This window comes from Flavobacterium piscis, assembly GCF_001686925.1.
Taxonomy (GTDB): Bacteria; Bacteroidota; Bacteroidia; order Flavobacteriales; family Flavobacteriaceae; genus Flavobacterium; species Flavobacterium piscis.
In genome coordinates, this window is the sequence record NZ_LVEN01000050.1 from 1 (window position 1) to 57,671 (window position 57,671).

48 protein-coding genes (1 of these 48 running past the window's edge) are annotated in these 57,671 nt (G+C 34.0%); 31 read left to right on the forward strand and 17 right to left on the reverse strand.

The features are described from left to right. From FLP_RS24010 to FLP_RS24100, 19 genes are all read left to right on the forward strand, one after another. Window positions 1-5,147 (forward strand): HYR domain-containing protein (locus tag FLP_RS24010; protein WP_065452032.1); only part of this gene is annotated, 5,147 nt, incomplete at its 5' end. A gap of 55 nt (window positions 5,148-5,202) precedes the next feature. Next, a complete protein-coding gene (locus FLP_RS24015) occupies window positions 5,203-6,114 on the forward strand; it encodes a PorP/SprF family type IX secretion system membrane protein (RefSeq protein ID WP_065452033.1) in 912 nt (303 codons plus the stop codon). Between the two features lie 11 nt (window positions 6,115-6,125). Next, complete coding sequence (locus FLP_RS24020; protein ID WP_065452034.1) at window positions 6,126-8,126, forward strand: OmpA family protein; 2,001 nt, start codon at window positions 6,126-6,128, stop codon at window positions 8,124-8,126. Window positions 8,127-8,386: 260 nt separating this feature from the next. Next, window positions 8,387-8,812 (forward strand): CBS domain-containing protein, encoded by a 426-nt coding sequence (locus tag FLP_RS24025; RefSeq protein WP_065452035.1) that lies wholly within the window; start codon window positions 8,387-8,389, stop codon window positions 8,810-8,812. A 157-nt stretch (window positions 8,813-8,969) separates the two neighbouring features. Continuing rightward, on the forward strand, window positions 8,970-11,261 hold the full coding sequence (locus tag FLP_RS24030; protein ID WP_065452036.1) for an NADP-dependent malic enzyme: 2,292 nt from the start codon (window positions 8,970-8,972) through the stop codon (window positions 11,259-11,261). Window positions 11,262-11,338: 77 nt separating this feature from the next. Beyond that, complete coding sequence (gene ruvA, locus FLP_RS24035; protein WP_065452037.1) at window positions 11,339-11,920, forward strand: Holliday junction branch migration protein RuvA; 582 nt, start codon at window positions 11,339-11,341, stop codon at window positions 11,918-11,920. Window positions 11,921-11,944: 24 nt separating this feature from the next. Next, window positions 11,945-19,159 carry a T9SS outer membrane translocon Sov/SprA gene (gene sov, locus FLP_RS24040; protein WP_065452038.1) on the forward strand — a complete coding sequence of 2,405 codons (7,215 nt, stop codon included), beginning with the start codon at window positions 11,945-11,947 and terminating at the stop codon, window positions 19,157-19,159. An 86-nt stretch (window positions 19,160-19,245) separates the two neighbouring features. Then, window positions 19,246-19,626: a glycine cleavage system protein GcvH gene (gcvH, locus tag FLP_RS24045; RefSeq protein WP_056188370.1), complete on the forward strand. Its 381-nt coding sequence runs from the start codon at window positions 19,246-19,248 to the stop codon at window positions 19,624-19,626. Window positions 19,627-19,636: 10 nt separating this feature from the next. Further along, window positions 19,637-20,002 (forward strand): VanZ family protein, encoded by a 366-nt coding sequence (locus FLP_RS24050; RefSeq protein WP_243397523.1) that lies wholly within the window; start codon window positions 19,637-19,639, stop codon window positions 20,000-20,002. Between the two features lie 109 nt (window positions 20,003-20,111). Beyond that, a complete protein-coding gene (deoC, locus tag FLP_RS24055) occupies window positions 20,112-20,855 on the forward strand; it encodes a deoxyribose-phosphate aldolase (RefSeq protein ID WP_083195937.1) in 744 nt (247 codons plus the stop codon). After that, window positions 20,856-22,994, forward strand: coding sequence for an energy transducer TonB (locus FLP_RS24060; protein WP_243397524.1), 2,139 nt, complete (start codon window positions 20,856-20,858; stop codon window positions 22,992-22,994). 157 nt (window positions 22,995-23,151) lie between these two features. After that, a complete protein-coding gene (gene cyoE, locus FLP_RS24065; protein ID WP_078008684.1) occupies window positions 23,152-24,054 on the forward strand; it encodes a heme o synthase in 903 nt (300 codons plus the stop codon). A gap of 8 nt (window positions 24,055-24,062) precedes the next feature. After that, complete coding sequence (locus tag FLP_RS24070) at window positions 24,063-24,650, forward strand: cytochrome c oxidase subunit 3 (RefSeq protein ID WP_065452212.1); 588 nt, start codon at window positions 24,063-24,065, stop codon at window positions 24,648-24,650. 42 nt (window positions 24,651-24,692) lie between these two features. Further along, the gene (locus FLP_RS24075; protein WP_065452041.1) at window positions 24,693-25,676 is read left to right on the forward strand and encodes a cytochrome c oxidase subunit 3; all 984 of its coding nucleotides are present in this window, start codon (window positions 24,693-24,695) and stop codon (window positions 25,674-25,676) included. An 18-nt stretch (window positions 25,677-25,694) separates the two neighbouring features. Then, complete coding sequence (locus FLP_RS24080; RefSeq protein WP_065452042.1) at window positions 25,695-26,045, forward strand: cytochrome C oxidase subunit IV family protein; 351 nt, start codon at window positions 25,695-25,697, stop codon at window positions 26,043-26,045. Between the two features lie 78 nt (window positions 26,046-26,123). Then, window positions 26,124-26,765, forward strand: a complete 642-nt coding sequence (locus tag FLP_RS24085; protein WP_065452043.1) for a hypothetical protein — start codon at window positions 26,124-26,126, stop codon at window positions 26,763-26,765. A gap of 10 nt (window positions 26,766-26,775) precedes the next feature. Beyond that, on the forward strand, window positions 26,776-27,462 hold the full coding sequence (locus tag FLP_RS24090) for an SCO family protein (protein ID WP_065452044.1): 687 nt from the start codon (window positions 26,776-26,778) through the stop codon (window positions 27,460-27,462). Between the two features lies 1 nt (window position 27,463). After that, entirely contained in the window at window positions 27,464-28,003 is a 540-nt protein-coding gene (locus FLP_RS24095; protein WP_065452045.1) for a DUF420 domain-containing protein, read from the forward strand. Next, window positions 27,996-28,289 carry a hypothetical protein gene (locus tag FLP_RS24100; protein WP_065452046.1) on the forward strand — a complete coding sequence of 98 codons (294 nt, stop codon included), beginning with the start codon at window positions 27,996-27,998 and terminating at the stop codon, window positions 28,287-28,289. The genes FLP_RS24095 and FLP_RS24100 overlap by 8 nt, the downstream gene beginning before the upstream one ends. Before the next feature lie 38 nt (window positions 28,290-28,327). Here FLP_RS24100 and FLP_RS24105 read toward each other — a convergent pair whose 3' ends face one another. Beyond that, a complete protein-coding gene (locus FLP_RS24105; protein ID WP_065452047.1) occupies window positions 28,328-29,734 on the reverse strand; it encodes a DUF4403 family protein in 1,407 nt (468 codons plus the stop codon). A 176-nt stretch (window positions 29,735-29,910) separates the two neighbouring features. Here FLP_RS24105 and FLP_RS24110 point away from each other — a divergent pair, with 176 nt between their 5' ends. The 7 genes from FLP_RS24110 (at window position 29,911) to tsaB (ending at window position 37,901) form a co-directional block, all read left to right on the forward strand. Beyond that, window positions 29,911-30,612, forward strand: a complete 702-nt coding sequence (locus FLP_RS24110) for an ABC transporter ATP-binding protein (protein WP_065452048.1) — start codon at window positions 29,911-29,913, stop codon at window positions 30,610-30,612. After that, window positions 30,605-31,849 (forward strand): ABC transporter permease, encoded by a 1,245-nt coding sequence (locus FLP_RS24115; RefSeq protein WP_065452049.1) that lies wholly within the window; start codon window positions 30,605-30,607, stop codon window positions 31,847-31,849. Before FLP_RS24110 ends, FLP_RS24115 begins: the two co-directional genes overlap by 8 nt. A gap of 2 nt (window positions 31,850-31,851) precedes the next feature. Next, a complete protein-coding gene (locus tag FLP_RS24120) occupies window positions 31,852-33,117 on the forward strand; it encodes an ABC transporter permease (RefSeq protein ID WP_065452050.1) in 1,266 nt (421 codons plus the stop codon). Window positions 33,118-33,156: 39 nt separating this feature from the next. Further along, window positions 33,157-34,272, forward strand: a complete 1,116-nt coding sequence (locus FLP_RS24125; protein ID WP_065452051.1) for an efflux RND transporter periplasmic adaptor subunit — start codon at window positions 33,157-33,159, stop codon at window positions 34,270-34,272. An 84-nt stretch (window positions 34,273-34,356) separates the two neighbouring features. After that, the gene (locus tag FLP_RS24130; RefSeq protein WP_065452052.1) at window positions 34,357-35,808 is read left to right on the forward strand and encodes a TolC family protein; all 1,452 of its coding nucleotides are present in this window, start codon (window positions 34,357-34,359) and stop codon (window positions 35,806-35,808) included. Window positions 35,809-35,814: 6 nt separating this feature from the next. Next, on the forward strand, window positions 35,815-37,110 hold the full coding sequence (locus FLP_RS24135) for an efflux RND transporter periplasmic adaptor subunit (RefSeq protein WP_065452053.1): 1,296 nt from the start codon (window positions 35,815-35,817) through the stop codon (window positions 37,108-37,110). Window positions 37,111-37,226: 116 nt separating this feature from the next. After that, the gene (gene tsaB / locus FLP_RS24140; RefSeq protein ID WP_065452054.1) at window positions 37,227-37,901 is read left to right on the forward strand and encodes a tRNA (adenosine(37)-N6)-threonylcarbamoyltransferase complex dimerization subunit type 1 TsaB; all 675 of its coding nucleotides are present in this window, start codon (window positions 37,227-37,229) and stop codon (window positions 37,899-37,901) included. Window positions 37,902-37,907: 6 nt separating this feature from the next. Here the strand turns inward: tsaB and FLP_RS24145 are convergent, their stop codons facing one another. From FLP_RS24145 to FLP_RS24155, 3 genes are all read right to left on the reverse strand, one after another. Then, a complete protein-coding gene (locus tag FLP_RS24145; protein ID WP_065452055.1) occupies window positions 37,908-38,720 on the reverse strand; it encodes a mechanosensitive ion channel family protein in 813 nt (270 codons plus the stop codon). A 90-nt stretch (window positions 38,721-38,810) separates the two neighbouring features. Then, a complete protein-coding gene (locus tag FLP_RS24150; RefSeq protein WP_065452056.1) occupies window positions 38,811-39,218 on the reverse strand; it encodes a hypothetical protein in 408 nt (135 codons plus the stop codon). A 144-nt stretch (window positions 39,219-39,362) separates the two neighbouring features. Continuing rightward, on the reverse strand, window positions 39,363-40,262 hold the full coding sequence (locus FLP_RS24155) for a NifU family protein (RefSeq protein ID WP_065452057.1): 900 nt from the start codon (window positions 40,260-40,262) through the stop codon (window positions 39,363-39,365). 143 nt (window positions 40,263-40,405) lie between these two features. Between FLP_RS24155 and FLP_RS24160 the strand changes: the two genes are divergently transcribed. Both FLP_RS24160 and FLP_RS24165 read left to right on the forward strand, forming a co-directional pair. Next, on the forward strand, window positions 40,406-41,398 hold the full coding sequence (locus FLP_RS24160) for a PorP/SprF family type IX secretion system membrane protein (RefSeq protein ID WP_065452058.1): 993 nt from the start codon (window positions 40,406-40,408) through the stop codon (window positions 41,396-41,398). A gap of 8 nt (window positions 41,399-41,406) precedes the next feature. Beyond that, window positions 41,407-41,925, forward strand: a complete 519-nt coding sequence (locus FLP_RS24165) for a gamma carbonic anhydrase family protein (RefSeq protein ID WP_065452059.1) — start codon at window positions 41,407-41,409, stop codon at window positions 41,923-41,925. A gap of 128 nt (window positions 41,926-42,053) precedes the next feature. Here the strand turns inward: FLP_RS24165 and FLP_RS24170 are convergent, their stop codons facing one another. From FLP_RS24170 to FLP_RS24190, 5 genes are all read right to left on the reverse strand, one after another. After that, window positions 42,054-42,770 (reverse strand): LytR/AlgR family response regulator transcription factor, encoded by a 717-nt coding sequence (locus FLP_RS24170; RefSeq protein WP_065452060.1) that lies wholly within the window; start codon window positions 42,768-42,770, stop codon window positions 42,054-42,056. Between the two features lie 128 nt (window positions 42,771-42,898). Beyond that, window positions 42,899-44,023: a sensor histidine kinase gene (locus FLP_RS24175; protein ID WP_065452061.1), complete on the reverse strand. Its 1,125-nt coding sequence runs from the start codon at window positions 44,021-44,023 to the stop codon at window positions 42,899-42,901. Continuing rightward, on the reverse strand, window positions 44,024-44,302 hold the full coding sequence (locus FLP_RS24180; protein WP_065452062.1) for a DUF4907 domain-containing protein: 279 nt from the start codon (window positions 44,300-44,302) through the stop codon (window positions 44,024-44,026). Between the two features lie 43 nt (window positions 44,303-44,345). After that, on the reverse strand, window positions 44,346-45,353 hold the full coding sequence (locus tag FLP_RS24185; RefSeq protein WP_065452063.1) for a Kelch repeat-containing protein: 1,008 nt from the start codon (window positions 45,351-45,353) through the stop codon (window positions 44,346-44,348). Window positions 45,354-45,369: 16 nt separating this feature from the next. Further along, the gene (locus tag FLP_RS24190) at window positions 45,370-46,161 is read right to left on the reverse strand and encodes a DUF6268 family outer membrane beta-barrel protein (protein WP_243397525.1); all 792 of its coding nucleotides are present in this window, start codon (window positions 46,159-46,161) and stop codon (window positions 45,370-45,372) included. 281 nt (window positions 46,162-46,442) lie between these two features. Between FLP_RS24190 and FLP_RS24195 the strand changes: the two genes are divergently transcribed. Further along, window positions 46,443-47,771 carry a DUF4270 family protein gene (locus FLP_RS24195; RefSeq protein ID WP_065452065.1) on the forward strand — a complete coding sequence of 443 codons (1,329 nt, stop codon included), beginning with the start codon at window positions 46,443-46,445 and terminating at the stop codon, window positions 47,769-47,771. After that, entirely contained in the window at window positions 47,772-49,007 is a 1,236-nt protein-coding gene (gene bamG, locus FLP_RS24200) for a BamG family beta-barrel-assembly machinery protein (protein WP_065452066.1), read from the forward strand. Window positions 49,008-49,010: 3 nt separating this feature from the next. On the opposite strand, the gene murI is transcribed toward bamG, so the two are convergent. The 8 genes from murI to FLP_RS24240 form a co-directional block, all read right to left on the reverse strand. Beyond that, complete coding sequence (murI, locus tag FLP_RS24205; RefSeq protein WP_065452067.1) at window positions 49,011-49,787, reverse strand: glutamate racemase; 777 nt, start codon at window positions 49,785-49,787, stop codon at window positions 49,011-49,013. Between the two features lie 154 nt (window positions 49,788-49,941). Continuing rightward, on the reverse strand, window positions 49,942-50,445 hold the full coding sequence (locus FLP_RS24210) for an OmpH/Skp family outer membrane protein (RefSeq protein ID WP_174548800.1): 504 nt from the start codon (window positions 50,443-50,445) through the stop codon (window positions 49,942-49,944). A 15-nt stretch (window positions 50,446-50,460) separates the two neighbouring features. After that, window positions 50,461-51,474 (reverse strand): OmpH/Skp family outer membrane protein, encoded by a 1,014-nt coding sequence (locus FLP_RS24215; protein ID WP_065452068.1) that lies wholly within the window; start codon window positions 51,472-51,474, stop codon window positions 50,461-50,463. A gap of 47 nt (window positions 51,475-51,521) precedes the next feature. Continuing rightward, entirely contained in the window at window positions 51,522-54,269 is a 2,748-nt protein-coding gene (locus FLP_RS24220) for a BamA/OMP85 family outer membrane protein (RefSeq protein ID WP_065452069.1), read from the reverse strand. Then, window positions 54,202-54,942, reverse strand: a complete 741-nt coding sequence (locus tag FLP_RS24225) for an undecaprenyl pyrophosphate synthase (protein WP_065452214.1) — start codon at window positions 54,940-54,942, stop codon at window positions 54,202-54,204. Before FLP_RS24225 ends, FLP_RS24220 begins: the two co-directional genes overlap by 68 nt. Window positions 54,943-54,946: 4 nt before the next feature. Beyond that, entirely contained in the window at window positions 54,947-55,636 is a 690-nt protein-coding gene (gene porG / locus FLP_RS24230; RefSeq protein ID WP_065452070.1) for a type IX secretion system protein PorG, read from the reverse strand. Between the two features lie 173 nt (window positions 55,637-55,809). Further along, window positions 55,810-56,697, reverse strand: a complete 888-nt coding sequence (locus tag FLP_RS24235; RefSeq protein ID WP_065452071.1) for an NAD kinase — start codon at window positions 56,695-56,697, stop codon at window positions 55,810-55,812. A gap of 125 nt (window positions 56,698-56,822) precedes the next feature. Beyond that, window positions 56,823-57,482 carry a CBS domain-containing protein gene (locus FLP_RS24240; protein WP_065452072.1) on the reverse strand — a complete coding sequence of 220 codons (660 nt, stop codon included), beginning with the start codon at window positions 57,480-57,482 and terminating at the stop codon, window positions 56,823-56,825. Window positions 57,483-57,598: 116 nt separating this feature from the next. Between FLP_RS24240 and FLP_RS24245 the strand changes: the two genes are divergently transcribed. Then, window positions 57,599-57,671: the 5' portion of a pyridoxine 5'-phosphate synthase gene (locus FLP_RS24245; RefSeq protein ID WP_065452073.1), read on the forward strand. Its footprint extends 641 nt past the window's final position; only the first 73 of its 714 coding nucleotides appear in the window; it begins with the start codon at window positions 57,599-57,601; its stop codon lies beyond the right edge, outside the window.

The window sequence follows — 57,671 nt, forward strand, 5'->3', positions numbered from 1 at the left end:
AACCAACAATTACTTGTCCGGCAACTGTAGTAGTTTCTGCAGATGCAAATTTATGTACAGCATCGGGAGTACTTTTAGGAACTCCAACAACATCTGATAATTGCAATGGAAACGTAAAGGTAACCAACAATGCACCTTTAGTTTTTTCAATTGGAGATACGACGGTAACCTGGACGGCAGAAGATGCTGCAGGAAATACGCAGACTTGTACACAAACTGTAAGGGTAAATGATACCGAGAAACCAACAATTACTTGTCCTGCAACTGTAATAGTTTCAGCAGATGCTAACTTATGTACCGCATCGGGAGTACTTTTAGGAACTCCAACTACATCAGATAATTGCAATGGAAACGTAAAGGTAACCAACAATGCACCATTAGTTTTCCCAATCGGAGATACGACGGTAACCTGGACGGCAGAAGATGCGGCAGGAAATACGCAGACTTGTACACAAACTGTAAGGGTAAATGATACCGAGAAACCAACAATTACTTGTCCTGCAACTGTAATAGTTTCAGCAGATGCTAACTTATGTACCGCATCGGGAGTACTTTTAGGAACTCCAACTACATCAGATAATTGCAACGGAACAGTAACAGTAACAAACAATGCACCATTAGTTTTCCCAATCGGAGATACGACGGTAACCTGGACGGCAGAAGATGCTGCAGGAAATACGCAGACTTGTACACAAACTGTAAGGGTAAATGATACCGAGAAACCTACAATTACTTGTCCGGCAACTGTAGTAGTTTCTGCAGATGCAAATTTATGTACAACATCGGGAGTACTTTTAGGAACTCCAACAACATCTGATAATTGCAACGGAACGGTAACGGTAACCAACAATGCACCGTTAGTTTTCCCAATCGGAGATACTACAGTGACCTGGACAGCAAAAGATGTGGCAGGAAATACAGAGACTTGTATACAAATTATAACGGTAAAAGATACTCAAGAACCAACAATTACTTGTCCGGCAACTGTAATAGTTTCAGCAGATGCTAACTTATGTACCGCATCGGGAGTACTTTTAGGAACTCCAACAACATCAGATAATTGTGGATCAGTAACAGTAACCAACGACGCACCGTCAGTTTTCCCAATCGGAAATACAATTGTGACGTGGACAGTAAAAGATGTAGCAGGAAACATAGAAACTTGTACTCAGACAATACAAGTAGTCGGTCCGATTATAGCAAATGAAGATAAAGTAGGTTCATTTAATGGATATGAAGGTGGAATTGCTATTGCGGACGTTTTAGCAAATGATTTGCTTAATTGTTCAGCTATAGTTAGGGGTGAGATTGCTTTAACTTTAGATTCTACACTACCTTCAGTTTTAACTTTTGATACGACAACCGGAGCAGTTACTGTTAAATCAAATACACCAGTTGGAACATATTCATTTGATTATAAAATTTGTGAAGTTTCAAATTCTTCAAATTGTAATACAACAACTGTAGAAATAAAAGTTGTAGTGCCAATAATCCTTGCAGTACAAGAAAACCTGGGACCAATAAACGGAACCATTGGCGGAACGACAACCTCGCTTATTGCTTCGGATAAATTAAATGGAGTTCAGGCAGTAATCGGATCAAATCCGGGAGAGGTTACCTTAACAGGAACGGCTCCGGCAGGACTTACAATAAACACTACAGACGGAACTGTAACGGTAAGTGCAGGCGTAAAAGAAGGAAGCTATGATGTAGAATATACGATCTGTGATAATAATAATCCTGGAACAAATTGTTCAACAGCAACTTCAACAGTTGTTGTAACAGCAGCAGATTTAGTTGCCAATTTAGATTCGGCAGGATCGGTAGTAGGCGGAAACACATCTCAAACGCTAATCAATGTTTTTGAGAATGATACCAAAAACGGAACAAAACTAAATCCATCGGATGTAAAACTGACTTCTGGCACAGATCCAAAAGGATACCTGACAATTGATGCCAACGGAAACGCAGTTTTAGGGGCCAATGCACCGGCAGGAAATTACGAGTTAACGTATGAAATCTGCGAAGTTTTAAATCCAGGAAATTGCAGTACCAATAAAGTACAAGTTACGGTAACAGCTCCGGCAATCCTTGCAGTAAAAGAAACTTTGGGTCCAATTAACGGTACAATCGGCGGAAAAACAACCTCGCTTATTGCATTAGATAAATTAAATAATATTCAGGCAGTTATCGGATCAAATCCAGGAGAAGTTACCTTAACAGGAACGGCTCCGGCAGGACTTACAATAAACACTACAGACGGAACTGTAACGGTAAGTGCAGGCGTAAAAGCAGGAAGCTATGATGTAGAATATACGATCTGTGATAATAATAATCTTGGAACAAATTGTTCAACAGCAACGTCAACAGTTGTTGTAACAGCTGCAGATTTAGTTGCCAATTTAGATTCTGCAGGATCAGTAGTAGGAGGAAATACATCTCAAACGCTTGTCAATGTTTTTGATAATGATACTAAAAACGGAACAAAATTAAATCCATCGGATGTAAAACTAACACCGGGAACAGATCCAAAAGGATACCTGACAATCGATGCCAACGGAAATGCAGTTTTAGGGGCCAATGCACCGGCAGGAAATTATGAATTAACGTATGAAATCTGTGAAATTTTAAATCCAGGAAATTGCAGTACCAATAAAGTACAAGTTACGGTAACAGCTCCAGTAATCCTTGCAGTAAAAGAAACTTTGGGTCCAATTAACGGTACAATCGGCGGAAAAACAACCTCGCTTATTGCATCAGATAAATTAAATAATATTCAGGCAGTTATCGGATCAAATCCGGGAGAAGTTACCTTAACAGGAACGGCTCCGGCAGGACTTACAATAAACACTACAGACGGAACTGTAACGGTAAGTGCAGGCGTAAAAGCAGGAAGCTATGATGTAGAATATACCATTTGTGATAATAATAATGCAGGAAACTGTTCAACAGCAACGTCAACAGTTGTTGTAACAGCAGCAGATTTAGTTGCCAATTTAGATTCGGCAGGATCGGTAGTAGGCGGAAATACATCTCAAACGCTTGTCAATGTTTTTGAGAATGATACCAAAAACGGAACAAAACTAAATCCATCGGATGTAAAACTGACTTCTGGCACAGATCCAAAAGGATACCTGACAATCGATGCCAACGGAAATGCAGTTTTAGGAGCAAATGCACCGGCAGCAAATTATGAATTAACGTATGAAATCTGCGAAGTTTTAAATCCAACCAACTGCAGTTCAAATAAGATAGAAGTTACGGTAACAGCACCGGCAATCCTTGCAGTAAAAGAAACGTTGGGTCCAATTAACGGTACAATCGGCGGAAAAACAACCTCGCTTATTGCTTCGGATAAATTAAATAATATTCAGGCAGTTATCGGATCAAATCCGGGAGAAGTTACCTTAACAGGAACGGCTCCGGCAGGACTTACAATAAACACTACAGACGGAACCGTAACGGTAAGTGCAGGCGTAAAAGCAGGAAGCTATGATGTAGAATATACGATCTGTGATAATAATAATCCTGGAACCAATTGTTCAACAGCAACGTCAACAGTTGTTGTAACAGCAGCAGATTTAGTAGCCAATTTAGATTCGGCAGGATCAGTAGTAGGAGGAAATACATCTCAAACGCTTGTCAATGTTTTTGAGAATGATACTAAAAACGGAGTAAAACTAAATCCATCGGATGTAAAACTAACACCGGGAACAGATCCAAAAGGATACCTGACAATCGATGGCAACGGAAATGCAGTTTTAGGGGCCAATACACCTGCAGGAAATTATGAATTAACGTATGAAATCTGCGAAATTTTAAACCCAGCCAACTGCAGTTCAAATAAGATAGAAGTTACGGTAAAACCATCAGTTTTACAAGCAAATGACGATAATGCAGGAACTTTAGATAGTAGTAAAGGACAAAGCTCAACAACAAGCATATTTGATAATGATACTTTAAACGGATCAAAGGTCAATCCTGCAGATCTTGTTTTAACGACTCTTATTCCAAATCCTAATTTGATTTTAAAAGCAGACGGTACAGTCGAAGTAAAACCGGGAACACCAACAGGTAATTACGAATTAACGTATCAAATCTGTGAAGCTCTAAACGGATCAAATTGTAGTCAGGCAGTCGTGAAAATCTCGGTAGTAAATAATCCGCCAATTACACCACTGATACAACTTATTATTAATAATGATGGAGTGGTCAGCGTTGATGGAATAAATGGTGCTCTTGAGTTTATCAATGTTTTGGATAATGATTTAATAAAAGGATTGCCAGTTAATCCTTTAGAGATTGTACTTTCAAATACACCAAGTCCATATTTTGAATTCAATTCAGACGGAACTGTAAATGTGAAGCCAAATACACCTGGCGGAAGTTATTCATTAACCTATCAGGTTTGCGAAAAGTCGAATCCAAACAATTGTGCTTCAGCAATATTGAGCGTTTTTGTAGAAGTACCTTCTATTGCAATCATAAAAACAGCAGTATTTAATGATGAAAACGGTAGCGGATTTGCCAATGCCGGAGAAACGATTACTTATAAATTTAAAGTAACCAATACCGGTAACGTTCCATTAACTGGCGTTATGATTTCAGATCCATTGCCAGGCGTGGTAGTTTCAGGGCAAGCAATTAATTTAAATGTAAACGAATCCGACGAACATAATTTTACGGCTACTTACAAAATTACACAAATCGATATCAATAAAGGAAGTGTAAGTAATCAGGCAAGTGTTCAGGCACGAAGTGCAAAAGGAGTTCTTGTTGACGATCTATCAGATGATGAAAACGAAACGGGAGATAAGCCTACAGTTCTGGCCTTAAATGGTTGCGAAATAAAAGTCTTTAATGCATTTTCTCCAAACGGAGATGATATAAATAGTAGATTTTATATCAGAGGTTTAGAATGTTATCCTGACAATACGGTAGAAATTTATAATCGTTGGGGAATTTTAGTGTATAATATTGACAAATATAACAATGACGATCGTGCTTTTAAAGGTTTCTCTGAAGGACGTACAACCATAAAACAATCAGAAGGATTGCCAGTAGGAACGTATTTCTATATTCTGAAATACAAAGACAGCGGCTCAAATCCGCATGAACTTTCAGGTTATTTATATATCAACAAATAAAAAAAATATGAGCGGTTTGGTGGAAAACTGAACTGCTTTTAAAAAGCCTTCTTAAATGAAAAAGATAATTTTAATTTTCATGTTTTTCACGGTTGTGTGTTCGGCGCAGCAAGATTCTCAGTATACACAATATATGTACAATACCATTGCGATAAATCCTGCATATGCAGGTTCTCGCGGAGCTTTAAGTGTTTTTGGGCTATATCGTACACAATGGGTTGGACTCGACGGAGCTCCTGAAACCAGTACTTTCTCAATAAATACACCTTTAAATAATAGCAATTTAGGATTAGGAGTTTCTTTAGTAAACGATAAAATTGGACCAACAAACGAAAATACTTTATCAGCAGATTTGTCATACACAGTTCCAACATCTGAAACCTATAAACTTTCTTTTGGGATAAAAGCCACAGCGAATCTTTTTAATTTAGATATGAATAAATTAACTCCCGAAACTCAGGGTGATCCGCAATTTCAGGATTTAAACAATAAAATCACACCCAATATAGGAGCAGGTGTTTATTGGCATTCAGATAAAGCATATTTAGGATTATCCGTACCTAATTTTATCGAAACCAACAGATACGATGATAATGATACTGCAATATTTAAAGATAAAATAAACTACTATTTTATGGCAGGTTACGTCTTTAATTTAGACCATTTGGAGTACATAAAATTCAAACCAGCGTTATTAACAAAAATGGTTCAGGGCGCTCCTTTGCAGGTTGATGTTTCGGGTAACTTTATGTTCAATGATAAATTTGTAGTGGGTCTTGCATATAGATGGAGTGCATCACTAAGCGCTATGGCGGGATTTCAGGTAACAGATGGCTTATATATAGGATATGGTTATGATCATGAAACAACAAATTTAAGAAAGTACAATTCTGGATCGCACGAAATCTTCCTTCGTTTTGAATTCTTTAATAATTATAATAAAATGATATCTCCAAGATTCTTCTAATAATACCTGCTATGAGAATTAAAAATTTAAGTTTTACTATTTTTTTTCTAAGTTTTTTTTGCCAGATAAATGCGCAAACATCTAAGACAATAGATGCTGATAAAAAGTACAATGAGTATGCTTATGCAGATGCTATAAAAGCATATGAAATTGTTGCCAATAAAGGTTATAAAGACGAAAAAATGTTTCAGCGTCTGGGTAATTCCTATTATTTTAATTCAGAATTCGTACAAGCTTTACACTGGTACGATCAGTTATTTAGCATGAATGAGCAGCAAGAACCGGAGTATTTGTACAGATATGCACAATGTTTAAAATCAGCAGGAAACTATTCTAAATCAGATTCGATTTTAGAAAAGTTCAATCAAAAAACAAACACTGATCAAAGAGGTGTTTTATTTGAAATGAACAAAAATTATTTAGAAGAAATAAAGTTTAATTCCGGAAGATACGAAATTGCAGATGCCGGAGTTAATTCTAATTTTTCAGATTACGGAAGTACTTTCTTATACAATAAATTAGTTTTTACATCAGCCAGAGATACAGGAGCAGTAGTAAAGAAAAACTTTAAATGGACCAATAAATCCTTTACTAATTTATATACTGCCGAATTAATGTCGGATGGAAGTGTTGGAATTCCCAAACTTTTTCAGAAAAAAGTAAATACTAAATTCAACGAGTCAACTCCTGTTTTTACAAAAGACGGAAGAACAATGTATTTTACCCGAAACAATTTTTTAAACGGAAAAAGAGGGGCAAACGAAAAGGAAATTACGTTATTAAAACTATATAAAGCCAGTTTAATTGAGGGTGAATGGATAAATATCGAAGAACTTTCTTTTAATAGTGATCAATACAGTGTGGCACATCCTGCTTTAAGCAGCGATGATAAAACCTTATATTTTACATCAGATATGCCGGGAACATTAGGGCAATCTGATTTGTTTAAGGTAAGTGTAAATGAGGATGGAACCTTTGGTAAACCAGAAAATTTAGGTGCTTCAATTAATACAGAAGGACGAGAAACTTTTCCTTTTATCTCTGAGGATAATGAACTTTATTTTGCCAGCGACGGGCGACCGGGTTTAGGCGGACTTGACGTTTTTGTTTCGAAAATAAATAAAGACGGTTCTTATGATGAAGTACAAAACTTAGGAGAGCCAATAAATAGTAAACAGGATGATTTTGCTTTTATAATTAATAGCAAAAACAGAAATGGTTTCTTTTCTTCGAATAGAGAAGGCGGACACGGATTTGATGATATTTATCGTTTTACCGAAACCCGAAGACTTATTTGTGAGCAGGAATTATCAGGTACAATTACTGATGCAGAAACAAATGAAACTCTTTCAAACGTAAACTTAATTTTATTTGATGAAGCTGGTAAATCTGCCGTTGAAGCAAAATCTAATGCTAACGGAAATTATATTTTTTCGAATGTAAAATGCGGAAAAAAATACTTTATAAAAACATCCAAAGAAGATTATTTGTTTAAAGAAGTTTCTGTGACCCTGAAAAAAGCAACAGGTTCAGTTTCTTTGCCAATAGCTTTAGAAAAGAAACCAAAACCTATAATTGCAATTCCGGTTGTAATAAAAGCAACAAATTCTATTAAAGCAGTTAAGGTTAATATTACAGTTGGAACCGATTTAGGAAAATTATTAAAAATCCCGATGAACTTTTTTGATTTAGGAAAAGCAACAATCAAAAAAACATCTGAGCCTCAATTGCAGAAAATTGTGGATATGCTGAAACAATATCCAACAATAAAATTAGATATTCGTTCGCATACAGATAGTCGTTCATCGACCGAAAGTAATCAGATTTTATCAGACAAAAGAGCAGAATCAACGAAGAATTGGCTGATACAAAAAGGAATTGATGCAAGCCGATTAACAGCGAAAGGATACGGAGAAACACAATTAGTAAATAAATGTGCCGATGGCGTGAAATGTTCTGAAGCACAACATCAGCAAAACAGACGCAGTGAATTTATTGTTACTAATATGTAACATACCAATAAAAAAGTAAAAAGGACTTTTCTAAAACTAGAAAAGTCCTTTTTTGTTTAGAATAAATCTGTAATGATTAAAAAACATTGCGTTTTTCTTAAAAAAGTATTAAAATTCATTCATTTTTTTAAGTTAAAATACACCTAAAAGAGAATTTAGCTTATAATGTTTAAAATGAATGTGTTAAGTTCTAAAAAAACGTTTTCGTTGTTGTATATATTCATTTTTTTCTAACTTTATAGATCTAAAATTTTTCAGATATGACTGTAAATCAAATACTAAACGCAAAAGGGAAAAATGTTTATTCAGTTCTTTCAACAACAACGGTTTATGAAGCCTTGAAAGTGATGGGAGACAAAAACATAGGTGCAATCCTTGTTATCGATGATAACGATTTAAAAGGAATATTGTCTGAAAGGGATTATGCTCGAAAAATTGTATTGAAAGATAAGTCATCAAAAGAGACTTTTGTTCATGAAATTATGGAGAGCAACGTTTTTTCGGTAAAACTTTCGGATAATTTAGAAAATTGTATGGAACTAATGAGTACGAAAAGAATCAGGCATTTACCAGTTTTAGAAGATGGGATAGTAGTAGGAATAGTTTCTATAAGTGATGTTGTAAAAGCAATTATTGAAATTCAAAAAGATACCATAAATCATTTAAACTCCTATATTTCTCAGTAACAGAAATTCAAAAAACGAGCTTTATCAAATAGTCCAAACAATAGTGGACTATTTTTTTGGTTAATCTAAACGTTATTTTAAGAAAAGAAAACTTTAAAAATACGCCATTTTAAACCAAGACTTATATCTTTGTAAGCTAGAATAAAAGCTAAAATAAATGAACAAAGAGAGTAAAAGAAGAGAAGCGTTACTGTATCACTCAGAACCAACTCCAGGAAAAATTCAGGTAGTTCCAACAAAAAAATACGCAACCCAAAGAGACTTGTCTTTGGCTTATTCGCCGGGAGTTGCAGAACCATGTTTAGAAATTGCAGCAAACGTAGACGATGTTTACAAATATACAGCAAAAGGAAATTTAGTTGCCGTTATCTCAAACGGTACAGCTGTTTTAGGACTTGGGGATATTGGCCCGGAAGCTTCTAAACCAGTAATGGAAGGAAAAGGATTGTTGTTTAAAATATTTTCTGATATCGACGTTTTTGATATTGAAATCGGAACAAAAGATATCGAAGAATTTATTCAGACCGTAAAAAATATTGCTCCAACTTTTGGAGGAATTAATCTTGAAGATATCAAAGCACCGGAATCTTTCGAAATCGAAAGAAGATTGGTAGAAGAATTGGATATTCCTGTAATGCATGATGATCAGCACGGTACAGCAATTATCTCCTCGGCAGCTTTAATCAATGCACTTGAATTAGCAGGAAAAAAAGCCGAAGACGTAAAAATGGTAGTTTCCGGAGCAGGTTCAGCAGCGATCGCTTGTACAGATTTATATGTATTGCTAGGCGTAAAAGTCGAAAATATACAAATGTTTAATAGTAAAGGACTTTTAACAAAAGACAATCCTTCATTATCAGAACTTCAATTAAAATACGCTGTTGACGGAGCAAAAATTGAATTAGCAGAAGCTGTAAAAGGTGCAGATGTTTTCATCGGATTATCTTCAGGAGATATTTTGTCGCCTGAAATGTTATTGTCAATGAAAGACAATCCAATTGTTTTTGCAATGGCAAATCCAAATCCGGAAATCGATTATAACTTAGCCACAGAAACCCGTAAAGATGTTATTATGGCTACAGGGCGTTCAGATTTTCCTAATCAGGTAAATAACGTTTTAGGTTTTCCATATATCTTTAGAGGAGCATTGGATGTCAGAGCTACTAAAATTAACGAAGCCATGAAAATGGCAGCGGTAAAAGCATTAGCGATATTAGCAAAAGAACCAGTTCCAGAGCAGGTAAATGTGGCATATGGGGCAACAAAATTAGGTTTTGGTAGAGATTATATTATCCCTAAACCATTTGATCCACGATTGATTACGATAGTGGCACCTGCTGTTGCAAAAGCAGCGATGGATTCAGGAGTGGCTAAGAACCCTATTACAGACTGGGCAGCTTATGAAGAAGTGCTTCGCGAACGTATGGGGAATGATAATAAAATGGTTCGTTTGATTACCAACCGTGCTAAAATGGATCCTAAACGAATTGTTTTTGCAGAGGCAGATCAATTAAATGTATTAAAAGCAGCTCAGATTGTTTATGAGGACGGAATTGGTTTTCCAATTTTATTAGGAAATAAAGAAGTAATATTAGAGCTTAAAGCAGAATTAGGTTTTGATGCTGAATTAGAGATCATTGATCCTAAAACAAACGAAGAAGAAGCAAGACGAAACAAATTTGCAAATTCATATTGGGAAACAAGAGAAAGAAGAGGTGTTTCACTACTTGACTCTCAGAAATTTATGCGCGAAAGAAACTATTTTGCAGCAATGATGGTAAATGAAGGTGAAGCAGATGCATTGGTAACAGGTCATACGAGAAGTTATCCAAGTGTGGTAAAACCGATGTTGCAGTTAATAGGAAAAGCGCCTGGAGCTTCACTTGTGGCAACCGCAAATATGATGTTGACTGCTCGTGGTCCTATGTTTTTATCAGATACCGCAATTAACATAAATCCATCAGCAGAAGATTTAATTAATATTGCGATTATGACGGCCAAAACAGCTAAAATGTTTGGAGTTGAACCGGTTATTGCAATGGTTTCATTTTCAAACTTTGGTTCTTCACCAAGTCAAAGTGCTTCAAAAGTGAGAGAAGCAGTAGCCTATTTGCATAAAAATCATCCGGATTTGATTGTTGATGGAGAAATTCAGGCAGATTTTGCATTAAATCAGGAAATGCTGGCAGAAAAATTTCCTTTCTCTAAATTAGCAGGTAAAAAAGTAAACACTTTGATTTTTCCTAATTTAGAATCGGCTAATATTACCTATAAATTGCTGAAAGAGTTGAATAAAGTAAACTCAATTGGACCAATTATGATGGGAATGGGCAAACCAGTCCACATTTTTCAATTAGGAGCAAGTGTCGAAGAAATGGTAAATATGGCAGCAATAGCGGTAATTGACGCTCAGGAAAAAGAAAATAAAAAAAATAAATTAGCGAAATAGTATAAAAAATAAGGATCGAATAATATTGTCGTATTTTTATTGCATTTTTATTATATTTGACCCTAATAAATTATACTATGATAGCACATTTACAGGGGAAATTAGTGGAGAAAAATCCTACCGAGGTCGTAATTGATTGTGGAGGTGTTGGGTATCAGGTTAATATATCCTTACATACCTTTTCATTAATTCCTAATGTAGAAAATATAAAACTGTATACGCATCTTCAAATTAAAGAAGATGCGCATACTTTATTTGGTTTTGTAGAGAAATCGGAGAGAGAAATATTCAGAATGTTATTGTCTGTTTCCGGAATAGGAGCCAACATTGCAAGAACAATGTTATCCTCAATTGAGCCAAGGCAAATTATTAACGCAATCGCCTCTGGAGATGTTGTTACAATACAGTCAATAAAAGGTATTGGAAACAAAACAGCACAAAGAGTTATCCTTGATTTAAAGGAAAAAGTGTTAAAGTTGTATGATTTAGATGAAGTTTCAGTGGTTCAAAACAATACAAATCGAGATGAAGCGTTATCTGCTTTGGAAGTTTTAGGATTTGTTAGAAAAACTTCAGAAAAAGTAGTAGAGAAAATTGTAAAAGAAGACCCGGAAGCTACTGTAGAGACAATCATTAAGAGAGCTTTAAAAAGCCTTTAAATTCTATTTATATAAACGAATTGTATGCGTAAAATTTGTATTTTTTTACTGTTTTTGTCTTGCTGTAATGTTTTGCGTGCGCAAGTAAATCCAGCGGTTAAAGATACAACGAAAACTCAATTCTCTGTTGGTAAAATCGAACTGCAAGATCCACCAAGTGTAATCTCAGCCTATAAATACGATCCAATTACTGATCGCTATATTTATACCAACTCAGTTGATGGCTTTTCAATCAATTACCCTATTATATTAACTCCAAAGGAATACGAAGACTTGGTTCTTAAAGAATCCAGAAGAGATTACTTTAGAAAAAAAGCAGATGCAATTGATGGCAAAAAGGCCGGAAGTGAAGCTGCGAAAAAAGATCTATTACCTCGATATTACATTAATTCCAGTCTTTTTGAAAGCGTTTTTGGTAGCAATACAATCGATGTAAAGCCCACAGGATCAGTAGAAATGGATTTGGGTGTTCGATACACCAAACAAGATAATCCTTCTTTTTCTCCAAGAAACAGATCAAGTCTTACTTTTGATTTTGATCAGAGAATCAGCATGAGCTTAATGGGGAAAGTAGGAACCAGATTAGAGGTAAATGCCAATTATGATACTCAGTCTACATTTGCTTTTCAAAATTTGTTTAAACTGGCTTATACACCCGATGAAGATGATATTATTCAAAAAGTAGAAGTAGGTAACGTGAGTATGCCATTAAATAGCACACTGATTCGTGGCGCCCAAAGTTTGTTTGGGGTTAAGACACAGCTGCAATTTGGTAAGACAACCGTAACGGGTGTTTTCTCAGAACAGAAGTCACAAACAAAGAGTATAGTTGCAGAAGGTGGCGGAACAGTGCAAAACTTCGATTTATATGCTTTGGACTACGATAATGACAGGCACTTTTTCTTATCACAATATTTTAGAAACAAATACGACGCTTCTTTACTAAAATATCCATTTATCGACAGCCGTGTCCAGATTACAAGAATAGAGGTTTGGGTGACCAATAAACAAAACAGAGTAAGCACAAACAACAATAACTTAAGAAATATTATAGCACTTCAGGATTTAGGTGAAGGGCAAATGACGGGTATTCCTGATAATGAAATTGTTGTAGTAACTCCTACAACGGGCTTTTTTAATAATCCTATAGATTCACCAACAGATAATAGAAATAACAAATACGATCCGGCGACAATTGGTCAGCCAGGTGCTTTTTTAAATTCGAATATTAGAGAAATTGTAACAGCAAAATCCGGATTCAATAACGCTAATACAAGTGAAGCTACAGATTATTCTGTACTTGAAAATGCCAGAAAGTTAACAACAAACGAATTTACTTTTAATGCACAATTAGGATACATCTCTTTGCAACAACGTCTTGCAAATGATGAAATCCTTGCTGTAGCCTTCGAATATACCATAGGAGGAAAAGTGTATCAGGTTGGGGAATTTGGTAGTGATGGAGTTGACGGAACTGTAGTAACAGGAAACAACAATGCAAATCAGGCCATTATTACACAAAGTTTGGTTTTAAAAATGCTGAAAAGTAATTTGACAAATGTTCAAAATCCGGTTTGGAACCTGATGATGAAAAACGTGTATCAAATTCCACAGGCTTATCAAATCAAACAAGATGATTTTAGATTAAACATACTTTATACAGATCCTTCTCCAATAAATTATATAACGCCTGTTCAGGGAAGTACTTTTCCAACCAACCCAACAGCAGATAACAAAGTCGATCAGACACCATTACTAAATGTCTTCAACTTAGATCGATTAAACTATAATAACGATCCGCAGACAGGCGGAGATGGTTTCTTTGATTACATTCCAGGCGTAACAGTAGACGTACAAAACGGACGAATTATTTTTACCACCAAAGAGCCGTTTGGAGAACTTATATTTAAAAAATTGCAAAACGCAGGATCTGGCGAGAGTTATAATGATCCTACTACATACAACGCAAATCAACAGAAATACGTGTTTAGAAACATGTATAAAAACACACAATCCGGAGCTTTACAAGACAGTGATAAAAATAAATTCCTTTTAAGAGGAAAATACAAATCATCAGGAAGCAATGGTATTCCAATTGGTGCGTTTAACGTTCCTCAAGGTTCTGTGGTCGTAATGGCTGCAGGAAGAAGATTGGTGGAAGGTATAGATTACAGTGTGGATTATCAATTGGGCCGCGTTCAGATATTAGACCCATCCCTTCAGGCATCTAATACGCCAATTGAAGTATCCCTAGAAAACAATTCGATCTTTGGGCAACAAACCAGAAGATTTATGGGATTCAACGTCGAACATAAAATTTCTGAGAATTTTGTTATCGGGGGAACCTATTTAAAAATGACAGAAAGACCATTTACTCAAAAATCGAGTTATGGACAGGAATCTGTAAACAATACCATTTTTGGATTTAATGGAAATTATTCTACTGAAGTTCCTTTTTTAACCCGATTAGTAAATAAATTACCAAACATTGATACTGATGTTCCATCGAATCTTTCGATACGAGGAGAAGTAGCTTTTTTAAGACCAGATGCACCAAAAGCAAGTGATTTTGAAGGAGAAGCAACAATTTATGTAGATGATTTCGAAGGCTCACAATCGACAATCGATATGCGTTCTGCATATGCCTGGAGTTTAGCTTCGACACCTTTTGTAAATTCTATAAACGACAATACCTTCAATGCAAGTTCTAGCGCTTTAGATTACGGTTTTAAACGTGCAAAATTATCATGGTATACCATTGATCCTATTTTTTATTCCTCAAAACCATCTGGTATCTCAAATGATGATTTGTCATTAAATACAACAAGACGTGTTTACAGCAGAGAATTGTATCCAAATACAGATATTGCTCAGGGACAAATTCAGGTAATCAATACACTTGACTTAACGTATTATCCATCTGATAGAGGACCTTACAATAACAACCCAAATTTTGGTACAAGCCCTGCAAGTTCAAATTTTGGAGGAATTATGCGAGCTTTAAATTCAACGAATTTTGAACAAGGAAATGTCGAGTATATTCAGTTTTGGGTTTTAGATCCATATGTTGGAAATGCAGAAGCACCAGCTAGTAATTCAGGAAAAATCTATTTTAACTTAGGTGAAATTTCTGAAGATGTACTAAAAGACGGAAGAAAACAATATGAGAATGGTTTAGGTCCAGGTCAGATTATGGTAAATCCACGACCACTCTGGGGAGATGTTCCTGCATCACAATCATTAATTTATGCGTTTGATACCAATGCTGAAAATCGTAGAAATCAGGATATTGGATTAGATGGTTTGCCAAGTTCAAGAGAGGGAGAGGTTTATACCAATTATGCAGGAGAAGCAGATCCGGCGGCAGATGATTATACCTATTACTTAAATACTGAAGGAGGAGTTCTTGAGCGTTATAAAAATTATAATGGCACCGAAGGTAATTCAGCAGTAAGTATAGACGATCCAAATAGAGGGGCAACAACGTTGCCTGATGTTGAGGATATTAATCGTGATAATACAATGAGCACGATCAATGCGTATTACGAATATAGTATCGATTTGAAACCCGGGATGCAAGTGGGACAAAATTATATTACAGATATTCGTGATGTAAGTAATGTCGAATTGCCAAACGGATCAACAACAACAGCAAGATGGATTCAGTTTAAAATTCCGGTTGCTCAGCCACAAAATACAATTGGTAATATTACAGATTTCAGGTCTATTCGATTCATGCGTATGTTTATGACTGGTTTTAGCAGTCAGATGACCGTTCGTTTTGGAGCTTTAGATTTAGTAAGAGGTGAGTGGAGAAGATATACTGGGACATTAGATGCAAATGATACGGACCCAACTAATGATGGTACTGAATTTGACGTTTCAGCAGTTAATATTCAGGAAAACGGTACAAAATGTCCTGTAAATTATGTTGTTCCTCCAGGAGTTCAGAGAGAGCAATTATACAATAACAACACTATTATCAATCAAAACGAACAAGCGTTGGCGTTGCGTGTTGGTGGTTCGGGTTTACAATATCAGGATTCAAGAGCAGTTTTTAAAAATGTAAGTGTTGACATGCGTCAGTATAAAAAATTAAAAATGTTTTTACATGCTGAATCTTTACCTAACGAAAATACATTGGAAGATAACGAAATGATTGGTTTCATTCGTTTTGGAAATGACTTTACACAAAACTTTTATCAAGTCGAAATTCCGTTGAAAGTAACCAGAACCGGAGGATCTTGTGCTATAAGTCCTGATCAGGTATGGCTTGAAGATAACAATATTGACTTAGCACTTGAATTATTGACCAGAATGAAAATTAAGGCTATGTCTATTGATATTAATTCAGGTAAAAGAGATATTAATGGGATATATTATCCTGATAATGATCCGGATGCTGCAGGCGGAGATGGAGATGGCAAACTTACATTGGGTATAAAAGGAAACCCTAATTTTGGTTTGGTTCGAAATTTAATGGTGGGTGTCAAGAGCAAAACAGATCATAAAGGTCTAAAAGGAGAAGTATGGTTTAATGAACTTCGCTTAGCTGATTTGGAGAATAAAGGCGGAATGGCTGCAATATTGAATATTGATACCAATATGGCCGATTTTGCGACAGTTTCTGCTACAGGTAAAAAGAGCACGATTGGTTTTGGATCTTTAGAACAAGGTGCAAATGAAAGAGATCGTGAAGATATCCAGCAATATAATATTGTAACCAATATCAATTTAGGTAAATTATTACCTCCTAAATGGGGAATAAACCTTCCTTTTAATTATGCTATCGGAGAAGAAGTAATTACACCGGAATATGATCCGTTTAATCAGGATATAAAGTTAGATCAGTTATTAAGAGAAACTACTGATGCGGCAGAAAGAGAAAATATCAGAACCCGTGCGGTAGATTACACAAAACGAAGAAGCATCAATTTTATTGGAGTTAGAAAAGACAGGGCGCCGGAGCAAAAACCACATGTTTATGATGTTGAAAATTTTACATTCTCGCAATCATATAATCAGGTAGAGCGTCATGATTATGAAGTAGAAAGTTATCTTGATGAGCAATCGAATACAGCTGTAAATTATGCTTATACTTTTCAGCCAAAAGAAATAGTGCCTTTCAAGCAAACTAAATTCATGAAAAAAAGTGAATATTGGAAATTGTTAAGTGATTTTAATTTTAATTACCTTCCTTCTAATGTCTCTTTTAATACCAATATTTTAAGACAAAGTAACCGTCAGCAGTTTAGAGAAGTCGAAGTGCAGGGAATTGGTCTTGATCCTTTGTTCAGAAGAAATTTTGCCTTTAATTATCAATATGGTTTTGGTTATAATTTGACAAAATCATTAAAATTAAATTATACCGCGGCATCGAATAATATAGTGAGAAACTTTTTAAATGATGATAACACCCCAAAAGAAGATTTTAATATTTGGGATGATTATCTGGATATTGGAACTCCGAATCAGCACTTACAGCAATTAGTGCTGAATTATGAAATTCCTATTAATAAAATTCCGGTTTTTAGTTTCGTAAAAGCATCTTATTCTTATACGGCTGATTATAACTGGCAGCGCTCTTCTACTGCATTTTCTGAATATGAGGAGCAAAATCCTGATGGATCATTCTCTACTTATAATTTAGGAAATACAATTCAAAATGCGAATTCAAATACGCTTACGACAACTTTAAGCATGAATACGTTATACAAATATTTGGGATTAACGCCAGGATCAAAATCAGCTGCAAAACCAAAACCGGCAGCGCCGCCAAAACCGGGAGAGAAAATTGTAAATACGGCAAAACCAGTAACAAGCAGCAGTCCGTTTTATGATGGTATGATTGGTATTTTGACCAGTATAAAAAATATTCAGGTTAACTACACTAAAAATAGCGGTACCGTTTTACCGGGTTATACGCCGGGCGTAGGTTTCTTTGGGACATCACGACCAACTTTAGGATTTATTTTTGGAAGCCAGGATGATGTGCGTTATGAAGCTGCAAAAAGAGGCTGGCTGACCGATTATCAGGATTTTAATCAAAGTTTTACACAGGTAACTAATAAGCTTTTAAAAGTTACAGCGAATATCGATTTACTGCCGGATTTAAAAGTTGATTTGGCTATGGATCGTGCTTATTCTGAAAATACATCGGAGCAATATAGTGTTATCGACGGAAATTATACACCACTATCGCCTTATACATACGGAATGTTCTCGATTTCTACTGTATTAATTAAAACCGCATTTTCGACAAGTAGTGCAACTGAATCTTCAGCTTTTGATGATTTTAGACAGAACCGTTTAGTGATAGCAAACCGTTTGGCAGAAGAACGCTATGGTGCCGGAACAGTAATTCCAAGATATGGAGATGCCAATAATACTATTACGGATGAAACAGATCCTAATTATAAAATCTATGCTTCCAATCAAGGATATCCTATAGGGTTTACAAAAAGTAATCAGGCTGTTTTGCTACCCGCATTTTTAGCAGCTTATTCAGGAGGTGATGCTTCAAATAGCTCAACTAGTATTTTTAAAAATTTCCCTATTCCAAACTGGAGTGTGAAATATAATGGTTTAATGCGTTATAAATATTTTAAAGATAAGTTTAAGCGTTTTTCATTACAGCACAATTACCGTGCATCCTATACGATAAACCAGTTTAGGTCTAATTTTGATTATACCGAAAAACCGGACGGGCAAGATGTTAATACCAATTTCTTTAATAAAACCATCATGTCCAATGTCAATTTGGTAGAGCAGTTTAGTCCGCTTATCAGGGTAGATTTTGAGCTGAAAAGTTCGTTAAGAATCCTTACTGAAATTAAAAAAGACAGAGCTTTATCAATGAGTTTTGATAATAATTTATTGACAGAAGTAAAAGGTATGGAGTATATCGTTGGGATGGGATATCGTTTTAAAGATGTTATTTTCTCATCAAGACTTGCTGACAGCCCAACCGGAATTATCAAAAGTGACATTAATATCAAGGCAGATTTTTCGCTTAGAAAAAATGAAACACTGGTACGTTATTTAGATTATGACAACAATCAATTGGCGGCAGGGCAGAATATATGGGCACTAAAACTTACTGCAGATTATTCGTTCAGTAAAAACCTTACTGCAATATTCTATTACGATCATTCGTTCTCAAAAGCAGTAATTTCTACGTCATTTCCTTTAACGAACATTAGATCAGGGTTTACACTTCGATATAATTTCGGAAATTAATTTTTTAGTTTCTAAACCGGATTTCATTAGAAGATTATTACATTTGTGGCTTAATTATTAAATTATCAATTTTCAAACATAGTATTATGAGCATACCAGCAAATTTAAAGTACACAAAAGATCACGAATGGGTAAGCATCGAAGGAGATGTTGCAACTGTAGGAATTACTCATTTTGCACAAAAAGAGTTAGGAGATATCGTGTATGTTGAAGTAGAAACTTTAGATCAGACCCTTGATAAAGATGAGGTTTTTGGAACAGTTGAAGCTGTAAAAACAGTATCTGATTTATTTTTACCTTTAACAGGAGAAATTATTGCTTTTAATGACAGTCTTGAGAGTGCTCCGGAAACAGTAAACTCTGATCCTTACGGAGCTGGATGGATGATTAAAATAAAAATTGCTGATGCATCAGAAATAGATTCATTATTATCTGACGAAGCTTACAAACAACTTATCGGTGCCTAAACAATTCCTGTTGCTCTGGGCAATATTATGCTCAGGTATTATTACTTATTTTTGTTTAACGGATTCAAGTAATATTCCTGCTGTAAGTTTCCCGAGTATAGATAAAATTGTACATTTTTGTTTTCATTTTGGATTTACAATATCATGGATTATGTTCTTCAAAAAAGAACTTAAAGGTAAAGCTCCTGATGATTATAAAGCTTATCTGATTTCGTTTATATTTTCTGTTTTTTTTGGAATTACAATCGAAATCCTGCAAGGTGTTTTTACAGTCACAAGAGCGTCTGACGTAACTGATGTTTTAGCAAATGCACTTGGAGCTGTAGTTGGAGTTTTTACTGCAATAGCTTTCAAAAAGCAAATCGATAAAATATAAGAATATAATTACCCACTTCGGTGGGTTTTTTGTTGCCAAAAAATCAAGTTCTAAAAAGTGTGTTTTTTTCTGAATTTTAAATGTATTTTTGTCGCAATTCCATATCATCATGAATATTAAGCAATATTTAGATTCAACCTACTTAAAAACTGCCTCGCAAGCCGGACTTTCGGAAGCAGAAAATACTATCGTGGTTAAGAATGCAATTCAGGAAGCGATTGATGAAGGTTTTAAGTTAATAATGATCCGTCCTGAACATGTAGTTTTGGCTAAGGAAATGATTTTGAAAGCCAATTCGACTTTATTGGTAGGGACCGTAATCGATTTTCCGGAAGGAAAAGAAAATCTGGAAACTAAAATTAAAGAAGCCAATAAAGCTATCGAAGACGGAGCAGACGATCTTGATTTTGTGTGCAATTATGAAGCTTTTAAAAACGGAGAAACTGATTTGGTAAAACAGGAAATCCTAATAGGAACACAAATTGGTCTTGCGAATAATAAAACAGTAAAATGGATTATTGAAGTTGCAGCCCTAACGGATAAAGAAATTATTCAGCTTTCGGCATTGATAAAAAATGTGGTAATATCCCATTTCAAAGAAGATGATTATACATCGGTTTTTGTAAAATCTTCAACTGGTTTTTATAAAACTGAAAATGATTTGCCCAACGGAGCAACAGTTCCTACGATTATAATGATGTTAGAAAATGCATCACCTTTGCCGGTAAAAGCTGCCGGAGGAGTCAAGTCTTATGATGATGCAATAGAAATGATTCGTTTAGGAGTCAAACGAATCGGAACTTCGGCTGCAAAAGCAATTGCAAATGGAGAAAATACCACAAATCAATATTAAATGAAAACCTACATTTACGTGAATAAGATTTTCTTATCTTTTATTTTTACATTTTCTGCCTTGTCTGCTTTTTCACAAGAGAGTAATTCTTCGATCAAACAGGGTTTTACTTCAGAACAATTTCCTGTTTTTCCAAACTGCGAAAATTTACAATCAAAAAAATTAGAGAACTGTTTTTATAAAGAAGTTCAGGATTTTGTATTTCAAAACTTTGAAGTTCCTGAAAATTTAAAACAAGCAAATTACAAAGGCGAAGTAAAAGTACTTTTTGAAGTAGATGCCAATGGGGAGTTTAAAGTGATTTATGTGAATGCTGCTAATGATGCATTATCAGAAGAAGCGAAACGTGTTTTTGGAAAATTTCCTAAAATAAAACCATCGACTTATAACGGAAAACCAACTTATTCAAAATACACAATTTCAATTGATATTCCTTTAAAAAGTGCAGATCAAATTGCTGAAGAAGCTTTGGCTGCAGCACAAATTTTAAAACCAGTAGAAAAACCAATGACAGAGCTGGACAGTATTGTATATAAAAAATACAATAATCCGGAATTCGAAAGTCATCTGAATATTCCATTCTCACACAGTTACTATGCGCAATTTGATGGCGCCATGAATCAGGTTGGGAGTAATAATCACACCGCATCAAAACCATATACCTATGCAGAGGTTTCTAAATATTACAGCTTAAAAGCGGTAAACGAATCACTTCAGAAAAATGTTTCGACTTGGTTAGGAAGAAAATTCTGGAACGAAAATCTGGTTCAGATTCAGGGCGAAGATTATTGGCTGTCCTTAAATCCTATTGTTGATTTACAAATGGGTAAAGCCTCAGATATTGATGCTTCGTACACTTATGTAAATACACGTGCCTTAAATTTTAGGGGAGGTTTAGGTAAGAACCTTAATTTTACAACCACAGTTTTTGAAAGTCAGGGACGATTTGCAGGTTATTTTAATGATTATGCCGAAACACTAAAACCTTCAGGTGGAAATCCTGCCATTATTCCGGGTATGGGAATTGCGAAACGATTTAAAACAGATGCTTACGATTTTCCTTTAGCGGAAGCCAACATTACTTTTGCTCCAAGTAAGTTTTTTGATTTTCAATTAGGTTACGGAAGAAATTTTATTGGAGACGGATATCGTTCTTTGTTTGAAAGTGACGGAGCAAGTCCGTATCCTTATTTTAAAATCAACACCAATTTCTGGAAAATAAAATACACCAACACCTATATGTGGCTTAAGGATGTTCGTCCTGATGTTACATTAGAAAAAACCTACGCGACAAAATTCATGGCGAATCATTATTTAAGCTGGAATGTGTCGAACAAACTGAATTTAGGATTTTTTGAATCTGTAGTTTGGACAGATACGAATAACAGAGGTTTTGATATCAACTTCGTAAATCCAATTATTTTTTATCGTTCAGTAGAGTTTTCGTCATCTTCAAGAAGTGGAAACGCACTTTTAGGAATGTCAGGAAAATACAAATGGAATAACAATGTAAACTTATATGCTCAGTTTTTATTGGATGAATTTTCAGTAGGAGATATGGCTGGAGGAGAAAATAGCTGGAAAAATAAATTCGGTTATCAGTTAGGGGCAAAATACTTCAATGCTTTTAAGATAAAAGACTTATTACTGCAATTAGAGTACAATCATGTACGCCCATATGTGTATTCGCATAGTGCTGTAATTACCAATTACGGACATAATAATCAAAGTATTGGACATCAGTGGGGTGGTAATTTTGAAGAATTTGTCGCAATTGGACGTTATCATAAAGGACGTTATTATGCTGATGCTAAATTTACAGTTGGTAAGCGAGGGTTAGATTTTGACACTGCCGAAGACAGTTATAACTACGGAGGGAATATTTACAAAAGTTACGATGTAGACCGACCATATGACAAAGGCGTAAAAGTAGGTCAGGGAAATAAAACAAATGTTTTTATTGCCGATATTCAGGGAGGTTATGTGGTAAACCCAATGACAAATCTCAAGTTTTTTGGAAGTTTCCTGTATAGAAATTTTGATCCTACACAAGAAACGGCAACAACTTTTAAGCAAAGCACAACCTGGTTTACGATAGGATTGCGTTCAGATATCTTTAACTGGTATTTTGATTACTAGTTTTTAATAAGATTTTTCGAAATAATTATGTTAAAGATTTGCAAGTCCTTATTCTGTAAAGGTTTTATTGAAAAAAATCTAATTTTATAGGTAAGTATTCTACAATCTAATTTGTACATTTGCACCACTCAAAAAAAACATACAAACAAATACCGTATTGAACGCTACTAAAAATACATTTTCAATAAAATCAATATTTAACGATTTCAAAGAGATTACCAAAGCTGGTTTAGCTATCAGTGTATTATTTTCTTCGATAGCCGGATATTTGTTAGGTGTTAATGATGAACATCCTTTTAAATGGAGTGTTTTACTGGTTTTAATGATTGGTGGGTATTGCATGGTTGGAGCTTCTAATGCTTTTAATCAGGTAATCGAAAAAGATATCGATTCATTAATGGATCGTACAAAAAATCGTCCTGTTCCTTCAGGTAGAATGTCTCCAAAAATGGCGTTATTTGTAGCGAGTTTGCTAACCATTATTGGTATTGCATTATTGTATACCATCAATGCAAAGTCGGCAATGTTTGCAGCGATTTCAATATTTTTATATACAAGTGTTTATACACCTTTAAAAACAGTAACTTCGTTATCGGTTTTTGTGGGTGCTTTTCCGGGTGCAATTCCTTTTATGTTAGGCTGGGTTGCGGCAACAGGAGAGTTTGGTATTGAGGCAGGAACACTTTTTTTAATTCAGTTTTTCTGGCAGTTTCCTCATTTCTGGGCAATTGGCTGGTTCTTGTATGAAGATTACGAGAAGGCTGCTATATTTATGTTACCAACAGGTAGAAAAGACAGAAAGACTGCTTTGCAGATTATTTTATATACAGTTTGGCTTATAATAGCATCGTTGTTGCCTTCTTTAGGATTTACAGGACAATTATTTATAACGCCAGTTGCAGCAATATTAGTTTTTTTGTTAGGTTTATGGATGTTATTTTACGCAGTGCGTTTGTATCAGTTGCGAACTGCAAAAGCGGCAAGAACATTAATGCTGGTGAGCGTTTCATATATTTCGTTACTGCAAATAGTATTTATAGTAGATAAATTTTTAAGATAGTTATGGAAATGACAATGACAATGACAACAGGTGAAGAGCAATTAAGAAAAGCGAAATCAGCAAAACTGATTTTGTTATTTGCAATGGTGAGCATGACAATGATGTTTGCCGGACTTACAAGCGCATTTGTGGTAAGTAAATCCAGAGCCGACTGGTTGAAGAATTTTGAATTACCAACGGCATTTTATTATAGTACAGCCGTAATTTTGGGATGTAGCATTACTTTTTATCTGGCTAAAAAAGCCATTCAAAAAGATAACAGAGGCGCGACTACAGCATTGCTTTTGGGTACATTAGCTTTAGGGGTTTTATTTGTGGTTTTACAGTTTGTAGGTTTTGGACAAATTGTAAAAAGCGGTTATTATTTTACTGGAGAAGGTAGCTCAATTACTACAACTTTTTTATATGTAGTTACGGTAACGCACTTATTACACTTGGCTGGAGGTTTGATTTCACTTTTAATTATAATTTATAATCATTTTAAACAAAAATACAATTCGACTCAAACTCTTGGTATAGAACTAGGTGCGATGTATTGGCACTTTTTGGATTTATTATGGGTATATTTATTTTTATTTTTATATTTCTTTAAATAAGAAAAAAACGTAAATTTGGGAACTTTTTAACGAATATCTTTTATGGAAGCGACAGTTACTACTGCAAACAACGAAAAAACTTGGGGAGGCGGGCATGAGATCCAGCCATTAGGAGCAAGTTATGGTAAAATGATGATGTGGTTTTTTATCGTATCAGATGCCCTGACATTCTCTGGATTTTTAGCAGCTTATGGTTTTTCTAGATTTAAATTTATCGAAACATGGCCTTTGGCTGATGAAGTGTTTACTCACTTCCCATTTATGCACGGTGTTTCGGCTCCAATGTATTATGTAGCCTTAATGACTTTTATTTTGATTTTCTCATCTGTAACAATGGTTTTGGCTGTTGATGCAGGTCATCAAATGAAAAAAACAAAAGTAGCAATCTACATGTTTTTAACTATTATTGGAGGTATTATATTCGTTGGTTCTCAGGCTTGGGAATGGAAAAACTTCATTAAAGGTGAATATGGTGCTGTTGAAACAGTAGGAGGAAGTTTGTTACAATTCGTTGATAAAGATGGTAAAAGAGTTGCTCTTGAAGAGTTTGCTGTAAAATTACCAAATCAACCGGAAGCACTTACAAGAGCTAAGTCAACTTGGTTTATGGAAAGTGCAGAAACATTGCCAACATATTCTGTAGCAGATATTCAGGCTGGTTTTAAAGCACATCCTGAATTGTTAATAAGAACAGAGCATCTTACAGCGCAAAAGAAAAAAACAGTTTTATCCAGAGCAGAATCTGAAGAGCGTTTAAATACTGCAAAATATGTAGTAGAAGGAGCGAACTTAACCAGAAACGAATACGGAAGTAAATTATTTGCTGATTTCTTTTTCTTCATTACAGGATTTCACGGTTTTCACGTAATTTCTGGAATTATCATTAATATCATTATTTTCTTTAATGTATTATTAGGTACTTACGAAAAAAGAAGAAGCTACGAAATGGTAGAGAAAGTTGGTTTATACTGGCACTTTGTCGATTTAGTTTGGGTATTTGTATTTACAGTTTTCTACTTAGTTTAATTTTAGATTTTAATTATTATGTCACACGAACACGTATCAAATACAAAAAGAATCTGGTTTGTTTTTGGATTACTATCAGCAGTAACTACAGTAGAAGTTATTCTTGGTATTATAAAACCAGCATCATTAGAGTTTACTCATTTTTTAGGTTTGAATTTGTTAAACTGGATTTTTTACATCCTGACAATATTCAAAGCATATTATATAGTATGGGCATTTATGCACATGGAAGGTGAAAAAAGCAGCCTTAGATGGTCAGTTGTTTCACCAGTTATTTTCCTAGTTTTATATTTATTGTTTATTCTGTTGACAGAAGGACATTATATTTATGGGGTTTTTAAAGATTCTACTATTAAATGGAATTTTTAACATGATATTAATTCGAAAAGAGTCCCGATAACATCGGGATTTTTTTATTTTTGTACCTCAATAACTTCCGGTAATAAAATGAAAAAAAATATAGTTCTCTTTGTCCTTTTTGTTTTGCCAATTGTAGCCTATTTGTTTTTTGCTTCAGGTGTAAATAGCTTTACTAAACTTCCCACAATAACTCCTAAAATTGCCGACTTTGGTAATTGGAAATCCCTTAAAGGAGAAAAAGTAACCTTAGATAATAAAATTACCATTCTTGGTTTTTCAGGAACTGAGATTTTAAAAAACAGAGGAAACTTTTTTAATCTAAACGAAAAAATATATCAGCGTTATAACGGTTTCAAAGATTTACAATTTGTAGTCGTTTGTCCGTTGGGAACTGAAAAAGATGCAGAGAAAATTGTTGAGTCACTTGGTGCTTTTACAGACGTTTCAGGATGGCATTTTGTTTTTGCTTCACCAGAGGAAATCAAAGTCTATTATGATCAATTACATCTAAAAGGAAAATTAGATCAAAACCTTGGTACTTCGAATGTTTATATCGTAGATAAAGAACGAAACTTAAGAGGGCGAAAAGATAAAGAAGAATATAAAGAGGGATATAATACTTTTCATCCTTCTGAGTTGAGTAATGAAATGCTTGACGATTTCAAAATAATTCTATACGAATATCGTGCAGCTCTAAAAAAGAACCACAACGCAACAAAAGAACTTTAATCTTTATATCATGTTTAAAAATAAATCATATATCGGAATTTCGTTTATTATTTTAATATTCGGGATTTATGCCGTGCCTAAAATTGTTGACAGAATAAACAAAGGTGAAGTTGTAAAAGGGAATCGTTTAGATAATGTAGGAGTAAAATCTAACTCTGATGCTAAATTGATGACAATAGGACCGGCGCCTAAATTTGAGTTAACCAATCAGGATAACATTAAAGTTTCAAACGAAACCTATAAAGGTAAAGTTTACGTTCTGGAGTTTTTCTTTACAACTTGCCCGTCAATTTGTCCAAAGATGAATTTAAGCATGTTAGAGATCGAGAAAACTTTCTTTGGGAATCCAAACTTTGGAATTGTTTCGATCACTATAGATCCTAGTCACGATACTCCACAGGTTCTAAAAGATCATGCGAAATTATTAGGAGTAAAATCTTCTAACTGGAATTTTCTAACAGGCGATAAAGCTACTATTATGGACTTATCAAATAAAGGGTTTAATCTTTATGCAGGCGAGAATGAAAAAGTAAGCGGTGGTTTTGAGCATTCAGGTTTATTTGCATTGATTGATAAGGATGGAAATATTCGTTGCAGAAAAGATGAATTTGGGAACCCAAATATCTATTACGACGGACTGGATAAAAAAGGCGTAAGAGATATTCAGGAAGATATTAAAATATTATTAGCAGAATAAAATGGAAAATCATTCATTAGAAAAAAAGTATAGCAAACTTATTGTTGCGGTTTCAATTATTATTCCGGTTGTAGTGGCTATTTTGTTCGGAGTTAAATTAAAAGATTTTGGTGTTAATGTTGAGCCGCTTTCGTTTTTACCTCCAATTTATGCGACAACAAATGGTATTACGGCTATTGTTTTAGTTTTGGCGGTAATCGCTATTAAAAACGGAAAACAAAAGCTTCACGAACGTTTAATGACTTTTGCGATTGCATTATCGGTTGCGTTTTTGGTCATGTACGTGGCTTATCATATGACTGCTGATTCTACCAAATTTGGTGGCGAAGGCGCAATACGATATATTTATTTCTTTATTTTAGTAACACATATATTGTTGTCTATTGCAATTATACCATTGGTATTAATCACTTATGTAAGGGCTCTTGCAAAACGTTTTGACAGACATAGAAAAATAGCTAGAATAACTTTTCCGCTTTGGTTATATGTTGCGGTTACGGGTGTTATAGTTTACTTAATGATATCTCCTTATTATGTTTAAAATAGAAAATAGAATAAAGAATAAAGAAAATAGAGTAGAAGGCAAATTTAAGAGTTCTTTTTTATCGAAATGCCTCTATGTTCTATTCTCTATTTTCTTTTCTCTTAGTGCTAACGCTCAATGTGCGATGTGTCGTGCTGCCCTTGCAGGAGATTCGAATGTGAAAAAAGCGGAGGCTGTGAATAACGGAATCGTTTATTTGATGGTAATTCCTTATTTACTCGTGGTTGTAATTGGAGTTCTTGTTTATAGAATGTACAAATCCAAAACAAAAAAAGCAGAATAATTTTATTCTGCTTTTTTGTTTTTAGTTAAATTGTTTGCTTATTTCAATCCATCAACAGAAACATTTACCGTTCCATTTATTTTTATAAAAGCGATAATCGCCTGGTTGGTCAGCTGGATTTTATCAAACTGAATGTCTTCCATTTTTCCGTTTACGAAAACACCCGGCATTGGCGAATAGTTTTTAAGATAATTGGCCATAGTCTTTTTACCTTCTTCTAAATTGGGCTGAATCGAGTAACGGCAGCTTTCTTCCATTTTTCTTACTATATAACCTTGGCCCAGCCAGCTTGCGGTTCTCATTAACTTGCTTTTGGTGTCTAAAACATAATCAAGGTTTTCAAAATAAATTTCTTTTGTCTGAGGGTTGTATTGTGGAACTCCGTTTAAGTAAAGTGTTCCGTTTATTGATCCTAAAACATCAAGTGCAATAACCATTTTACCGTTTTTGTGCCAGATTGAAACATTTTTTACTGTAATTTTTTTTCCGCCTGAACCAAATTCCTGACCTGCAAAATTTTTGGTCATGATCTTTGAAGCATCCATATAAGTTGAAATTGCGGCAATATTCGCCGAAATTTGATTTGGAATTTTTGTTACGGGTTTCAATACAATTTTACTGGCACTGAATTTAGATTCAGGTTGTTTGCCTACAATAGTTTCCATATTGCATTTCATTCCCATGTCTAATAAAAACAAATCGTTCTTAAGCTTGGCATTGGTAGAATATACTTCGACAGGAACAATTCTTAGCCAGCTCTCATAGGTATCACTCATCTGGAATGGCGTACATATTTTTTCTAATGCTGTTAAAACATTTGGTTTAAAATCCATTGATTTTTCGATCGCCTCATCAATTTTCTTTTCAATTTTCGATTTAAAAATAGAAATCGCAGGATTTACTAAATAAGTAATAGGCATGCTTTTTCCAAATACCATCATGGTAGGGCTTTCACTCCAGTCTAAAGATTTGAATTCGGTTTTAGTGTTTAATTTCCAGTTCGTCAAAGCCACTTCGCTGGATAAAGTGATTACGCCATTTAAATTAAATTCTCTAACATCGTAAAGTTCTACTCCCAATTTTTTTGTGCCTATTCTGTATTTGATGGTGGCTTTTAGAGGCAGAATCGTTTTTATTTTTTTATTCGGGTTTGCAGGATCATTCTGGATTTTTATCGGAGCCTGTTTCCAGATTTTCATTTCGATATCATCATCTTCGATGTCGTTGTCTTCATAAATTAAACCATTCAATAAAGAATTTGTTTGATTTTGAATGTCACTCAGCTTTACCGTTATGGGTAAGTTAATAAAAGAAGGATTTGCATCGTATACTAATGGACTTGCATCATCCGGTTCCGGTTTTAATGTTTCTAATTTTTGAGTTGTAGAGCAACTTGTAATAGCGGTAAGTACCGTAAACAAAGAGATAATTGAAAAAAACTTCATCGTTAAGATTTTTTTAAGTGATGCAAAATTAAGAAAACAATTATATAATCTTAAAAAAGTGTAACAATAGATACAGAATTGAGTCTTATTGAAATAACTAAACGGAATTATTAACGTTTTCTTACCATAAATTACTTATAAAAAATGTTATTATTGTTTTAAAATTTAACAATACCATGATCGAAATCAAAGATTTACACAAGTCCTATAAAATGGGAAGTTCAGAATTGCATGTGTTAAAAGGAATTAATTTTAGTATCGAAGAAGGAGAATTAGTTGCGATTATGGGATCGTCCGGATCTGGCAAATCTACACTCTTAAATATTTTAGGGATTTTGGATGAAGCAGATTCGGGTAGTTATATTTTAGATAAGACTCCAATTAAAAATCTAAACGAAACAATAGCGTCACGATATCGAAATAAATTTTTGGGGTTTGTATTTCAATCATTCAATTTAATAAATTATAAAACGGCACTTGATAACGTTGCAATGCCTTTGTATTATCAGGGGATAAAGCGTAAAGAACGTTACGAGATTGCTATGAAATATTTAGAGAAAGTGGGTTTAGGTTCGCATTCTCATCATTTACCAAATGAACTTTCAGGAGGTCAAAAACAGCGTGTTGCCATCGCAAGGGCTTTGGCTTCAAATCCTAAAGTGCTATTGGCAGATGAGCCAACCGGTGCTTTGGATACAAAAACTTCTTATGAAGTTATGGAACTTATTCAGGGAATTAACGATGAAGGAAAAACAATTTTAATCGTAACTCACGAACCTGATATTGCTGCAATGTGCAAAAGGAATGTGGTCCTGAAAGACGGATTAATTATAGACGATAAAAAAGTAGAACAAGTTAGAGCGTCATCTTATGTTTAATATTGAACGTTGGCAGGAAATCTTTGAAGCGATCTCTAAGAACCGGTTAAGGACATTTCTTACCGGAGTTTCTGTAGCTTCCGGAATTTTTATTTTAGTGATCCTGCTCGGCGCAGGTAAAGGGCTTCAAAACGGAATTGAAAAACAATTTGAACGTGATGCTGCCGGGATAGTTGAAGTTTGGTCAGGAACGACAGCAAAAGAATATAAAGGATTAAATCCTGGAAGGCAAATTCAATTTAGAAATAGCGATTATTCACAATCGGTTCAGAAATTTGAAGATAAATTAGAGTTACGTGCTGCTACATATAATTTTTGGGGAGGCGCATTTACTTATGGCAAAGAATCCGGAAGCTATCAATACAGAGGAGTTGATCCTGATTATGGGGCAGTAGAAAATTTGACAGTTGTTCAGGGCCGATTTATAAATAGTAATGACTTGGCAAACAATGAAAAGGTGGCCACTATTGGAATGAAAGTAAAAACAGATTTGTTTAAAGATAAAGATCCTTTAGGCAAAGAAATCGCGATTAATAATGTCAACTTTAAGGTAGTAGGTGTCTTTACAGATCCGGGAGGAGAAAGAGAAGAAGCTCGTGCATATTTACCTAAAACAACAGTACAGAGAGCTTATGGTGGAGGAGATAAAATAAGCAATATCTTTTTTACGCTAAAGAAAACGAATGATTATGATGAAGCATTAGCGCAATCAGAAAAATTTACTGAAGACTTAAAAGCTTTACTTAGAAGTAAAAATGTTGTAGCGCCCGATGATGATAGTGGCATAAATGCTTATAATTCTGTTAAGGATGCAAAACAATTTTACGATTTAAATCTTTACATCAGATTGTTTTTTTGGTGGGTAGGAATCTGTACAATTATTGCGGGAGTTGTAGGGGTGAGTAATATTATGCTTATTATAGTCAAAGAACGAACTAAGGAAATTGGAATCAGAAAAGCGCTTGGTGCATCGCCATTTTCAATTATTTCGATGATACTTCACGAATCTATTTTTATTACCACTATTGCTGGTTTCGTTGGTTTATTGGCTAGTTTATTATTGCTTGAAGTAGTTGGGCCAATGGTACAAAGTGAATATTTTAGAAATCCTCAGGTTGATTTTAGTGTGGCTTTAACAACACTTGTTTTACTTGTTTTTGCTGGTGCTTTGGCAGGCTTTTTTCCAGCATACCGAGCGGCCAAAATTAGACCTATTGTAGCACTTAGAGACGAATAATTATGTTTAAGAAAGATAATTGGGATGAAATTTTACAGGCTTTAACAGCCAATGTTTTTAGAACGGTGCTAACTGCGTTTGGGGTATTTTGGGGTATATTTATTCTTGTAATATTACTGGCTGCAGGAAAAGGGTTGGAGAACGGTGTAAAAAAAGGTTTTGACGGAATTGCGACTAATACAATGTTTATGTGGAGTCAAACTACCTCAAAAGCTTACAAAGGCTTACCAAAAACCCGACGTTACGATTTTAGAAACAGCGATGTTGCCGCCTTAAAATCTGCTTTGCCAGATTTATTATATGTATCACCAAGGAATCAGTTAGGTGATTTTAACGGATCTAATAATGTAGTTCGCGGTACAAAAACTGCTGCATTTACTATTTATGGTGATTATCCTGAGTTGATCAAACAACAGCCAATGGATATTATAAAAGGGCGTTTTGTGAATCAACAAGATATTCTGGAGAAGCGAAAAGTTGCTGTAATTGGAAAAGGTGTTATCACTGATTTGTATGGTAAAGAAGAGGAAGCAGTTGGAACGTATGTAAAAATTAACGGAATCAACTTTATGGTAGTTGGTGTTTACAAATCGAAGCAACAGGGAGGAAATGCAGAGCAGGAGCAAAAAAATATATTTGTTCCTTTTACTACTTTTCAACAGGCATTTAATTATGGAGATAAAGTGGGGTGGATGGCTCTTACAGCCAGAGACGAAGTTTCTATTACGGATTTAAAACCCAAAATTTTAGAGCTAATTAAAGCACTACATTCTGTAAATCCTGCAGATGACAGAGCAGTGGGAAATTTTGATTTGTATGAACAATTTAATAAAGTGCAAAGTTTGTTTAATATCTTACAGGTTATTGCTTATTTTGTAGGAAGTTTGGTTTTGATTTCGGGAGTAATTGGTATTTCTAATATTATGCTTATTGTAGTTAAAGAACGTACCAAAGAAATTGGAATTCGCAGAGCATTAGGCGCAACTCCGGCAGCAATTCGAGGTCAGATTTTAGCAGAATCTATATTTTTGACTATCATTTCAGGAATGCTGGGTATTGCGGTAGCAACCGGGATTATTGCAGTACTAAATATGGTGCTGGATTCTATGCCGCCCGGAAATGATACTATGTTTGCAAATCCAAGCGTAGATCTGGGGGTTGTATTTGTCGCATTATTAATATTAGTAGGATCAGGTTTATTAGCCGGATTTATTCCAGCTCAAACCGCAATCAATGTAAAGCCTGTAGATGCTTTACGAACAGAATAAATTATCAATCAAAAATATAATCGATTAAACCAAAACAAAATGAAAAAAGGAGTAACCGTAACCATTTTAATCTTTATTGCTGTAGTTTTCTTTGGCGCACTTTACTATTTATACGCTAAAAATCAACAATCTCCAATTGTTTTCAAAACGGAAAAAGCAGAGATTAAAACAATCGTAAAAAACACAATTGCAACCGGTAACATTCAGCCTGATGAAGAAGTTCTAATCAAACCAAATATCTCAGGTATTATTGAAGAAGTATATATCAAAGCCGGAGAGAAAATCAAAGCTGGAGATATGATCGCCAAAATTAGAGTAGTAGCTAATGTTTCTAATGTTAGTAATACTCAAAATCAGGTGCAAACAGCTAAAATTGCTTTGGACAATCAGGAAAAAATCTATAAAAGACAAAAAACATTGTTTGATAAAGATGTAATTTCTGCTAATGATTTTGATGCAGCTCAATTGGCTTATACACAGGCAAAACAAAATTATCTGGCTGCAAAACAAAGCTTAGATATCGTAAAAACAGGAACAACCACATCATTAGGAAGTTATGCAAATACCCTAATTCGCTCAACGGTAACGGGAATGGTTTTGGCAGTTCCGGTAAAAGTAGGAAATCAGGTTATTGAAAGTAATAATTTTAATGAAGGAACTACAATTGCCAGTGTTGCAGATGTTGGAAGAATGATTTTTATTGGAAAAATTGATGAATCTGAAGTAGGTAAAATCAAAGAAAAAATGCCAATTGAAATTACTGTTGGAGCCATCGAAAACAAAAAATTCGAAGCCTCTTTAACCGATATTGCTCCAAAAGGAGTAGTAGAAAACGGAGCGATTCAATTTGAAATAAAAGCTAAATTAGAAAATAGAGATGCAACCTTCATCAGAGCTGGTTTAAGTGCAAATGCTTCGATCATTTTAGAGAAAGCTGACAAGGTTTTGGCTGTCAAAGAATCATTGGTTCAATTTGATAAAAAAACACAAAAGCCCTATGTTGAAGTAGAAACTGCTCCTCAGAAATTTAAAAGACAGGATTTGGTTTTAGGAGTGAGTGACGGAATTTATGTTCAGGTAAAAAGCGGTCTAAAAAACACAGATAAAATTAAGATCTGGAATCAGGGTTTGATCAATGAAGGAGAAAAGAAATAATTTGAAAGTATAAAAAGAGTTTTTGGTTTTAAAAAATGTTAAATTTGCGTAGCATCATTTTTACTGCGCTTTCATTCAAAATATATGAAAATAAATAAATATAATAGTCTTGTTTTTGCCATGCTTTTCGGGTTTGGATTATCATCTCAGGCACAATCAAAAAAATGGACATTAGAAGAATGCGTACGTTATGCATTAGATAATAATATCACTATTAAATTATCAGAGTTAGATGTAAAAAATGCAGCAATTGATAAAAAAGCGGCTTTTGGTAATTTCCTTCCTGCTGTTAATGCAAATGCTTCGCATTCCTGGAACGTTGGTTTAAACCAGAATATTACAACAGGTTTACTTGAAAATCAAACCACTCAGTATTCTTCTATTGGCGCATCTGTTGGTGTTGATATTTATAAAGGGTTACAAAATCAAAATACACTTCGCAGATCTAAACTTTCTATGATAGCATCGCAATATCAATTGCTGAAAATGCAGGAAGATATTTCTTTGAATGTTGCGAATGCATTTTTGGAAATTCTTTTTAATAAAGAAAATTTAAAAGTAAAAAAAGAACAGTTATCCATTGATCAAAAACGATTGGCGCGTTCTGAAGAAATGGTAAATGCAGGAACAATTCCGCGTGGAGATTTATACGATCTGAAAGCTACTGAGGCTACTGATCAGCAGGCTATAATTGTTGCTGAGAATAGTTTGTTAATTTCAAAATTAAGTCTGGCGCAGCTTTTACAATTAAAAGAATTTGCAGATTTTGATGTAGTCGATGATACAAAAGTAGAAGATGAAAATAATATCATGGCACAAAGCCCAATTGATATTTACAATAAAGCCAAAGAGATCAGAACAGAATTAAAACTGGCACAAACAAATCTTGAAATTGCTGAAAGAAATGTAACAATTGCAAGAGGAGCTTATCAGCCTACTTTAAGTGCTTTCTATAACTTTAATACCAGAGCAAGTTATTCTGATATTATTACAGGTTCTACTTTAAACTCTGCTAATCCAACTTCTCAGATTGGTTATGTTGAGGGAACAAATCAGCCTGTAGTACGTGATAATTATATGTCTGTTTTAGGTAAAGCTGCACCAATTTTTGATCAGTTCAATGATAATAAAGGACAATCTTTTGGATTCCAGCTTTCAATTCCTATTTTTAATGGATTTTCTGTTAGAAATAATGTAGAAAGAAGTAAAGTAAGTTTAGAGAAATCTAAAATAGATTTAGAGCAAAAAAGTTTAGATTTGCAACGTAACGTTTACACTGCTTTTACAGATGCAAAAGGAGCCTTAAATGCTCATGAGTCATCAACAGTAACTTTAGAGGCAAGACAACAGGCTTATAATTATGCGAAAGAAAAGTACGATGTAGGCTTGATGAATTCATTCGATTTTACTCAGGCACAAACATTGTTAACCAATGCTCAGTCAGACGTTATTAGAACAAAATACGATTACATGTTTAAAATAAAAATACTTGAATTCTACTTTGGAATTCCAATTGTACCAATTATCACAAAATAATTTATTATGTCAAAAAAAACAATTTATTTCTTACTTGGTGGTGCGTTAGTCATTATTGCGGTTTTAATAGGTCTTTCCAAAGCAGGAGTAATAGGAAATAAAGATGAAGGAAAAGAAGTAGAAGTTTCAAAAGTAGTAGCTTCAACGATCGTCGAAACGGTTTCTGCAACTGGTAAAATTCAGCCTGAAATAGAGGTAAAACTTTCATCAATGGTTTCGGGTGAAATTATTGCACTGAATGTAAAAGAAGGACAAGTTGTAAAAAAGGGAGATTTATTAGTTAAAATAAATCCTGATTTATATACCTCCGGATTAGATCGGTCTGTTGCCAATTTATCGGGAACTAAAGCAGGTTTAACACAGTCTGAGGCAAGTTATAAAGAAGCTAAAGCAAGTTACGAACGTAATAAAACTTTATATGATAAAGGCGTAATTTCAAAATCAGATTGGGACAAAGCTATTTCGACTTATGAAGTAGCAAAAGCAACAAGACAAAATGCTTACTATAACGTTCAGAGTGCTTCGGCATCTGTTACAGAAGCAAAAGACAACTTGGGACGTACTTTAATTTACGCTCCTGCTGCAGGAACAATTTCGGTCTTAAATGTTGAATTAGGAGAGCGTGTTTTGGGAACACAGCAAATGGCTGGAACAGAACTTTTGAGAGTAGCAAACCTAAACAATATGGAAGTTGAAGTTGACGTCAACGAAAATGATATTGTAAAAGTAAAAATTGGCGATGAGGCAAATGTTGAAGTGGATGCCTATCTAAAAAAGAAATTCAAAGGTACAGTGACCAGTATTTCTAATTCTGCAAGCACAACGCTAACATCTGATCAGGTAACCAATTTTAAAGTAAAAGTTCGTATCCTGAAAGAATCCTATCAGGATTTGTTAGAAGGACAGCCAGATACTTATTCGCCTTTTAGACCAGGAATGACGGCAACTGTAGATATCATTACAAGAACTAAAAGTAATGTTTTGGCAGTGCCTATTAGTTCTGTCGTTGTAAAAGCAGATACTACTGCTGTAAAAGATTTAAAAATTCAGGGTCCAAGTGATGATGATAAAAAAGCAGCTCCAAAAAGCGATAAAAAATTCGAATGTGTTTTTGTAAAAGTAGGAGATAAAGCTAAAATCAGAGTCATTAAAACAGGTATTCAGGATGATACAAATATCGAAGTAATGTCAGGATTAAAACCGGGTGATGTGGTAATTACCGGACCTTACACTACAGTTTCTAAAGATCTGAATTCGGGTGATAAAGTCAAGCTTAAAAAAGCTGATTTGCCTAAGAAATAAATAAAATCTCTTTAAAGATATTGTCAACCTGAGCGAAGTCGAACGATTAGAAATTAAAAAGAACTTCGACTTCACTCAGTCTGACATATTAATAATAACATTAAAAAAAAAATACATTGTCTTTTATCCTAAATATAGAAACGGCTACTAAAAATTGCTCAGTGTCCATTGCTAAAAATGGAGCAACAATTGTTTGTAAAGAAATTGCAGAAGAAGGCTATTCTCATGCTGAAAAGCTGCATGTTTTTATAGAAGAAGTAATTGCTGAGGCAGGAATCTCGGTTCAGGATTTAGCAGCTGTTGCCGTAAGTCAGGGCCCTGGTTCATACACGGGTTTACGAATTGGCGTTTCGGCAGCAAAAGGATTGTGCTTTGCTTTAAATATTCCGCTTATTGCCATTGATACTTTAGAAACACTTGCTTCGCAGGCTAATGTTGCTGATGGGAAAATCATTCCTATGATCGATGCAAGAAGAATGGAGGTTTATAGCGAAATTTTTAATGCGAATTTAGAAAAAGAAAGAACAATAGAAGCAGAAGTTATTACAGAGGATTCTTTTGCCTCATATACAGAAAAGATTTATTTTGTGGGGGATTGTGCAGAGAAATGCAAACCGGTTTTAACTAAAGAGAACTTTATATTTTTAGAAGAAATCAAATATCCATCTGCAGCTGCAATGAGTAAAATAAGTTTCGATAAATATCAAAAAAGCGACACTGTAGATGTCGCTTATTTTGAACCTTATTATTTAAAAGATTTTATGATGGCACCTCCATCAAAAAAACAATAAACTATTTTATTTTTGAATTGTATAAGGCTGAACTGAAATTCCGGCTTGGTCTAAAGCTATTTTGCAGTTCTCTAAAGTATCTGATACTACGGATCCGTAATTGGCATTTGTCGCCCATGGACGCACTGCAAAATCTATAGAAGAAGCCGTTAAATTTTTTACAAAAACTTCCGGAGCAGGATTTTTAAGCACTTTAGGATTTTGAACTAAAACGTCTAAAAGAACATCTTTCGCTTTTTTAATATCAGAATCGTACGAAATTGAAAAATTCAGATCGGCTTTTCGTTCTCCCTGCATAGAGTAGTTGATAATCGTTCCGTTTGATAGAGAGCCATTTGGAACAAAAACAACCTGATTGTTTCCGGTAATCATTTTGGTAACAAAAATCTGAATTTCTGAAACTGTTGCAATAACGCCTTGCGCTTCGATCGTATCGCCAACTTTAAAAGGTTTGAAAACAATAATTAGCATTCCTCCCGCAAAATTAGAAAGTGAACCCTGCAATGATAGACCTACCGCAAGTCCCATTGCTCCTAAAATGGCAACAAATGATGAAGTCTCGATTCCGAGTTTTGCAATGAAAGTAACAAATAATAAAATTCGGAGTGCCCATATCAAAATGTCAGAAAGAAATTTTGTTAAAGTAGGATCTAAATTTCTTTGTACCATTACCTTCGTAATGATTCTGTTTATCAATCTGATGGCATAAATACCAACAAATAAAATGATAAAGGCAGAAACTAATTTAAGAGAATAATCAACTAATAAGTCAGCATATTTAGTAATATAATTGCTAACCTGGTCTGGATTGAGGTTCATATTTTTTTGAATAAAAAAACCTTCTCAAAGAGAAGGTATATTAAGGCTGCAAATATAGATATATTTCTTTTTATTAGAAAAAATCAGTCCTTATTCCTTAGGAGGAATAGTATCAATAATTTCGTCTGTTGCGGTTTCACTCTTTTCAGTGGCATCGGCTGCAGTTTCTACGACTATAGTTTTGGTTGTGCCGGCAGTTTCGATGGTTTTTTCTTTTACAGAATCGATTACATCGCTCAATGAATCTGAAGCTTTTTCTACATATTCACTTACAATATCTTTTGCCTTGTTTGCATATTCAGCCGCACTTTCAAGGATGGGTTCTGAAGCTTCTTTTGCTTTTGCAATTGTTTCCTCGGCAAAAGTTTCTGCTTTCTCAATATAAGGAGCGGCAGCTTCTTTTGCTTGTTCAAACTTAACCTCGGCCTGATTGGCTAAATCTGTAGTTGAATCTTTGGCTGAGCCAAATAAATTCTTGAAAAATGAAGATAATCCCATAGTTTTATATTGATTGGTTTAGGATACAATATTAACTATTTTTATTGCATAAAAACGGAATAATTTATTGAAAATTAAGTAGATATGAATTCAATAAAAAAGCGCCCCATTTGAGGCGCTTTGTGTATTTATTAGAATAAATAATTATGCATTCACAGCTTCTACTTTAATCGCTTCATCATTCAACATACTTTTTAGCATATTTTCGATTCCGCTTTTTAAAGTAAAAGTAGAAGAAGGACAACCGCTGCAAGCACCTTGTAAAATTACTTTTACCGTTTTGTCTTCTTCATTATAAGAGTCAAAAGCAATATTTCCACCATCTGCAGCAACTGCCGGTTTCACATATTCTTCTAATATATTGATGATTTGTTGAGAGGTAACATCTAATTTGTCAAAAGCTTCATCTTTTGTAACATCATTTTTAGTAGCAACTTCAATTAAACTTTCATCTAAAACAGTTCCTCCGTTCTCGATATATTGTTTGATAAAAGTTCTTACTTCTAAAGTAATTTCATCCCAATCATTAATATCATATTTGGTTACTGAAATATAATTTTCATCTATAAAAACTTCTTTTACATAAGGAAATTTAAACAATTCTTTTGCCAATGGAGAAGAAGCAGTCTGATCGATGTTTTTATACTCAACAGCATTTTTGGTCAACATTCTGCTCACTACAAATTTTAAAGCAGCAGGATTTGGAGTTGTTTCTCCGTAAACCGTAATAGGTTGTTTTTTGGGTGCATTTTCATCCACTTTTATGATGATGCCACCTTTGTCTACAAATGATGCAATTTGTTCAGCAACAGCATCTTTTACATCGTCCCATTCTACAATACTGTATCTTTCGATCGCGATAAAGTTTCCTGAAATATAAACGGTTTTTACAAACGGAAGATAAAATAATTGTTGTGCTAAAGGCGATGCTTGGGCTTCATCGATATTTTTAAATTCGAAATTTTGATTTTTTGTAATGAAATCTTCAAATTCAAACTTTAAGATAGTTGGATTCTGAGTTTCTTTTATGGTGATTTTTGTCATGATTTGTAATTTTCTACAAATTTACTAAAGTTATTTTCTACTAATACCTATATTTGATTTTTTAATAAAATAATTAAGACTCTTTTCAAATTAATCGTATTAAATTATGAGAGTTTAAAATTTATACCAACAACATTGCCTTTATGAAATTTAGAATCAGGGTTTTATTTGTTTTTTTAATCGCAACATTTTATTCCTATTCACAAGAAGGAATACCTGTTTACTCTGATTATTTATCAGATAATTATTACTTGATTCACCCTTCAATGGCTGGTGCTGCCAATTGTGCCAAAATAAGATTAACGGCCAGAAAACAATGGTTTGGTCAGGAAGATGCACCGCAGCTTCAAACCTTAACGTTTAATGGCAGGGTAGGAGAGCGGTCAGGAGCCGGAATTATTATTTTTAATGATGAAAACGGCTACCATTCTCAAAAAGGAGTAAAGCTTACTTACGCACATCACATTATGTTTTCGAGAGATGAACTCGATCTAAATCAGCTTTCGTTTGGTATTAGCGGAGGAATAATCCAGAGCCAGCTCGATGAAACTAAATTTGGCGGAACTTTTGACCCAATTGTTTTTGGTCAGATTCAAAAGGATTCTTATTTTAATGTTGATGTTGGTGCTTCTTATAATTATCTTGATTTTTATGCTCATGCAACCGTACAGGGATTGCTGGAAACCAGAAGAGAGCTGTATACGGATTACGAAAGTGATAACGTTAGAAAATTTTTATTGAGTGCCGGATATGTTTTTGGTAAAAGGAATAGCATTACCTGGGAACCATCGGTTTTGTTTCAATTATTCGATAAAACAAAAGAAAAATCTATCGATTTGAACATGAAGGCTTATAAAAATATGGATTTTGGCAGTTTGTGGGCCGCATTATCATATAGAAGAAGTTTTGATGGCGTACAATATAGTAATTCAAATAACGGAGTAGCCTCTCAAAAATTGCAATATATCACGCCCATAATAGGCGTAAACTATAAAAACTTTATGTTTGCTTATACGTATTCGCAGGTTACCGGCGATGTAAAATTTGACACCGGCGGATACCATCAAATTACTTTGGGAGTTAATTTATTCTGTAAAAAGGAACGTTACGATTGTAACTGTCCGGCAATTAATTAAATTTTATCATGCTTATTAAATCTGTAAACGGAAAAACACCTTCGATACCGGAAGATTGTTATGTAGCTGAAAATGCTACAATTATTGGTGATGTTGTTTTTGGAGATTCCTGCAGCGTTTGGTTTAATGCTGTAATTCGCGGCGATGTAAATTTTATTTCGATAGGGAATAAGGTTAATATTCAGGACGGAGCTGTTATTCACTGCACGTATCAGAAACATCCAACTATTATAGGTAGCAATGTTTCGATAGGACATAATGCTATTGTGCACGGATGTACGATTCATGACAATGTTTTGATAGGAATGGGCGCCATCGTAATGGATAATTGTGTGGTAGAAAGCAACTCGATTATAGCGGCAGGAGCTGTTGTTACGCAAAATACTATTGTACCTTCAGGAACTATATATGCGGGTGTTCCGGCAAAAAAAGTAAAAGATATAGACCAGTCAGACTTTGCAGGCGAAATTGAACGTATTTCGAACAATTATGTCATGTATTCAGGTTGGTTTAAAAACGAAGAATAGAATTCTAAAATTCCAATAAAGTAAAATTCCAAATTCCAAAACTGGTGCGATAAAACACAAATTCCAAATTCCAATGGTTTCAAACACTATTGGAATTTGGAATTTTTACTTTTTGGAATTTAAAGGAACTAAAGGTTGATTCTTTCGAAAAAAGCACTTTTATAACTTTCACTTATTGGGATTCGTTTATCACTAATGAGAACTTTGTTTTTCTGAATCGATTTCACATGTTTTATATTAATGATATACGACCTGTGAATTCGGGAGAATCCTTTGCTTGAAAGTAAGTTTTCGAGCTTTATTAAACTGATTAAAGTCAGCGTAAATTTATTATCTGTTGTGTATATTTTGACGTAATCTTTTAAACCTTCGATAAATAAAATATCCGAAAAATTCATTTTGACGTTTTCATATTCTGCCCTTACAAACATAAAATCCTGTTCTAATTCAGGAGCAGTTGTGTTTTCAGAAATAGCCTGAATAGCTGTTGAGGGGTTTAAAACCTGTTGTGCACGTACAACTGATTTTAAAAAACGATGAAACGGAATGGGTTTTACTAAATAATCTACAGCGCCCAGATTAAAACCTTCAACGGCATAATCAGAATATGCAGTTGTAAAAATAACCAAAGGCTTTTTTTCGATTGTATTTAAAAAATCAATGCCGGAAAAATGTGGCATCTGAATGTCCAGAAAAATCAAATCAACATTATTTTGGTTGATAAATGAAACGGCGTCGATAGCATTATTAAAAGTACTGATGAGTTCAAGCGAGTCTACCTTTCGAACAAAATCTTCTAATAATTCAACCGCTAAAGGTTCATCATCTATAATAACACATTTCATTTGTTGACGTTTTAGATTTAAAGATTTTATTTGGTGCTCAAAAGTAGTTTTAAACCAGTAAAGTAAGTTTTAAAATTATCATAAAATACGGATTGGACTATATCATCCTTTTGCCATAATTGTTTTGTTTAATTTATTGCGGTTTGAATTTTATCTAATTTTAAATTGAGATGTACACGATAATATTGATTGTCTTGTGTAATATTGAGTTCGTGTGCATTTGGATAAAGCAAATCCAGTCGGTTTTGAATGTTTACCAAACCAATTCCTGAGTTTTCAGGATCTTTAATATAGTTTTCGATGGTATTTTCTATCCAGAAATCAAGACTGTTTTCCAAAATAAAAATCTTGATTTTTACATGTGCAGCACCTTTGTAATCGGTTCCGTATTTAAACGCATTTTCAACAAACGAAATGAGTAATAAAGGTTCGATAAACTTGTTTCTGGTATCACCGTGTACATTGATAATAATGTCTTCGATATTGTTGAGCCTTAGTTTTTGTAACTCGATATAATTCTGGATGTAATTGACTTCTTTTTCTAAAGCCACCGTTTTATTATCTGTTTCATACAGCATATAGCGCATGAGTTCGGATAAAGTTACGATGGCATCAGGGACCAAATCAGATTTCTTGTGTGCCAAAGAATAAATACTATTTAGTGAATTGAATAAGAAATGCGGATTAGTTTGTTTGCGCAGATAAATCAATTCGGTATTTGTTCTGTGCGTTTCGGCAATTAATTTGTTTTGCTGATTGTTATAAAATTCTGTAAGAGTTCTAATAATAGCGCTTATGGTAATAATTAAAATATAAAAAAATGAAGGTCCGATTTTAAAAAATAAAGGCTGTCTTGTTGCTAACACTGCAGCTCTTACTCTTCGGCCTTTATACATTAATTTAAAATCTTCCGGCGGTATGGTGTGCATAATATTGCTTGGCTTTAATTGTCTCACCTGCGAAAAGTCAGGAATAAAATAATTAATCCTTATAATCATAAATAGTAAAATAAGAGCAAATACAAATACAAAATAAAGCCAGTATTTTTTTTCTAAAAGCAATACGGGAACCAAATAAAAATAATTAAGGTAAAACAGGATAATTCCTGTAGCCCATTGTACATAAAAGTCATTGTTGATCCTGAATGGACTTTCGTAAAACTGAATTAATGAAGTCAGTATGAAGAAAACCCAAATGATACAATGGAATAAAATTTTATTTGAACTCGTATTTCTGATAGTATCGATTGTCATTTATAATTTAATTTTTAATAAAATTAAATCATTTTTGGTTACGGTTGGTGATATGTTCTGATTGAGTTTCTCTGCTACTAAATGAGCCACCTTTAAGGCGTCGCTTTCAGTAGTAAAACTTTTAGTGTCGCTTATTACCGGAATTACAGATTGCCTGATTATAATTTTATTTTTAAAAGCAATGGAATAACCCCAACCTGACGTAGTTCTAAAGGATTCCGTTTTAATTTTTTCATTTTTTACACAAGCTGTAAATAGCAAAACCGGTAAAAGCAACATTAGATTCTTCCGGATTTTACTCCAGAAGATTTGTTTTTCTTTATTAATTATCGTCGTCACTTTGTTCGTCTAAAGGTTTAAACTCCCACGCATCATCAAAATAGGTTGAACCTACTCTTCCAAGCATATAAAAACCACGATTATTAATGGCGAAACCAACCGCGTCTGTTCTGCTGGCTCCTTCCATTGGAGTTCTTTCTACCCATAAATCTGTTGATGGATTGTATTCCCATGTTGTTTTTACATTTTCTCCCCCCACAATATATCCTAATCCGTTCATAGTAAAACTAGAAGCATTTGAACGAACAATTGCGTATTCATCATTATACGTATAATCATCATCTGTATCCTTATCGATGTCACGTTTTCTGGTCCAAACATCTGTTGCAGGATCAAATTCCCAGAAATCTTCCTGGTAAACCCCGTTATTAATTCCAGTTCCAAGATATACTTTGTTTGCAATTACAAAAGCAGTAGCATTACGGCGTTTATTTCCGCTAAATCCATTTACTAATGTCCATGTATTGGTCTGGTCATTGTACTGATAAAAATCTTTCAGGTAATTTCCGTCATAACCGGTTCCAAAATAAGCCTTTCCACCAGCCTGAAAGCCTACTGCGGCGTAACGTCCGGTTCCTGCAAAATCAGCTTTTTGAGTCCAGCTATTACTTGTAGGATCGTATTGATAAAAGTCTTTTAGTTTATTGGTTCCGTCGTAGCCAAGACCAACATATCCTTTATCACTAAGTGTAAAACTAGAGGCAGAACTTCTTCCAATTCCTGTAAAATCAGCTTTTTGTTCCCAATAATCTCCAGTAGAATTATACGCCCACAAATCTTTTAAATAAACGTCACCAGTATAACCCGTTGCTACATAAGCATAATCTCCAATAACAAAACTGGTGGCACTAGATCTTGCAGGACCATCAAATGCTGATTTTTTAATCCAGTTTCCTATTAAATCATCGTCGTCATCGTCGTTGCTGCAGCCTATAAAAAACAGACTCGAAAACAATGTTGCGAATAATATTCCTTTTTTTAAATTATTCATAGTGTATTAAATTTATTTATTGTTTGTATTTGATGCCAACTCCTAAAGCATAACCATTACCGGTATTAAAATCATATAGTTTATGATTGTCGTTGTCGATGAGGTTGTATTTTTTATTAAAATCATATCCGGCTTTAAAATTTAGAAACCAGTTTTTATCTACATTTCTTTCGTATTCAAGTGACGTAGTTATTTGCGATAAACTCACTTTCGACGCATTATTACCTAGATTATTTTCTGCGTCTAAATGATAAAAATTACCATTGAAACTATTGTTTATACTAAACTTGTTTCGAATATTGTTTGAATATGAAATTTTTGAATCCGGAAAACCAATGAGTACAGAAGCTTCGTTGTTTACTTTGTAATCCAATGAAACAGTGGGCAGGAATTTGGGAGAACCAAAAAAGGTTGTTCTCGCGACTCCAATACTCACAAACGTTTTTGAACTCAGTTGCTGCTGAACCTTAAAACTCCCTAAAAGCGTGAAATCATTATTGTCTAAATTGCTTTGGAAATTTACCGTTGGTGTAATCGAAAAATTCAGGTTCGTTGTTTTTGAAAGCTCGTGAGAAAATTCAAACTTGTTCTGAATCTGATTAAAATGATCCAAATTCGCATACGTAATATTGCTGTCTAATTCATAATTCACTTTCAAATTCGAATATTCTAATGTGTTTGTTATTTTATTTTTTGAACCGATTTCTTTACTAAACGTTATACCAATATTGGTTTCGTTAAATTTAATTTTATCAGTAGGTTCTGTTTTTACATTCGCCTTTACCGAAAAGTTCTCCTGAGCTTTCATATTGAAAATTGAAATCAAAAAAAACGAACAAATTAAAAACCTTGTTTTCATTACTTATTTATTGGTTCAAAAGTAGGTGGCTAGTGGTTTTAAAAAAAAGAAGATATATGTATGATACTTTTTGATAGACTAAACGGCACTTTTTAAGGGTGAGTGAAGTATTTGATAGTATTAATGTGTTGTAGATCGTTTTTTGCTTTTTATAGTCTAAAAACGCTTGGTTGTATATGTTATAGTGTAGTGCAGGGGAGTGCAATTTATATTTGTTCAAAAAATTGAATATGCACAAGTTTATATTGATGTTGTTTTTGGCAGTAACCGTAATTTCATGCGGAACTGATTCTGATGCCGGCGAATTTGTTGTAGGGTCAGATTATCTTGCTGTGGGTAATAAAGTCATTTTAATTGATACCGTTACAGTCGAGATGTCTACGATAAATTTCGACTCTCTTGTTACTTCTAGTCAAAACCGCATTTTGATAGGGAATTATGAAGATCCAATTTTTGGGAAAGTAAAATCGAACAGTTATTTTCAATTGGCCTCAAATTCGTATGTATTAAATAGCAGCGGTTCTGATACAGAAACAACCAATTATGTTTTTGATTCTATTTCTATGATTCTAAAATATGATAACTATTATTATGGTGATACTACAAAGGTGCAAACTTTTAATATTCACCGGCTAACTCAAAAAGTAAAGCCCAATACTGAGGATAAAAGCTTCTATAATAATTCGGCTTTAAGTTATAGTGATGAAAGTTTAGGAACAATATCTTATAAACCCAGACCAATTGAAAAAGACTCTGTCAACATTAAAATGAATGATGTTTTTGGCGCTGCTCTGTTTCAGAAATTAAAGAAAAGAGAAATTACAGATTTTGATAGTTTTAATGAATACCTAAACGGCCTGGTTCTTGTTCCGGCAACTTCAAATTCTGCCAGCGTTATTGGTTTTCACGTAACAACAAGCAAAGTCAGGTTGTATTATTCAAAATATCAAGCAGATACTGAAGAGGTTCCTTTTATACTGGATTTTACTATTATTGATGCTTCAAAACAATTCAATGCCATTGCATCCGACAAAGCAGGTACTTTGCTTGAAAATCTACCTATATCCAGCAGTAAGCTTTCGAGTACAGTAACAAATAAGCAGGGATTTATTCAATCCGGTGCAGGTGTCGCCTGTAGAATCGATTTTCCGAATATCAAACAGCTTAAAAAAATAGCGGCAAATGGGGCTATTGTAGATGCTAAGATTCTTCTAAAACCCGTTAGCAATACCTATTCTCAAAATTATCCTCTGGCAGATTCCTTAAAAATTTATGTGGCCGATAATTTGAACAGGTTGAGCGGTTCATTAGTAAATTCTGCTGGAACCGCAGTTTTTGGTATTCTCAATAAAAAAAGTGATGAGTTTAATGAAAACATTGGTTACACAATTCCAATTGGCACTTTTTTACAGAAGGAAATGCTCAAAAGTACCGATTCCCGATCGTCCCTTATTCTAACATTGCCTTCAATTTCTAAAGCCGTAGATCGAATTGTTTTAGGTGATCAAAAAAACTTAAACAATAAAATCCAGCTTAAAATTTATTACATCTCTTATTAAATGAAAAGTAAAATAGTGTATTTAAGTTGCTTCATGGTATTGTCGCTAACTTCGTTTTCGCAAAGTATTTCAAGTTCGCCTTATTCGTTATATGGAGTAGGTAGTATATACGATGCTGATTTTGGTATAATTCCGTCAATTGGTTCATCGGGAATTGCTTTGCCATCCGATACTTTTATAAATAATCTCAATCCGGCATCATTAGGATATTTACCTCAAAATCATTTTATGTTTGATATAGGAGGAAAGGCTATTACAACAACATACCAAAACAGTTCGAAAAGCGAAAGCCGCAATAATTTTCAATTTTCGCATATTGCATTTGCCTTTCCGGTTACTAAAAATTCCGGATTTAGTATTGCTTTAAGACCATATTCGAGTGCTGCATTTAAAATTTCAAACTTACAAATACCTATAGAAAATAGCCAGGATTATTACTATTTAACCGCCGCAGGTTTTGGTGGATTAAATAATTTTGATTTTTCATACGGATATCGATTAGGGAAGAAATTATCTGTAGGAGCATCGGCTGCTGTATTGTTTGGAAATACAATTGACGACAGAAGCTTTTTGATTTCGAATTCGGTTACCAGTATTCAGAAAAAAACAACTTATAATGGTTGGCGTGGTACAGTAGGAGCGCAATATAAAATCGATTCTACTTTTACCATTGCTACTACTTTTAAGTTACCAGCCCAAATTAAAGCATCAAAGGTGCAGACGGTTCAGACTATTGCAGATGATGTAGTTACTACCGTAGAGTCTAATGCAGCATCAGATACAGATGATTATTACATGCCTTTAGAAATGGGTATTGGGATCAGTAAACGTTTTAAAAATAACCTCAACCTGACATTAGATTACGAAAAAAGTTTGTGGATTAACAGTAATCAATCAGAATTATATGGCAATTTTGTTAATCAGGATCGATTCGCACTTGGATTTACGTATAAAAATCAAAAGAATGTTCGAAAATATTGGGATCGAATTCAATACGCAACTGGGGTAAATTTTGATACCGGCTACCTGGAAGTCGACGGAAAACGAGTCAATAATGCAGCGGTTTCTTTTGGACTTTCTTTGCCACTTGAAAATACTTATTCAGCCTTGAATATTTCATATTCGTACGGACAAAAAGGAAGTATTTCAAACAATTTAATAAAAGAAAACTATCATAAATTATCTCTCAATTTATCATTAGACGGGATATGGTTTATTAAGCGGAAAATAGATTAAGGACTAAAAGTCTTTTTGAATCACAGGATATTTATATTCTAAAATTGATTTTAAAACTTCTGGATTTGAGTTGACAAAAAATACTGGCTCACTTTTTTGATTGTCAGTAAAACCAACTCTCTCACGCAAAATATTTTGAGTTTGTCTTGCCACAGCTTCTCCGGAATCAATAATCTGAATATGCTCTGGCAGGATTTTTTTTATTTGAGGAATTAGATAGGGGTAATGGCTGCATCCCAAAACAAGATAATCAATATTAGCATCGATCATAGGTTTTAGATATGATTCTAATAATTGAGTCATTTCCGGGGAATTTAAATTGCCGTCTTCAATAAGCTGCACAAGTCCGTAGCCTACTTGTTCAATTATTTTAGTGTTCTGAAACATTTCTGCTGTTTTATTGAATAGCTCACTGTTCAAGGTTCCTTTAGTGGCTAAAATGCCAATTACTTGCGTTTTTGAGTTATTGGCAGCGGGCTTTATTGCCGGTTCAATTCCTATAAATGGGATATCATAATCTGCACGAAGTTCTACTATAGCATTTGTTGTCGCGGTATTGCATGCTACTACAATAAGTTTGCAATTCATTTCAAGTAAAAAATCAACATTTTTTTTGCTAAGTGCTACAATCTCTTCTTTTGTTCTTTGACCATAAGGAGCATTTTTACTATCAGCTAAATAAATCGTTTTTTCGTTTGGAAGTAAGTGGTGAATGGCACTCCAGATGGAAGTTCCTCCAATACCGGAATCAAAAATGCCTATAGGATTGTTATTCGTCATGATACAAATTTAGTGTTTTTTGAAATAAATTAGTATCCCAATTTACGTGAAATGTTCGAATATTATTGTTTCTTAGTTTTAATTAAATGTAAAAAAAAACTGCTTAAATCCATTACAGGTTTAAGCAGTTTTTTTATTTTAAGGAATCTGTTTTTTAGAATCCTAAATCTTTTTTTACATCAGCAGTCAAGTTTGGACCATCAGATAATAAAAGAGTAGAACCATCTAATACATATTGGAAACCTTTAGCTTTTCCAACTTTTTGGATAGAAGCTCTAACTTTTTCCATTAATGGTTTTACGATGTCAGTTTCTTTTTGTTGTAATTCTTTTTGAGCGTTGTCTCTGTAGTCAACAATTCTTTTTTGCATGTCCTGAACTTCTTTAGAGCGCTCTGTGTTTACAGCTTCAGTTACAGTTGCAGCTTCACCTTCGTACTTTTTGATTTTTACTTGGTATTCGTCAACCATTTTTTTGTATTCTGCATCGTATGTACCACTTAATTTTTGTAATTGGTTTTGTGCATCCAGCATTGCAGGCATTTTCGACATAATCTCGCTAACATCAACATGAGCTACCTTAGCCTGTGCGTTCATTGTGTTACTTGCTCCTAAAATTAGTATCGCAGCAATTAGTAAAGTTTTGATTTGTTTCATCATTTTTAAAAATATTAATTAATTATTGGTCGTATTTGATTTTTGTGTTTCGGCTTCTTTTGCTTTTTTAGCCGCTTCTCGTTCTTCTAAAATTTTCTTCCTTCTTTCTTCTAATTCTTTCTTACGTTCTTCGTAAAGTTTTTGTCTTTCTGCTGCTTTGTCAACTGCGGGTACTGTAGTTGTTGGTGCAGTCCCTGTTGTTGTGGCAGGTTTTGCTGTTGTTGCGTCAGTAGCAGTTTTGGTTGCTTCTGTTTTAGCTGGTTCAGAAACCGTGCCATTTTTTTTGGCTTCTCTTTCAGCTGCAATTGCTTTTCTTCGATCGTCGTATTCTTTTTTCTTAGCTTCCTGCTCTAAACGTCTGTCTTCAATTAATTTTTCTCTGGCAGCTCTTTTTTCATCTAATACTTTTTGTCTGTCCTGCATTGCCGGATTTTCATCAATAGCATTTTCGATTTTTTCTTTAGCTTCCTGGTCTTTCAATTGTTTTTTGGTCAATTGCTCACGCTTATCAGTTCTATTCAAAACACGTATAACCTGATCGCTAATATCAAATCTTTTATTACTAAAAAGCATGGTTAAATCTGATGATTTATCAAAGACAAAATCGTAATTTTTAGCTTCGGCTATATCTTGAACTGCTGTAAAAACCTGATCTTGTATAGGTTTTGCCAATGATGCTTTTTGATGGATCAAGTTTCCGTTAGCTCCAAATTGCTTCTCTTGATACGTCAGCATTTCATCTTCCAGAAATTTAATTTCTGTTTCCCTTTCATCAATAAGTTCCTTGGTAAGCAAAGCTCTCTCTGCTTTAAGCCCTTCTTTAAGTTTATTAATGTCTAGTTTTTTAGCTTCTATATCTTGTTTCCACTTTTGGGCTTTTAACTCTAACTGAGCTTTAGCTTCTTTATAATCTGAAACATTTTCTAGAATATATTCCATGTCGATATAGCCAATCCTTGTCGTTCTCGTCTGAGCCTGACTTGTATGTGCTACAATCACAGCTAAAAATATAAATAAAAATTGTTTTCTCATGATATTAGTCTATTTGAAAATTTCAAACAAATGTACTAAAATTTCTACTAAAACTGTTGTCCAATAATAAAGTGAATTTCTTTACCATGTGCTTTAGTTTCTCCCGGTTGAGGATCAAAACCATAACCCCAGTCAATACCTAATAATCCAAAAGCAGGCATGAATACACGTAAACCAACACCAGCAGAACGATAAAGGTCAAATGGGTTGTAAGCTTTAAAAGTAGGGTATGATGAACCAGCTTCTAAAAAGGCCAACGCATAGATCGACGCAGATGATTTTAATGTAATTGGATAACGTAGCTCCATAGAGAATTTGTTATAGATCGTTGCTCCAATTTGCTCATTGTTTGCATTTACAGGAGTCAATGAGTTATTTTCATAACCTCTTAATCCGATAGTTTCTCGACCATCCATTGAGTAACTCTGCATTCCGTCTCCTCCTAAATAGAAACGTTCAAACGGTACAACACCTCTTGTTTGATCATAAGCCCCTAAGAAACCAAACTCCGTTAATGTTCTAAGAACTAATTTACCATATAGTTTAGTATACCAATCTGCTTTAAATTTAATTTTATAATACTCTAACCAGTTGTATTTCTTTTGATCGACTTTTCCCTGATCAGTATCAGCACTTGCAAAATCAGATCCAACACTTACAATTCCTGATTGTCCGTTTACTGTTTCTGTTTTTACGTAATCACCTGTGTTAAGAGGCTGCCCGTCGACACCTGAAGTTGGCGATCCTGTATATTGTGATTTGTATTCTTTTTCGTTTTGTAAATTCCCATAATCAATACCATTAAATAATGAATAAGGAGGTGTTACTTTTGCAGAAATACTAAAGTCTGAACCGTAAGTTGGGAATATCGGGTTAAGACCTTTATTACTTCTTGAAAGTCCAATTGTATAAGCTAAGTTTCTTGACGCTCCGTTACCAAATGTAAATAATCCTGTGTTGTAATTATTTAAGTCATAGTGTTGGTAACTCACAGATTGTGATAATACGAAGTAATCATCCGGAACTGTAAGACGTTTAGCTAAACCTACTTGTAATGTTAAGATGTTAAAGCTTTTGCTTTTATCTACACTTCTTGTCGCATAATTGTTTAAGAATTGTTTACTATACGATATAGATGAACTAAATTGTACTGGTTTTTTACCTCCAAACCATGGTTCTGAGAAAGAGATACTATAGGTCTGGAAATAAGTACTTCCTTGTAAACGAAGCGATACTTTTTGTCCATCTCCCATTGGTAATGGCTTGTAAGACTCTTTGTTAAATATATTTCTGGCAGAGAAGTTGTTAAAAGATAATCCTAAGGTTCCAATGAAACCTCCACCACCATAACCTCCCTGAAGTTCAACCTGGCTGGATCCTTTTTCTACAACATGATATTCAATATCAACAGTTCCTGCACTGGCATCAACATTCTTGAATTTTGGGTCAATTGCTTCAGGGTCAAAAAATCCTAATTGTCCAATCTCACGAATAGTTCTCACCAATTGTTCTTTACTGTATTTTTCACCTGGCTTAGTTCTAAGCTCACGGTAAATAACGTGGTCATTTGTTTTGTCGTTTCCTACTACAGATATTTTATTAAAATAAGCAATAGGCCCTTCTGTAACTCTAATTTCAAAATCGATAGTATCGTTTACTGTTTTTACCTCTACGGCATTGATATTTGAGAACAAATAACCATTGTTTTGGTATAAGTTCGTAATATCTTCTGCATCAGGTTTTGTTTTGTCGGCGATACGTTTTTCAAGTAAAACTCCGTTATACGTTTCTCCTTTTTTAATTCCTAAATAGCGGCTCAATAATTGATCGGGATAAACAGTATTTCCAAGGAATTTAATATTACCAAAGTAATATTTGTTTCCTTCTTCCATCTTTATTTTGATGGCAAGCATATTTTTCTTCTTGTTATAAGTAACAGAATCATAAATAATACGTGCATCACGATATCCTTTTTCTTTATACGTAGCGACAACTTTTTCTAAGTCGGTTTTGTATTTTTCAGGAATAAACTTTGAAGATTTTAAAATACGAAGTATATTTTTTTGCTTTGTATCTTTCATTGCAGCTCTCAATTGTGAGCTGGTAAGTTGTTTGTTTCCAATGAAATCGATACTGCTGATTTTTACTTTGTCACCTTTATCTACCCTAACGAGCATGTTTACGTGATGACCATTAACGGTATCAAGAGTATTCGTAATGGTAACTTTAGTGTTATAGAATCCGTCTTTTTTGTACTTGTTTTCTATATAATTTTTGGTTGTCGTAATTAAGTTTTCGTTGACAATTTTATTTTTGGTCAAATTATTGTCCTTAATTAGTCCTTCGACTTTACTTTTCTTGACACCAACGAATTTTACTTCATTTAGTTTAGGAAGCTCAACAATGTTAAGGTCTAAATAAATACTGTCATTTTCGATTTTATTTACATAAAATGCAATTTCATCAAATAGGCCAAGTTTTCCTAATTTTTTAATTGCGCCACTGATTTCTTCACCAGGTACGGCTATTTCCTGACCTTTTTGAAGGCCTGAAAAGGTAACAACAGTTTGTTCATTGAAGCTTATTTTACCAACAACAGAAACTTTAGCAAGAATATATTTTTTTCCCTGATCAAAAGGAACTCTATCTTGTGCTTTAATTTGTGAAAAACTACCCAAAAGTAATAGGGTAAGGACTATTTGTACTCTTTTTTGTAACACTAAAATATTATTTAATTTGTTCACTGGTTTTTCCAAATCTACGTTCTCTTTTTTGATAACTAATAATAGCCTCATATAAATCTTGATCTTTAAAGTCTGGCCACAAGACGTTAGTAAAATACAATTCTGCGTAGGCTATTTGCCACAACAAAAAATTACTTATTCTATGTTCTCCACTTGTTCGTATTAATAAATCTACGTCAGGTAAATTTTGCGTGTAAAGATGCTCATTTATAATTGAATCGTCAATAGCGTCTATTGAAATTATATTATTTTTAACTTTATCACTGATGATTCTCACAGCATTTACCAATTCTTCTCTTGATCCGTAACTTAAAGCCAGGGTTAGAGTAAGACGTGTATTATTTTTTGTTTTGTCAATTACATCTAATAGCTCTTTTTGAGCTGATTTTGGTAATTTATCAATATTGCCAATTGCATTAAGTTTGATGTTGTTTTCCTGTAAAGTAACAAGCTCTTTTTTTAATGAATTGATTAATATTTTCATTAATGCGTCTACTTCTAGTTTAGGACGATTCCAATTTTCTGTAGAAAAAGCATATAGCGTTAAATATTCAATACCAAGTTTGGCGCAAGTTGTAATTGTTTTTTTTACAGATTTTGTTCCGTTTTCGTGACCAAATGCTCTTAAAAAACCTTGTTGTTTTGCCCAACGGCCATTTCCGTCCATAATTATGGCCAAATGTTTGGGTAAGTTTGTCTGATCTATAGAGTCTAGTAAATTCATTTTATTAATATGCGCAATAGCAAGGTTTTTGTCCAAAGGTATAAGTTAAAGTGATACCTGAAAACACATACCAGTCATTATTATTTAAATTTCCAAATTTTAGTACGTTTGCACTGTTTGTATTGGGGTTACTTCCGTCAATATTATCTGTAAAAGTATAACGGGCTCCAACTTCGGCGCCTAAAACCCAGTGCGGTGCTATATTCGATTTTATCCCTAATATAATAGGTATAGCAAGTGAATTTCCGCTTTGCTTTTGCATCACATTTGGATTTGCTATGTTGCGATATAACTGATCATACATAAAAAAACTTAATCCCGAATATATATAAGGAGTCACTTTTGTATGATAATCATGAAGATTAAAATCGAAAAAATTAAATTCCAGTCCTGCAGCTAGTTCTTTTACTTTATTTTCGAAACTATACCCTCTCATGTTTCGTCCTGTTTCTTTTGAGTCAAGATCATTTCCCGCTACTGTAGATTGCGTATAGGAAAAACGATACGCATGGCGCGGACTTTTGTTCCATTTATACAAAATACCAATAGCCAGTTTTTCAGGTGCAATATAAGTAGTGCTTCCTACGTCACCAACAAAGTTGCTTCCACCAACAAAAACACCAATCTCATTGATTTGAGCATTTAGTGTAATAAAGGGGAAAAAACATAACAATAAATTAAAAATTTTCTTCATTTAATTCAAAATTGCGTGCAAATATAATAATTATCGATACGAATCAACGTTCCTTTAGTTAAATGTGCTTTTTTTTAAATTTACAATATGATTTTGAGACATTTAATGATGATTCGATACATGCAGAACGGCAAAATGTGGTATTATCGTATAGTGGGAAATTAGAAAAGGTCTTAATTTCTCTTATCTTCTCCCCAAAGTAATTTATTTCTTAAGGTTTTTAAGAAAGTTTCACCTGGAATTTCGATCATATTTATTTTAAAGTTTGTTTTGCAAATTGTTAAAACTGATTCGTTTTTTACCGAAGCAATTCTGGAATCTAATGAAACTAAATATTGGTCTTCTCTTCCTGAAACACGAAGTTTGATCTCTGTATTATCGGGTATTACAAGAGGTCTGGCGTTTAAATTATGTGGAGCAATTGGTGTAATGACTAAACTTTCGACATTTGGAGTTAAAATTGGTCCTCCACAACTTAACGAATATCCGGTAGAACCGGTAGGAGTAGAAATGATAAGACCATCTGCCCAATATGAGTTTAAATATTCATCATTTAAATAAGTATCAACCGTAATCATCGATGTGGTATCTTTTCGGCTCACAGTCACTTCATTCATGGCAAAATTCAGATTCTCTTCGATTGCATCGTTTTTTGGTTCACAAGTTAAACTAAGTAAAGTTCTGTTAGAAATAGTGTAGTTTTTATCAATTACAAATTGAAGAAAATTATCAATACTTTCTTTAGGTACAGTTGCCAGAAATCCTAATCGGCCTGCATTTATTCCTAATATTGGAACACCAGAATTACGAACTAAAGTTGCGGCTCTTAAAATAGTTCCGTCGCCGCCAATACTAATCAGCATTTCAAAACTATTATCTAAAGAAGTACTTGCCGAAAAAGTTTTGTATTCTTTTTTAATAAGTTGTTTTTCGTAAAGCATTTTCAGAAAGTTTTCTTCAATTACCATTTCGACATTATTGGTATTGAAAAATATAAAGATATCTTTAATAATAGGTTCGGTACTATTTTGATAATACTGTCCGTAAATGGCTACTTTCATTCTTTGTAATTAGATAATGAGTCAATTAGATAATGTGGTAAATGAGTAAATTGGAAAATTTAACCATTAGAAAATCAGACAAATTAATGATCTAATTTTCTTATTGGCACATTTTCTAAATTATGCTATATGTTAAGGTACTTGTCTAAGTAATCTGAGCGTTCTTTCAGGCTATTAATATAAGCATCCTCCTGATGTTCTGAAATAATTTCATAACCATATCTTCTATAGGTCTGAATAATTTCATTCATTGGGCCAACGCCAATTTTTATGGTAATCTGTACGTTTTCGAGATCGGCTTCAGATACAAAGCAGCCCAGGATTTTACCATTGTTGCTTTCTACAATTTGAGTTACCTGACCCATAGAGTAATCTAAAAGTCCTTTTTGAACGATAATGATGCCTCCTTGTTCTTTTAAAAATGGAGTTTCCTGAAAAAACTTCATGATATCTTCCATTTCATAATATCCAATGTAGGTATTATTTTCATCAAGAACCGATACTACATTAGTATGATTCTTTGCAAAAACTTCTAAAACATCGAGCCACATCATTGATTTTCGGGCAAAAAATCGTTCCAGAGTGTATTTGTAATCAATAACTTTTTTATCTGTGTCAAAAGTTTCAACATCATCAGCAGCGATACTTCCAATGAAAATTCCATTTTCCAAAACCGGAAAATGCGAAAAATTCAAATCAGCAAAAAAGTCCTGAACCGAGGCTATCGTTTCCTGACTATCTATCGCTCTGAAATCATTGGTGATATAGTTTGTAATTTCTGTCATAAATCTGTTAAGGATATTTGATGCAAAATAATCAAAAAATAGCAAAAACTGCTACGTTTTACTTTGTATTTTTGTCGTAACAAATATAGTGTTACTAGAATTAATTATCTATTTATATGACAAAGTTAAGTGTAAATATCAATAAAATTGCAACCCTTCGAAATGCACGAGGAGGAAATGTTCCTGATT

Excerpts from the sequence above, each read along its gene's own strand:
- FLP_RS24085 (WP_065452043.1), top strand. The coding sequence starts at position 26,124 with ATGAAAAAAAATATAGTTCTCTTTGTCCTTTTTGTTTTGCCAATTGTA.
- FLP_RS24195 (WP_065452065.1), top strand. The coding sequence starts at position 46,443 with ATGCACAAGTTTATATTGATGTTGTTTTTGGCAGTAACCGTAATTTCA.
- FLP_RS24180 (WP_065452062.1), bottom strand. The coding sequence starts at position 44,302 with ATGTTGCTTTTACCGGTTTTGCTATTTACAGCTTGTGTAAAAAATGAA.
- FLP_RS24130 (WP_065452052.1), top strand. The coding sequence starts at position 34,357 with ATGAAAATAAATAAATATAATAGTCTTGTTTTTGCCATGCTTTTCGGG.
- FLP_RS24080 (WP_065452042.1), top strand. The coding sequence starts at position 25,695 with ATGTCACACGAACACGTATCAAATACAAAAAGAATCTGGTTTGTTTTT.
- porG (WP_065452070.1), bottom strand. The coding sequence starts at position 55,636 with ATGAAGAAAATTTTTAATTTATTGTTATGTTTTTTCCCCTTTATTACA.
- deoC (WP_083195937.1), top strand. The coding sequence starts at position 20,112 with ATGAATATTAAGCAATATTTAGATTCAACCTACTTAAAAACTGCCTCG.
- gcvH (WP_056188370.1), top strand. The coding sequence starts at position 19,246 with ATGAGCATACCAGCAAATTTAAAGTACACAAAAGATCACGAATGGGTA.
- FLP_RS24025 (WP_065452035.1), top strand. The coding sequence starts at position 8,387 with ATGACTGTAAATCAAATACTAAACGCAAAAGGGAAAAATGTTTATTCA.
- FLP_RS24100 (WP_065452046.1), top strand. The coding sequence starts at position 27,996 with ATGTTTAAAATAGAAAATAGAATAAAGAATAAAGAAAATAGAGTAGAA.
- bamG (WP_065452066.1), top strand. The coding sequence starts at position 47,772 with ATGAAAAGTAAAATAGTGTATTTAAGTTGCTTCATGGTATTGTCGCTA.
- FLP_RS24165 (WP_065452059.1), top strand. The coding sequence starts at position 41,407 with ATGCTTATTAAATCTGTAAACGGAAAAACACCTTCGATACCGGAAGAT.
- FLP_RS24015 (WP_065452033.1), top strand. The coding sequence starts at position 5,203 with ATGAAAAAGATAATTTTAATTTTCATGTTTTTCACGGTTGTGTGTTCG.
- FLP_RS24190 (WP_243397525.1), bottom strand. The coding sequence starts at position 46,161 with ATGAAAGCTCAGGAGAACTTTTCGGTAAAGGCGAATGTAAAAACAGAA.
- ruvA (WP_065452037.1), top strand. The coding sequence starts at position 11,339 with ATGATAGCACATTTACAGGGGAAATTAGTGGAGAAAAATCCTACCGAG.
- FLP_RS24115 (WP_065452049.1), top strand. The coding sequence starts at position 30,605 with ATGTTTAATATTGAACGTTGGCAGGAAATCTTTGAAGCGATCTCTAAG.
- FLP_RS24210 (WP_174548800.1), bottom strand. The coding sequence starts at position 50,445 with ATGATGAAACAAATCAAAACTTTACTAATTGCTGCGATACTAATTTTA.
- FLP_RS24215 (WP_065452068.1), bottom strand. The coding sequence starts at position 51,474 with ATGAGAAAACAATTTTTATTTATATTTTTAGCTGTGATTGTAGCACAT.
- FLP_RS24020 (WP_065452034.1), top strand. The coding sequence starts at position 6,126 with ATGAGAATTAAAAATTTAAGTTTTACTATTTTTTTTCTAAGTTTTTTT.
- FLP_RS24075 (WP_065452041.1), top strand. The coding sequence starts at position 24,693 with ATGGAAGCGACAGTTACTACTGCAAACAACGAAAAAACTTGGGGAGGC.
- FLP_RS24095 (WP_065452045.1), top strand. The coding sequence starts at position 27,464 with ATGGAAAATCATTCATTAGAAAAAAAGTATAGCAAACTTATTGTTGCG.
- FLP_RS24110 (WP_065452048.1), top strand. The coding sequence starts at position 29,911 with ATGATCGAAATCAAAGATTTACACAAGTCCTATAAAATGGGAAGTTCA.
- FLP_RS24160 (WP_065452058.1), top strand. The coding sequence starts at position 40,406 with ATGAAATTTAGAATCAGGGTTTTATTTGTTTTTTTAATCGCAACATTT.
- FLP_RS24030 (WP_065452036.1), top strand. The coding sequence starts at position 8,970 with ATGAACAAAGAGAGTAAAAGAAGAGAAGCGTTACTGTATCACTCAGAA.
- FLP_RS24060 (WP_243397524.1), top strand. The coding sequence starts at position 20,856 with ATGAAAACCTACATTTACGTGAATAAGATTTTCTTATCTTTTATTTTT.
- murI (WP_065452067.1), bottom strand. The coding sequence starts at position 49,787 with ATGACGAATAACAATCCTATAGGCATTTTTGATTCCGGTATTGGAGGA.
- FLP_RS24070 (WP_065452212.1), top strand. The coding sequence starts at position 24,063 with ATGACAATGACAATGACAACAGGTGAAGAGCAATTAAGAAAAGCGAAA.
- FLP_RS24235 (WP_065452071.1), bottom strand. The coding sequence starts at position 56,697 with ATGAAAGTAGCCATTTACGGACAGTATTATCAAAATAGTACCGAACCT.
- FLP_RS24170 (WP_065452060.1), bottom strand. The coding sequence starts at position 42,770 with ATGAAATGTGTTATTATAGATGATGAACCTTTAGCGGTTGAATTATTA.
- FLP_RS24155 (WP_065452057.1), bottom strand. The coding sequence starts at position 40,262 with ATGACAAAAATCACCATAAAAGAAACTCAGAATCCAACTATCTTAAAG.
- FLP_RS24090 (WP_065452044.1), top strand. The coding sequence starts at position 26,776 with ATGTTTAAAAATAAATCATATATCGGAATTTCGTTTATTATTTTAATA.
- FLP_RS24125 (WP_065452051.1), top strand. The coding sequence starts at position 33,157 with ATGAAAAAAGGAGTAACCGTAACCATTTTAATCTTTATTGCTGTAGTT.
- sov (WP_065452038.1), top strand. The coding sequence starts at position 11,945 with ATGCGTAAAATTTGTATTTTTTTACTGTTTTTGTCTTGCTGTAATGTT.
- FLP_RS24175 (WP_065452061.1), bottom strand. The coding sequence starts at position 44,023 with ATGACAATCGATACTATCAGAAATACGAGTTCAAATAAAATTTTATTC.
- FLP_RS24120 (WP_065452050.1), top strand. The coding sequence starts at position 31,852 with ATGTTTAAGAAAGATAATTGGGATGAAATTTTACAGGCTTTAACAGCC.
- FLP_RS24225 (WP_065452214.1), bottom strand. The coding sequence starts at position 54,942 with ATGAATTTACTAGACTCTATAGATCAGACAAACTTACCCAAACATTTG.
- FLP_RS24105 (WP_065452047.1), bottom strand. The coding sequence starts at position 29,734 with ATGAAGTTTTTTTCAATTATCTCTTTGTTTACGGTACTTACCGCTATT.
- FLP_RS24135 (WP_065452053.1), top strand. The coding sequence starts at position 35,815 with ATGTCAAAAAAAACAATTTATTTCTTACTTGGTGGTGCGTTAGTCATT.
- FLP_RS24185 (WP_065452063.1), bottom strand. The coding sequence starts at position 45,353 with ATGAATAATTTAAAAAAAGGAATATTATTCGCAACATTGTTTTCGAGT.
- FLP_RS24240 (WP_065452072.1), bottom strand. The coding sequence starts at position 57,482 with ATGACAGAAATTACAAACTATATCACCAATGATTTCAGAGCGATAGAT.
- FLP_RS24150 (WP_065452056.1), bottom strand. The coding sequence starts at position 39,218 with ATGGGATTATCTTCATTTTTCAAGAATTTATTTGGCTCAGCCAAAGAT.
- FLP_RS24145 (WP_065452055.1), bottom strand. The coding sequence starts at position 38,720 with ATGAACCTCAATCCAGACCAGGTTAGCAATTATATTACTAAATATGCT.
- FLP_RS24220 (WP_065452069.1), bottom strand. The coding sequence starts at position 54,269 with ATGAGGCTATTATTAGTTATCAAAAAAGAGAACGTAGATTTGGAAAAA.